Source organism: Tardiphaga sp. 37S4 (genome assembly GCF_021044645.1).
GTDB classification, from domain to species: Bacteria; Pseudomonadota; Alphaproteobacteria; order Rhizobiales; family Xanthobacteraceae; genus Tardiphaga; species Tardiphaga robiniae.
The window spans coordinates 1261854-1319524 of the sequence record NZ_CP088008.1 but is presented as its reverse complement, the minus strand read 5'-3'; the positions used below and the strand labels follow the sequence as shown (position 1 = coordinate 1319524).

General features: G+C 63.2%; 48 protein-coding genes (1 of these 48 only partly in view). 17 read left to right on the top strand and 31 right to left on the bottom strand.

The window, feature by feature from the left end:
* Positions 1–105: 105 nt before the first annotated feature.
* The 9 genes from LPB73_RS06235 to LPB73_RS06195 all read right to left on the bottom strand — a co-directional run bounded on the left by LPB73_RS06235 (position 106) and on the right by LPB73_RS06195 (position 15355).
* On the bottom strand, positions 106–1488 hold the full coding sequence (locus LPB73_RS06235; RefSeq protein WP_231079994.1) for an ethanolamine ammonia-lyase subunit EutB: 1383 nt from the start codon (positions 1486–1488) through the stop codon (positions 106–108).
* Positions 1489–1520: 32 nt separating this feature from the next.
* The gene (locus LPB73_RS06230) at positions 1521–2720 is read right to left on the bottom strand and encodes an NAD(P)/FAD-dependent oxidoreductase (protein ID WP_231079993.1); all 1200 of its coding nucleotides are present in this window, start codon (positions 2718–2720) and stop codon (positions 1521–1523) included.
* Positions 2717–3595, bottom strand: coding sequence for a transglutaminase family protein (locus tag LPB73_RS06225; protein ID WP_231079992.1), 879 nt, complete (start codon positions 3593–3595; stop codon positions 2717–2719). The genes LPB73_RS06230 and LPB73_RS06225 overlap by 4 nt, the downstream gene beginning before the upstream one ends.
* Positions 3592–6099 (bottom strand): circularly permuted type 2 ATP-grasp protein, encoded by a 2508-nt coding sequence (locus LPB73_RS06220; protein ID WP_231079991.1) that lies wholly within the window; start codon positions 6097–6099, stop codon positions 3592–3594. The genes LPB73_RS06225 and LPB73_RS06220 overlap by 4 nt, the downstream gene beginning before the upstream one ends.
* A gap of 31 nt (positions 6100–6130) precedes the next feature.
* Positions 6131–9418: a DUF2126 domain-containing protein gene (locus LPB73_RS06215; protein WP_231079990.1), complete on the bottom strand. Its 3288-nt coding sequence runs from the start codon at positions 9416–9418 to the stop codon at positions 6131–6133.
* A gap of 234 nt (positions 9419–9652) precedes the next feature.
* Positions 9653–11176, bottom strand: coding sequence for a UxaA family hydrolase (locus tag LPB73_RS06210; protein WP_231079989.1), 1524 nt, complete (start codon positions 11174–11176; stop codon positions 9653–9655).
* Between the two features lie 916 nt (positions 11177–12092).
* Positions 12093–13091: a Bug family tripartite tricarboxylate transporter substrate binding protein gene (locus LPB73_RS06205; RefSeq protein ID WP_231079988.1), complete on the bottom strand. Its 999-nt coding sequence runs from the start codon at positions 13089–13091 to the stop codon at positions 12093–12095.
* Between the two features lie 174 nt (positions 13092–13265).
* Positions 13266–14216, bottom strand: a complete 951-nt coding sequence (locus LPB73_RS06200) for a polysaccharide deacetylase family protein (protein WP_231079987.1) — start codon at positions 14214–14216, stop codon at positions 13266–13268.
* Positions 14195–15355: an FAD-dependent oxidoreductase gene (locus tag LPB73_RS06195; protein WP_231079986.1), complete on the bottom strand. Its 1161-nt coding sequence runs from the start codon at positions 15353–15355 to the stop codon at positions 14195–14197. Before LPB73_RS06195 ends, LPB73_RS06200 begins: the two co-directional genes overlap by 22 nt.
* A 298-nt stretch (positions 15356–15653) precedes the next feature.
* Here LPB73_RS06195 and LPB73_RS06190 point away from each other — a divergent pair, with 298 nt between their 5' ends.
* From LPB73_RS06190 to LPB73_RS06175, 4 genes are all read left to right on the top strand, one after another.
* Positions 15654–16622, top strand: a complete 969-nt coding sequence (locus LPB73_RS06190) for an ABC transporter substrate-binding protein (RefSeq protein ID WP_231079985.1) — start codon at positions 15654–15656, stop codon at positions 16620–16622.
* Positions 16622–17443 carry an ABC transporter ATP-binding protein gene (locus LPB73_RS06185; RefSeq protein WP_231079984.1) on the top strand — a complete coding sequence of 274 codons (822 nt, stop codon included), beginning with the start codon at positions 16622–16624 and terminating at the stop codon, positions 17441–17443. The genes LPB73_RS06190 and LPB73_RS06185 overlap by 1 nt, the downstream gene beginning before the upstream one ends.
* A gap of 2 nt (positions 17444–17445) precedes the next feature.
* The gene (locus LPB73_RS06180) at positions 17446–18198 is read left to right on the top strand and encodes an ABC transporter permease (RefSeq protein ID WP_231079983.1); all 753 of its coding nucleotides are present in this window, start codon (positions 17446–17448) and stop codon (positions 18196–18198) included.
* Positions 18199–18265: 67 nt separating this feature from the next.
* Positions 18266–18796 (top strand): MarR family winged helix-turn-helix transcriptional regulator, encoded by a 531-nt coding sequence (locus tag LPB73_RS06175; protein WP_231079982.1) that lies wholly within the window; start codon positions 18266–18268, stop codon positions 18794–18796.
* Between the two features lie 160 nt (positions 18797–18956).
* Here the strand turns inward: LPB73_RS06175 and LPB73_RS06170 are convergent, their stop codons facing one another.
* The 7 genes from LPB73_RS06170 to hpaR all read right to left on the bottom strand — a co-directional run bounded on the left by LPB73_RS06170 (position 18957) and on the right by hpaR (position 26427).
* Positions 18957–19733, bottom strand: a complete 777-nt coding sequence (locus tag LPB73_RS06170; RefSeq protein WP_092146581.1) for an HpcH/HpaI aldolase family protein — start codon at positions 19731–19733, stop codon at positions 18957–18959.
* 63 nt (positions 19734–19796) lie between these two features.
* On the bottom strand, positions 19797–20882 hold the full coding sequence (locus tag LPB73_RS06165; protein ID WP_231079981.1) for a malate/lactate/ureidoglycolate dehydrogenase: 1086 nt from the start codon (positions 20880–20882) through the stop codon (positions 19797–19799).
* A gap of 51 nt (positions 20883–20933) precedes the next feature.
* Complete coding sequence (locus LPB73_RS06160; protein ID WP_068735820.1) at positions 20934–21677, bottom strand: ABC transporter ATP-binding protein; 744 nt, start codon at positions 21675–21677, stop codon at positions 20934–20936.
* Positions 21677–23455 (bottom strand): ABC transporter permease subunit, encoded by a 1779-nt coding sequence (locus tag LPB73_RS06155; RefSeq protein WP_231079980.1) that lies wholly within the window; start codon positions 23453–23455, stop codon positions 21677–21679. Before LPB73_RS06155 ends, LPB73_RS06160 begins: the two co-directional genes overlap by 1 nt.
* Complete coding sequence (locus LPB73_RS06150; RefSeq protein WP_231079979.1) at positions 23452–24327, bottom strand: branched-chain amino acid ABC transporter permease; 876 nt, start codon at positions 24325–24327, stop codon at positions 23452–23454. Before LPB73_RS06150 ends, LPB73_RS06155 begins: the two co-directional genes overlap by 4 nt.
* A 270-nt stretch (positions 24328–24597) precedes the next feature.
* Positions 24598–25746: an ABC transporter substrate-binding protein gene (locus LPB73_RS06145; RefSeq protein WP_089265093.1), complete on the bottom strand. Its 1149-nt coding sequence runs from the start codon at positions 25744–25746 to the stop codon at positions 24598–24600.
* Between the two features lie 159 nt (positions 25747–25905).
* The gene (gene hpaR / locus LPB73_RS06140; protein WP_231079978.1) at positions 25906–26427 is read right to left on the bottom strand and encodes a homoprotocatechuate degradation operon regulator HpaR; all 522 of its coding nucleotides are present in this window, start codon (positions 26425–26427) and stop codon (positions 25906–25908) included.
* A 137-nt stretch (positions 26428–26564) separates the two neighbouring features.
* Between hpaR and hpaH the strand changes: the two genes are divergently transcribed.
* The 6 genes from hpaH to LPB73_RS06110 all read left to right on the top strand — a co-directional run bounded on the left by hpaH (position 26565) and on the right by LPB73_RS06110 (position 33020).
* On the top strand, positions 26565–27371 hold the full coding sequence (hpaH, locus tag LPB73_RS06135; RefSeq protein ID WP_231079977.1) for a 2-oxo-hept-4-ene-1,7-dioate hydratase: 807 nt from the start codon (positions 26565–26567) through the stop codon (positions 27369–27371).
* Positions 27372–27387: 16 nt separating this feature from the next.
* Positions 27388–27786: a 5-carboxymethyl-2-hydroxymuconate Delta-isomerase gene (locus tag LPB73_RS06130; protein ID WP_093756551.1), complete on the top strand. Its 399-nt coding sequence runs from the start codon at positions 27388–27390 to the stop codon at positions 27784–27786.
* Positions 27779–29320, top strand: coding sequence for a 5-carboxymethyl-2-hydroxymuconate semialdehyde dehydrogenase (gene hpaE / locus LPB73_RS06125; protein ID WP_231079976.1), 1542 nt, complete (start codon positions 27779–27781; stop codon positions 29318–29320). The genes LPB73_RS06130 and hpaE overlap by 8 nt, the downstream gene beginning before the upstream one ends.
* A 174-nt stretch (positions 29321–29494) precedes the next feature.
* Positions 29495–30478, top strand: a complete 984-nt coding sequence (gene hpaD, locus LPB73_RS06120; protein WP_231079975.1) for a 3,4-dihydroxyphenylacetate 2,3-dioxygenase — start codon at positions 29495–29497, stop codon at positions 30476–30478.
* A 28-nt stretch (positions 30479–30506) separates the two neighbouring features.
* Positions 30507–31376, top strand: coding sequence for a fumarylacetoacetate hydrolase family protein (locus tag LPB73_RS06115; RefSeq protein WP_231079974.1), 870 nt, complete (start codon positions 30507–30509; stop codon positions 31374–31376).
* Between the two features lie 15 nt (positions 31377–31391).
* The gene (locus LPB73_RS06110; RefSeq protein ID WP_231079973.1) at positions 31392–33020 is read left to right on the top strand and encodes a thiamine pyrophosphate-dependent enzyme; all 1629 of its coding nucleotides are present in this window, start codon (positions 31392–31394) and stop codon (positions 33018–33020) included.
* Positions 33021–33256: 236 nt separating this feature from the next.
* Here LPB73_RS06110 and LPB73_RS06105 read toward each other — a convergent pair whose 3' ends face one another.
* The 7 genes from LPB73_RS06105 to LPB73_RS06075 all read right to left on the bottom strand — a co-directional run bounded on the left by LPB73_RS06105 (position 33257) and on the right by LPB73_RS06075 (position 40275).
* Positions 33257–34474 (bottom strand): ABC transporter substrate-binding protein, encoded by a 1218-nt coding sequence (locus LPB73_RS06105; RefSeq protein ID WP_231079972.1) that lies wholly within the window; start codon positions 34472–34474, stop codon positions 33257–33259.
* Positions 34475–34584: 110 nt separating this feature from the next.
* Positions 34585–35829: an MFS transporter gene (locus LPB73_RS06100; RefSeq protein ID WP_231079971.1), complete on the bottom strand. Its 1245-nt coding sequence runs from the start codon at positions 35827–35829 to the stop codon at positions 34585–34587.
* A gap of 257 nt (positions 35830–36086) precedes the next feature.
* Entirely contained in the window at positions 36087–36737 is a 651-nt protein-coding gene (gene alkB, locus LPB73_RS06095) for a DNA oxidative demethylase AlkB (RefSeq protein ID WP_231079970.1), read from the bottom strand.
* Between the two features lie 21 nt (positions 36738–36758).
* Complete coding sequence (locus LPB73_RS06090) at positions 36759–37505, bottom strand: 2OG-Fe(II) oxygenase (RefSeq protein ID WP_231079969.1); 747 nt, start codon at positions 37503–37505, stop codon at positions 36759–36761.
* A gap of 318 nt (positions 37506–37823) precedes the next feature.
* On the bottom strand, positions 37824–38513 hold the full coding sequence (locus LPB73_RS06085; protein WP_231079968.1) for a DUF2848 domain-containing protein: 690 nt from the start codon (positions 38511–38513) through the stop codon (positions 37824–37826).
* A 24-nt stretch (positions 38514–38537) separates the two neighbouring features.
* Positions 38538–39902 carry an amidase gene (locus tag LPB73_RS06080; protein WP_231079967.1) on the bottom strand — a complete coding sequence of 455 codons (1365 nt, stop codon included), beginning with the start codon at positions 39900–39902 and terminating at the stop codon, positions 38538–38540.
* 40 nt (positions 39903–39942) lie between these two features.
* Positions 39943–40275, bottom strand: a complete 333-nt coding sequence (locus tag LPB73_RS06075) for an AtuA-related protein (RefSeq protein WP_068735784.1) — start codon at positions 40273–40275, stop codon at positions 39943–39945.
* A gap of 214 nt (positions 40276–40489) precedes the next feature.
* On the opposite strand from LPB73_RS06075, the gene LPB73_RS06070 reads away from it, so the two are divergent.
* From LPB73_RS06070 to LPB73_RS06055, 4 genes are all read left to right on the top strand, one after another.
* Positions 40490–40903: a Zn-ribbon domain-containing OB-fold protein gene (locus tag LPB73_RS06070; protein WP_120291263.1), complete on the top strand. Its 414-nt coding sequence runs from the start codon at positions 40490–40492 to the stop codon at positions 40901–40903.
* A gap of 4 nt (positions 40904–40907) precedes the next feature.
* Entirely contained in the window at positions 40908–42047 is a 1140-nt protein-coding gene (locus LPB73_RS06065; RefSeq protein WP_231079966.1) for a thiolase C-terminal domain-containing protein, read from the top strand.
* A gap of 200 nt (positions 42048–42247) precedes the next feature.
* Positions 42248–43171, top strand: coding sequence for an SDR family NAD(P)-dependent oxidoreductase (locus tag LPB73_RS06060; RefSeq protein ID WP_093756564.1), 924 nt, complete (start codon positions 42248–42250; stop codon positions 43169–43171).
* 234 nt (positions 43172–43405) lie between these two features.
* A complete protein-coding gene (locus LPB73_RS06055) occupies positions 43406–44707 on the top strand; it encodes an MFS transporter (protein ID WP_231079965.1) in 1302 nt (433 codons plus the stop codon).
* 60 nt (positions 44708–44767) lie between these two features.
* On the opposite strand, the gene LPB73_RS06050 is transcribed toward LPB73_RS06055, so the two are convergent.
* Entirely contained in the window at positions 44768–46000 is a 1233-nt protein-coding gene (locus LPB73_RS06050; protein WP_231079964.1) for a tetratricopeptide repeat protein, read from the bottom strand.
* 306 nt (positions 46001–46306) lie between these two features.
* Between LPB73_RS06050 and LPB73_RS06045 the strand changes: the two genes are divergently transcribed.
* The gene (locus LPB73_RS06045; protein WP_231079963.1) at positions 46307–47425 is read left to right on the top strand and encodes an SMP-30/gluconolactonase/LRE family protein; all 1119 of its coding nucleotides are present in this window, start codon (positions 46307–46309) and stop codon (positions 47423–47425) included.
* 202 nt (positions 47426–47627) lie between these two features.
* Here LPB73_RS06045 and ppc read toward each other — a convergent pair whose 3' ends face one another.
* The 6 genes from ppc to LPB73_RS06015 form a co-directional block, all read right to left on the bottom strand.
* A complete protein-coding gene (gene ppc, locus LPB73_RS06040) occupies positions 47628–50411 on the bottom strand; it encodes a phosphoenolpyruvate carboxylase (RefSeq protein WP_414716869.1) in 2784 nt (927 codons plus the stop codon).
* A 93-nt stretch (positions 50412–50504) separates the two neighbouring features.
* Positions 50505–51428 (bottom strand): NAD(P)-dependent oxidoreductase, encoded by a 924-nt coding sequence (locus LPB73_RS06035; RefSeq protein WP_231079962.1) that lies wholly within the window; start codon positions 51426–51428, stop codon positions 50505–50507.
* 5 nt (positions 51429–51433) lie between these two features.
* On the bottom strand, positions 51434–52420 hold the full coding sequence (locus LPB73_RS06030) for a tripartite tricarboxylate transporter substrate binding protein (RefSeq protein ID WP_414716868.1): 987 nt from the start codon (positions 52418–52420) through the stop codon (positions 51434–51436).
* A 60-nt stretch (positions 52421–52480) separates the two neighbouring features.
* The gene (locus LPB73_RS06025) at positions 52481–53275 is read right to left on the bottom strand and encodes a transporter substrate-binding domain-containing protein (RefSeq protein ID WP_231081085.1); all 795 of its coding nucleotides are present in this window, start codon (positions 53273–53275) and stop codon (positions 52481–52483) included.
* Positions 53276–53297: 22 nt separating this feature from the next.
* The gene (locus tag LPB73_RS06020; protein ID WP_231079961.1) at positions 53298–54842 is read right to left on the bottom strand and encodes an acyl-CoA synthetase; all 1545 of its coding nucleotides are present in this window, start codon (positions 54840–54842) and stop codon (positions 53298–53300) included.
* A 177-nt stretch (positions 54843–55019) separates the two neighbouring features.
* On the bottom strand, positions 55020–55829 hold the full coding sequence (locus tag LPB73_RS06015; protein WP_231079960.1) for a crotonase/enoyl-CoA hydratase family protein: 810 nt from the start codon (positions 55827–55829) through the stop codon (positions 55020–55022).
* Positions 55830–55941: 112 nt separating this feature from the next.
* Here LPB73_RS06015 and LPB73_RS06010 point away from each other — a divergent pair, with 112 nt between their 5' ends.
* Positions 55942–56814 carry an SDR family oxidoreductase gene (locus LPB73_RS06010; protein ID WP_089265117.1) on the top strand — a complete coding sequence of 291 codons (873 nt, stop codon included), beginning with the start codon at positions 55942–55944 and terminating at the stop codon, positions 56812–56814.
* A gap of 66 nt (positions 56815–56880) precedes the next feature.
* Here LPB73_RS06010 and LPB73_RS06005 read toward each other — a convergent pair whose 3' ends face one another.
* Complete coding sequence (locus tag LPB73_RS06005) at positions 56881–57285, bottom strand: hypothetical protein (RefSeq protein WP_089265118.1); 405 nt, start codon at positions 57283–57285, stop codon at positions 56881–56883.
* A gap of 129 nt (positions 57286–57414) precedes the next feature.
* On the opposite strand from LPB73_RS06005, the gene LPB73_RS06000 reads away from it, so the two are divergent.
* Positions 57415–57671, top strand: the 5' end (the start) of a protein-coding gene (locus LPB73_RS06000) for an AraC family transcriptional regulator (protein ID WP_210291562.1). It continues 547 nt past the right edge of the window; 257 of the gene's 804 nt are visible here — the first part of the coding sequence; its start codon is at positions 57415–57417; its stop codon lies beyond the right edge, outside the window.

Sequence of the window (57671 nt, the reverse complement as noted above, 5' to 3'; positions counted from 1 at the left end):
ATCTGGGCCAGAATTTCTTCAAGATTGTGGCGGGCGGTGACAAGGTCGTGACCAGCTCCGCACAAGTGCGCACAAAGCGCCAAGCCTTATGACGGTTTATTGACGTCAGGCGATCAGACGCGCGGCCAGATCGGGCAGCAGGCCTTCCTGATCGCGGATGCGAAGGTCCGCTCCGGAGAGCCCGACCCGTTGCAGCCAGTCGTCGAACTCCGGTGCGCGTTTGAGCCCAAACAGGTCGCGGATATAGAGCGCATCGTGAAATGACGTCGACTGGTAGTTCAGCATCACGTCGTCAGCGCCGGGGACACCCATCACGAAAGTCACACCGGCCGCGGCCAGCAGCGTCAGCAGATTGTCCATGTCGTCCTGATCGGCTTCGGCATGGTTGGTGTAACAGACGTCGACGCCCAGCGGCAGGCCAAGCAGCTTGCCACAGAAATGATCCTCCAGCCCGGCACGGATGATCTCCTTGCCGTCATACAAATATTCCGGCCCAATGAAGCCGACGACGCTGTTCACCAGCAATGGGTCGAACGCCCGCGCAACTGCATAGGCCCGTGCCTCCAAAGTCTGCTGATCGACGCCGTGATGGGCGTTGGCCGACAGAGCCGAGCCCTGCCCGGTCTCGAAATACATGACGTTCTGGCCGAGCGTGCCACGTTTCAGCGAAAGCCCGGCGGCATGAGCTTCCTTCAGGATCGCCAGATCGATGCCAAAGCTCTTGTTGGCGGCCTCGGTCCCGGCGATCGACTGAAACACCAAATCGACCGGGGCACCCTGATTGATGAGATCAAGACTAGTCGTCACATGGGTGAGCACGCAACTCTGGGTCGGAATATCCAGCCTGGTGATGACATCGTCGAGCAGCCGCACCAGCCCGCCCAGCACTGCAGGATCGTCGCTTGCCGGATTGATGCCGATGCAGGCATCGCCGGAGCCGAGCATCAGCCCGTCGAGAATGGATGCCGTGATGCCCCTGATATCGTCGAACGGGTGGTTCGGCTGCAACCGCACGCTCATGCACCCGCGCAACCCGATCGTATTGCGAAAGCGCGTGATCACCTCGCACTTCCTGGCCACCAGGATCAGGTCCTGATTGCGCATCAGTTTCGAGACCGCGGCGGCCATTTCGGGGGTGATGCCCCGGGCGACGGTCTGAAGGACTTGCGGCGTGGCCGCGTCTGACAGCAGCCAATCACGAAAGCCGCCGACGGTCAGCGACGAGATCGTGGAGAATGCGGCGGCATCATGCGTATCGACGATAAGACGCGTGACCTCATCGTCCTCGTAAGGCACCACCATTTCCTGCAGGAACTGTTTGAGCGGCACATCCGCGAGCGCCATCCGCGCGGCGATCATCTGCTCGGCGGTCTCGGCTGCAATCCCGGCCAACCTGTCGCCGGAGCGCGGCGGCGTTGCCTTGGCCATGAGGTCGCGCAGATCCGCGAAGACATGCGTATGGTCACCGATGGCGTGGCGATAGATCATGGCCGGATTGTTGGATATTCGCCGGAGGCTGTCTAGACGTGCCGCCCCGCGGCAACGCCGGAAGACCACGCCCACTGGAAGTTGAAGCCGCCGAGATGGCCGGTGACATCGATGACTTCGCCGATGAAATATAGCCCCGGCACTGATGTCGCTTCGAACGTTTTTGATGACAGTTCTGTGGTGTCCACACCGCCAAGCGTTACCTCGGCCGTGCGATAGCCCTCGGTGCCATTCGGCCGTACGCGCCATTCCTTCACTGCAGCGGCTACCGATGCCAGAAGCTTGTCCGAAAAATCCGCCAGCCGCGGCGGGCCGACGATATTGTCGGCGATCATCTGGGCCAGTCGTTTCGGCAAGATATCGCCGAGCACGGTCGCCAGTTCCTGCCGCGGTCGTTCGCGGCGTGCCTCCTTCAAGGCGACGAGCACATCGCGCGTCGGTGCCATGTCGATGACGACATCGAGCCCGTCGCGCCAATAGGACGAAATCTGCAAGATCGCCGGCCCGCTGAGACCGCGATGGGTGAACAGCAGCGCCTCGTCGAATTTGGTCTTGCCGACGCTGACGACGGCATCGACGGCAACGCCTGCGAGATCCTTGAATTGCGCGAGCGCTGCAACATCGAAGGTCAACGGCACCAATGCGGCCCGCGGCGCGATCATCTTCAGCCCGAACTGCTGCGCCAGCTTGTAGCCGAAGGCACTGGCGCCCATTTTAGGGATCGAGGGCCCGCCGGTCGCGACGACCAGCGACTGACTGCGATATTCGCCCTGATCCGTAGCGACGACAAAACCACTCTCGTTCTTCGTCACACCGAGAATGCCCACGCCGAGCCGCATCTGCGCATCGCCGCGGCGGTTTTCGTCCAGCAGCATGTCGATGACCTGCTGGGACGAACCATCGCAGAACAATTGCCCGCGAGTCTTCTCGTGATAGGCGATGCGATATTTTTCGACCAGCGCGATGAAGTCCTGCTGGGTGAAGCCGTTCAGTGCGGATTTGCAGAATTGCGGGTTCTGCGACAGGAAATTCGCTGGCGTCGTATGCAGGTTGGTGAAATTGCAGCGCCCACCGCCGGAGATGCGGATCTTCTCGCCCGGCGCCCTCGCCTGCTCAAGCAGCATCACCGAACGACCGCGTTGCCCCGCAATACCGGCGCACATCAGGCCGGCCGCACCGGCACCGAGAATGACGACGTCGGCCGTGTTATGCGCGCGACGAACGATGGTCATTCCAGCAGCAGCACGTCAACGGCGACAGCGAGCTTCTGCTTGCGCGCCCCAACGATCACACCATCGACCGGCGACACGTCGGAGAAGTCCCGGCCGATCGCCAGCACGATATGATCGTTCTCGACCAAAATGTCGTTGGTCGGATCGAAGCCAATCCAGCCGAGCTCCTCGCCACACCAGACCGACACCCAGGCATGGGTCGCGTCGGCGCCCTGCAGACGTTCCTTGCCCGGCGGTGGAATGGTGCGCAGATAGCCGCTGACATAGGCGGCAGGCAGGCCGAGGCCGCGCATGCCCGCAATCATGATATGCGCAAAATCCTGACAGACACCGTGGCGCTTATCCAGCACCTCCTGCAACGGCGTCGAAATCACCGTGGCCTTCGGATCGTATTTGAACTCGGTGCGAATGCGATGCATCAGATCGACGGCCCCGGCGAGAATGCCGCGGCCTTCGGTAAAGCTCACCGCCGCATAGTCCGTGACGGCATCGATGATCGGCACCAGCGGACTGGCGAAGACATAACCAATCGGCGAGGCACCGCTGAGGTCGCTGGAATCGAACGCCGCCTCGCGGACGCTTTCCCAGGCAGGGCTGTCATCGCCGCGCCCCGGCGCGAAGCGCTCGACATAGACCCGCGACCGGCTATCGATCCGCAGCATCTTGTGCGGGGTTTCGATCAACACGCTTTCCGTCGGCGTGCCAAAGAAATCCGTCCGCATGGCGCGGGCCGCCGGCAGCGGTTTGATATCGACGCTGTGCGAGACCAGTTGCTGACCGGCGCTGCTGTTGGGCTGCAGCCGCAGCGAGCAGCGCGCATAGCTCACCGGGCTTTCATAACTATAGGTCGTGACATGGCGGATTTCGTAGATCACGCCAGCCCCGTCAGCTTTTCCGGGCGCGATGCGCTGGCGCCATGCGGGAAGTAATGCAGGCCGATCGAATCCGCGAGCGTCAGCAGATCCTGCTCCAGCGCAAACAGTGACTTGGTATGAATCTCGGATGCCTCGCCGGTGACGAGCGACGAGCGCAGCGCCACCGCCAGCCGCTGCGGCCGTTCCATCAGGCCGTTCTCCTTCAGCGTCGGCAGGCTGGCGATGTGATCGTTCAGTGCCGAGACCTGGAATGCCACCGAGCGCGGGTTATAGGGATCGAGCACCACGAGATCGCGCACCGGCGCGAGTAGTGGGCCAACGAGATAACGCGAGCGATAGGTGATCTGGCAATCCACCAGCGTCAGCAGGATGTCGAGATCGTCGCTCGTCGCCTCGTCGGACGCGAATTGCCGCGCAAAGCGCGTGGTGTTGATGGCGCGTTCGGCACGGCGCCCCATTTCGAGGAAACGCCAGCCGGCGGCACGGTTCATGTTTTCCTGAGCGAGACCAGCGAAGCTCGCCAGTTCCTGCAAGGTCAGCTCGGCCGCACTGACGACGTCATCGTCATCTTCGACCTCATGCGCAAGCCGCTCGGCCATTTCGGTGATGACCTGCCAGGCGTCGGGGGACAGCCGTTCGCGCAGCGAGGTTGCGGTCCGCAATGCGGAGCGCACCAGCGATAGCGCTGAGCCAAACTGCTCTTCGCTCTGCAAGGCTTGCGCGGCGACCTTCGCCGGCTGCGAACGTGATGTCAGCGATGTCGCGCCCCAGGTCATCAGCATGCGCTGGATGCGCTCAATCGATTGCTGCCCAGTGGCGCCGCCCTTGCCGGGATCGCGCTGCGGCACGCTGAGTGCACGGATCAGACGCAGTGTGGATTCGGCGCGCTCGAGATAGCGCCCGAGCCAGAACAGATTGTCGGCGGCCCGGCTCGGCACCCAGCCGGCAATGCGGCGAATACGAACATTGTCGACGGCCGGCAGCAGCGTCGATGCAGCAACGGCCTTGTCGGCCACCACCCAGACGTCGGCTGCGCGCGCGCCGGCGCCCATAGAGACTGCGCGGGCATCCGGTTGATCCGCAATACGGCAGAAGCCACCCGGCATAATGGTCCAGCCGTCCGGTGTCGCCGCCGCGAAGACGCGCAGCACGAACGGACGCGGCGCGAGCCGGCCATTGTCCCAGACCGGCGTGGTCGACAGCTGCACCAGCTCCTGCCCGACATAATCGACGCCGCGATTGGCAATCGCTGCCTTCAGGCGCTCGCGCTCGCTTGGCGAGAGCTGCGACGGCAGCACCGGCGAGTAGCCAGGGAAACCGGGCACCGCTCCGCCATGGGCGCCTTCGATGGCAAAGTCGTCGAGCCGCGCCAGCACTTCCTCGCGCGCCGATTTCTGGCCGCACCACCAGGTGGCGATATGCGGCATCTTGAGTGGTTCGCCGAGCAGCTTCCGGCTCAGGCTTGGCAGGAAGCCCAGCAGTGCGCGCGCTTCCATCACGCCGGAGCCGGGCATGTTGGCGACGACGACGCCATTCTTTCTGACAACGTCGATCAGCCCGGGCACACCGAGCTGCGACGAGGCATCCAGCTCCAGCGGATCGAGCGAATTGGCATCCACGCGGCGCAGCAGCACATCAAGGCGCTTCAAGCCGGCCACAGTGCGGATGTGCACGCGGTCGCCGGAGACTGCGAGGTCATCGCCTTCCACCAGCAGGAAACCGAGATAGCGCGCCAATGTCGCATGTTCGAAATAGGTCTCGCTGAACGGCCCCGGTGACAACAGGCCGACCCGCGGTTCGTCACGATCGGCCGACGCGCGCAGACTGTCGCGGAAGGCTTCGAAGAACGGCGCGACGCGCTCGACATTCATCGATTTGTAGAGGTCGGTGAAGGCGCGCGACAACACCAGCCGGTTTTCCAGCGCATAGCCCATGCCGGACGGCGCTTGCGTGCGATCGCCGAGCACCCACCAGCGGCCATCGGGACCGCGGCCGAGATCAGCCGCATAGACGTTGAGATAGCGTCCACCCGGCGGTTTCACGCCGCGCATCGCACGCAGATATTCCGAACTGCCGGCAATCGCCGCCGCCGGGATCGCGCCGGACGCGACGAGGCTGGCATCGCCATAGAGATCGCCGAGAATCTTCTCCAGCAACTCGGCGCGCTGGGTCATTGCCGCTGAAATCTGCAGCCATTCGGATTCGTCGATCAGGAGCGGCACATGGCTGAGTGGCCAGATCCGGTCGGCGATTTCGCCGGGCGCGCGGTAGGTGACGCCGGCTTCCCGGAGATGACGGTCGGCGGAACCGAAGCGGCGCTCGATCTCGACGGGCGCCATGGCGCCGAAGGCCTCGAAGAACCGCGTCCAGACCTCCCGCGGCGTGCCGTCCTGGGCGATGAATTCGTCGGGAATCCCGGGCAGCCGCTCGTAGTCGCGGGTCCATTGCGCGACTTTACGATGTCCCGGACGGGGCTTTTTCCCCTGACCGGCCTGTCCCGTCATTCCGACTCTCCAGCCCAAACTGCCTGCATTCTCAATGCAGGAGAGGCGTTCGCAAGTCGAGGGTCAATGGGAATTCAAGTGTGCGTTCTGCCCTTGGCGGAGCGATTTCGCCGGGCGTGTGGCCGATCTCCTCGAACCGGGCCAGCCGCCGGGCCTCCGCCTCATAGGCATTGACCGGTTTTGTCTCGTAATTGCGGCCGCCGGGATGCGCCACATGATAGACGCAGCCGCCGAGCGACCGCCGATTCCAGCTGTCATAAATGTCGAAAACCAGCGGCGCATGGACCGGGATCGTCGGATGCAGGCCGGAGGCCGGCTGCCAGGCCTTGAAACGGACGCCGGCGACTACCTCGCCGGCCCGGCCGGTGTCGGTCATCGGCAGCGCCCGGCCGTTGCAGGTAATGACGTGCCGGCCCGGCGTGAAGCCATTGGCCTTGAGCTGTAACCGCTCTACCGAGGAATCCACATAACGGACGGTGCCACCGGCAGACCCCTCCTCGCCCAGCACGTGCCACGGCTCCAGCGCCTGCCGGACTTCCAGCGTCACGCCGCCATAGGTGACATGGCCGAAGACGGGGAAGCGGAATTCGAGCTGCGCCTCGAACCACTCCTTGGAGAATTCATAGCCGGAGCGGCCGAGTTCGGTGAGTACGTCCTGGAAATCCTCCCACAGGAAATGCGGCAGCATGAAGCGATCATGCAGCGCCGTCCCCCAGCGCACGAATTTGCCGTCCTGCGGCTCGCGCCACATTTTTGCGATCAGCGCGCGGATCAGCAGCTGCTGCGCCAGCGACATGCGCGGATCGGGCGGCATCTCCAGCGCACGGAATTCGACGAGGCCGAGACGACCCGTCGTGCCATCGGGCGAATAGAGCTTGTCGATGCAGATCTCAGCGCGATGGGTGTTGCCGGTGATATCGACGAGGATGTGCCGGAACAGCCGATCCACCAGCCACAGCGGCGCCTTCTCGCCGGGCGGCGGCACCTGCGCCAGCGCGATCTCCAATTCGTAGAGACCATCATGCCGTGCTTCGTCGATGCGCGGTGCCTGACTGGTCGGACCGATGAACATGCCGGAGAACAGATAGGACAGCGATGGATGGCGCTGCCAATACAGCACGAGGCTCTTCAGGAGATCCGGCCGGCGCAGGAAGGGCGAGTCCGCCGGCGAGCTGCCGCCGACCACCACGTGATTGCCACCACCGGTGCCGGTGTGACGACCATCGAGCAGAAACTTGTTGGCGCCGAGCCGCGTCTTCGCGGCCTCCTCATAGAGAAATGTCGTGGTATCGACGGCCTCGCGCCAGCTCGAGGCGGGATGGATGTTGATCTCCAGCACGCCGGGATCGGGCGTCACCTTGATGACCTCGACGCGCGGATCGAACGGCGGCGGATAGCCTTCGACATGAACCTGCATCTGCAGTTCTTCGGCCGTCGCCTCCAGCGCCGTCACCAGTTCGAGATAATCCTCAAACTTCTCGACCGGCGGCATGAAGGCACAGAGAATGCCGTCGCGAATTTCAATCGACATCGCCGTGCGTACGCCGCCGGAACGAATCTGCTGCTCCTGAACGTATTGCGCGGCAGGCTGGTTTTCCGCAGACGCGATTTCGTCGAACACCGGCATGTCGCCGCGCGGCTCCAGCGGATCCTGCTCGACGATGAACGGATATTCCTCTTCGGTGAGGTGCGGCAGCGACGACAATGGCAGGCGCAGGCCCATCGGTGAATCGCCGGGTGTCAGGAACAGGTTGCCGCGGCGCAGCTTCCACCGCTCGGACCGCCAGCGTCTGTCGGCGGCCGCCTCCGTATTCCAGCGCTGGATCGGCAGCACGAACCCTTTCGGCCTGTCGAGTCCATGTTCGAAGACCCGCGCCATGCGCGCGCGTTCCTCCGGATCGGGCAATTTGGAGTCGCCGGGCACGACATTGTTCGGCAGGTTCGATTCCTTCTGCTCCCAATAGACGGGATCCTCGAAGGCCGGGATGACATAGTCCTTCGGCAGGCCAAGCCGCCGCGCCGTGCCTTCGGCAAAACGCTCGGCGCCGCCAATATCGGCGCTGCGCGGACCTTCGATCCGTGAGATCAGTGCGTCGTTCTTCCAGATCGGCACGCCGTCCTTGCGCCAGTACAGGCCGAACGCCCAGCGCGGCAGGCTCTCGCCGGGATACCATTTGCCCTGCCCGTAATGCATCAGGCCACCCGGCGCGAAGCGCGTCCGCAACCGGCGGATCAGATCGTCGCCGAGGCCGCGTTTGGTCGGACCGACGGCAGCCGTATTCCACTCCGGCGATTCCATATCGTCGACGGACACGAATGTCGGCTCGCCGCCCATGGTGAGACGCACGTCATGGGCTTTGAGATCGGCATCGACCTTCTCGCCGAGTGCATCGAGCCTGGCCCAGGATTCATCCGAGAACGGTTTGGTGATCCGCGGCGCCTCGCGAATGCGTTTGACGCCCATCGCGAACGCGAACTCGACTTCGGCAAAGCCGGCCATGCCGGAGATCGGCGCCGCCGACCGGAAATGCGGCGTCGCCGCCACGGGGACATGCCCCTCGCCTGTCAGCATGCCCGACGTCGCATCGAAGCCGACCCAGCCGGCGCCGGGAATATAGACTTCGGCCCAGGCGTGCAGATCCGTGAAGTCGGCTTCGACTTCGGGCGGCCCTTCGATCGGATCGATGTCCGGGCGCAACTGGATCAGATAGCCGGAGACAAAACGTGCAGCGAGACCGAGATGGCGCAGCGTCTCGATCAGGAGCCACGCAGAGTCGCGGCATGAGCCCGCGCCGGACAGCAGCGTCTCTTCGGGAGACTGCACGCCGGGCTCCATGCGGATGATGTAGTTGACCTTCTCGCGCAGGCGCGCATTGAGATCGACGAGGAAGTTCACCGTGTTCGGCGCTTCCTTCGCGATCTCCGCCATATAGGCCGTGAAGCGCGGCCCTGGCTCGGTCGTCGCCATGTAAGGCGCGAGTTCGCTCTTCAGATCGTCGGTATAGGCGAAGGGAAATGTCTCGGCATAGGGCTCGACGAAGAAGTCGAACGGATTGATCACCGTCATTTCGGCGGTGAAGTCGACCTCGATCTTCAATTCGTTGGCCGGTTCCGGGAAGACGAAGCGCGCCAGCCAGTTGCCCTGCGGATCCTGCTGCCAGTTCACGAAATGATTGGTCGGCGTGACCTTGAGCGAATAGCTCAGGATTGGCGTGCGCGCATGCGGCGCCGGTCGCAGCCGGATGGTCTGCGGCCCCAGCGTAATCGGCCGATCATATTTGTAATGGGTGACGTGGTTCAGTGCGACGAAGATCGACACAGTGGCGCAACTCCAGCAGCTTTTTTAAGCAGAACACCGGAGGTGCCAGGGATCAAGCTCTAACAACGGGCACGATGTGCCTCGATTGGGGGCGCTTCACCTAACTCTGCCCTCATGGTGAGGAGCGCGCCGCTTGGCGCGCGTCTCGAACCATGAATCGGAGTGCTGGGCCATCCTTCGAGACGCGGCGCAAGTGCGCCGCTCCTCAGGATGAGGACGGAGCAGCGGTCACCCTCACATCGTCGCGCCGAGCACCCAGGGCGCGAACTCCGCGCCGCCGAAATCGAAGCTTTCGCTCTTGGTCGGCGCGCCGGAGGCGGTCTTGAGCATCAGCTCAAAGATGCGCTGGCCGCATTCCTGCACTGTCTCGTCGCCATCGAGGATGGTTCCGCAATTGATGTCCATGTCCTCTTCCATGCGCTTGAACATCGGCGTGTTGGTGGCGAGCTTGATGGACGGCGCCGGCTTGCAGCCGAACACGCTGCCGCGGCCGGTGGTGAAGCAGACGAGATTGGCGCCGCCGGCGACCTGCCCTGTCGCCGCAACGGGGTCGTAGCCGGGCGTGTCCATGAACACAAAACCCTTCTTGGTGATCGTCTCGGCATAGTTCAGCACATCGACGAGATTGGTCGAGCCGGCCTTGGCCATCGCGCCCAGAGATTTTTCGAGAATGGTGGTGAGGCCGCCGGCCTTGTTGCCGGGGCTCGGATTGGCGTTCATCTCGGCGCCCTCGCGTTCGCAATAGGCGTCCCACCAGCGCATCAGCCCGACCAGTTTCTCGCCGACCTCGCGCGACACCGCGCGGCGCGTCAGCAGATGTTCGGCGCCATAGGTCTCCGGCGTTTCCGACAGCACCACGGTGCCACCGTGACGCACGAGCAGATCGCTCGCGGCGCCGAGCGCGGGATTGGCGGATATTCCGGAGTAGCCATCGGAGCCGCCGCATTGCAGGGCCACCGTCAACTCGCTGGCAGAGACTTCCTCGCGCGTGACGTTGTTGGCATCGGCCAGCACTTCATTGACGAAGGCTACGCCGGCCTCGGTGGTCTTGCGGGTGCCGCCGATCTCCTGGATCTGCATCTCGCGCAAGCGCCCGGCGAGCTTCTGCTCCTGCATCAAGCCGCCGATCTGGTTGATCTCGCAACCGAGGCCGAGCACGACCACGTGGGAGAAGTTCACGTGCCGCGCGTAGCCGCCGAGAGTTCGTCGCAGCAGCGTCAGCGGTTCGTCCTGCGTCATGCCGCAGCCGGTCTTGTGGGTGAGCGCGACGACGCCATCGACATTGGGATAGTCGGCGAGCGGATTGTGGCCGGTGAAGGGATTCTTCTTGAATACATCGGCGACCATGCTGGCGACATGGGCGCTGCAATTCACTGACGTCAGGATGCCGATATAGTTGCGCGTGGCGACGCGGCCATCGCTGCGCCTGAGACCCATGAAACTCGCCGGCAGATCGAAATTCGGCGTCGGCTTGACGTCCACGCCATAGGCATAGTCGCGATCGAAATCGCCCATGCCCATGTTCTGCGTATGGACATGCTGGCCGGGCGCGATCGGCTGCGTGGCAAAGCCGATGATCTGCCCGTAGCGGCGGATTTCCTCGCCGGTGGCGATAGGCCGGATCGCGACCTTATGGCCCGCGGGGATGCGCTCCGACGTCACGACGCCTGTCGTCACCTCGATACCGGGCAGCAGCGTGGTACGCGCGATCAATACGGCGTCGTTGTCATGCAGACGAATGACGGGAGATGGAATCATCGGGATTTCCTCGCGCGCGTTTTGTGGTCTGGCAGACCTCTTGTTTGGAATGACTCTAGCTGAAAGAAGTAGGCGGCGTCAGCCCTGCTTTGGCTCATGATGACGCCGATCAGACATGCGTCATCGCCCCCATTGTTTGCGGCGCGGGGGCGCCGTCGTCCTTTGCATTCCCTGCCCCCTGTGAGAGGGCGTGCGGAACGCCGGGTGCCCGTTGCACCCTTGGGCCTGATGCGAATGCGGTCTTCCGCAATTTAGAGTGCATCAGGACTTTCGGAGGCGCCGAGCAAGTGCCCGACGTTCCGCCTGCGGTGTTTTTTCGGTTGCTTGCACATCTGCCATGGCGAACGGTCCCATCACCAAAATTAATGTCCCAGGGCGGAGGGACAGGGTAGCCGCAAAGCACTTGGCCGAACGCGTTTCGATTTGGTCGTCCGTCACACTGTCCAGGGCTCTGTCCATCCCAAGGTCGGCCGTCTCCTTGCCAGTGGCAGTGCTGGCGCAGATCCGTCCTGCCCGAAGACAGACGTTCCCCCATGAACCGCGTGACGCCGCATCTCCGGCGTCCACCGCATCCCACCCCGCGAACGTGACGATCGCGATCGCCCCTCTCGGTGGGGCAGGACATATCGGAATATAATCCGTGGCGGGATATTGTCAATCAGAGATAGGAAAAAATGTTTAGGGCCGTCTTAGCGCCCCACACTGTCATTCCGGGGCGCGGGCGCGCCTTCGCGCACGCGAACCCGGAATCCCGACCTGCTTTGCGCTGAACACTCTGAGATTCCGGGCTCAGTCCGGCCCGCTTCGCGGTCCGTCCTGCCCCGGAATGACAGTGGGGGCAACGCCCCCGGAATGACGAGCATGGCTCCAGGTTCGCGCGCGGCTTGCACCGCGAACACGTCGGAATGACGCATAATTACTGCGGCTGCGGCCCCAGGCTCGCGGCGAGTTCGGCCCAGACCGGTGCCTCTTCCTTGTAGAGCGCCTGGCTCGCTTCCAGTGTCATCGGGCCCTCGTCGATACCCTGGCTCTTGAGGAGTTCACGCACGCGATCGCTCTTGCCGGCGCCAACGAACAGCGCGGACAGTTTTGCGACCACCTCCGGCGGCGTCTTCGCCGGAGCCACACATCCCTGAAAGGTCAAAAGGCTGTGCGCGCGTGAGGTTGCGCCCTGTTCGAGGAATGTGCCGACGTCGGGAAGATCCTTGATGCGGCGGCGCGACACCGCGACAGCGCGGGCCTTGCCGGTTTGCAGCACCGGCAGCGCCGCAGCGTAGCTGCCGATGCCGGCATCGATCGACCCACCGGCGAGATCCTGCCACATCGGCGCCTCACCGCGATAATGCACCGCCTCCATCTTCAGCCCATACTGCTTGTTGAGCTCGACGATAACCATATGCGCGAAGGAGCCGGACGCATATGTGCCAACATTCACCTTCTCGGCCTTGCGCGCATAGTCGATGAAGTCCTTGAGCGTCTTCGCGCCGACCTTTTCGCTCACCATCAGCGGCAGGCTTCCGCCCGGCATCACCGCGACCCAGGCGAAGTCCTGCGGGACACTGTACTTGATGTCCTTGATGAGGACGGGATTGAGCATGTAGGCGGTGGTGTTGCAGATCATCAGCGTGTGGCCGTCGGGATCGGAGCGTTTCAGCTCCATCGCTGCAACGGCGCCGCCGGCACCGGCCTTGTTCTCGACCACCACGGTCTGCCCGAGTTCACGCGACAGATACTCGCCATAAACGCGCGAGAACTGATCGGTCTGGCCGCCGGCCGCGGAGCCCGCGAGAATCTTGATCGGCTTGGTTGGCCAGCTATTGGCGCGGACGAGTGACGGCGCACTCAACAATGCAGCAGCGCCTGCGCCCGCGGTGACGAATTGGCGTCGGTTGAGCAGACGCAAGTTGTTTCGCACGATCATTCTCCCGATTTGATCTTATCTCTGCGGATAAGTGTATCGAGTATGACCGGCTTCGCCCGCGAAGGCAAAGCAGGGTGACACGCACAGGCGTTCGGAGAACACATCCGGCAACGCCGCCTCGGGCGTGCATGCCATCAGCCGGAATATTGCCCGGCCGTCAGCGGCGCGTCATGGCTTCGGCGGAAAATGCGTTCGCCAATGCTGCGCGACATCGATGCCACGGCAGAACCATACGTCATCATACGCGCGCATGTGTTCGAGCATCTTGATGAGCCCGCCAACACGGCCAGGACGGCCGATCAAACGGTCATGCAGACCGATGGACAGCAGTTTCGGCGCGCCGGCGACGCCTTCCGCGTAGAGAACATCGAACGCGTCGCGCATGTAAGTGAAGAACTGCTCGCCGGTCGCGAAGCCGGAATTCTCGTTGAAGCGATTGTCGTTGGCTTCATAGGAATACGGCACGACGAGAAACGGGCCGTGCTCGGTCTTCACCCAGTAGGGCAGCTCATCGGCGAGCGAGTCGCGGTCATAGAGAAAGCCGCCCTCCTCCGCGAGCAGGCGCCGCGTGTTCGGACCGGGACGTCCGGTCATCCAGCCGAGTGGGCGGCTACCGGTCAGCTCAGTGAGTATCTCGATCGCCTTGCGGATATGCGCACGCTCGGTCGCTTCATCCACATGGCAATAATCGATCCAGCGATAGCCGTGGCTGACCATCTCATGGCCACGCGCAACGCAGGCCCTCGCCAGCTCCGGATTCTGCTCCATCGCCCGCGCGACACCGAGAATACTGACCGGCACCTTGAAGCGATCGAGCACATCGAGCACGCGCCAGGCGCCGCGACGGCTGCCATATTCGAACACGGACTCCACCAGCGGAACGCGAACGCCCTCTTTCGTCGGCACGCCGATGTCGTTCAGCATGCCTTCGGAGACTGCATCGCCATTCACCAGCGTGGACTCGCCGCCACCTTCGATATTCAGGCTGATGCTGACCGCGATCTTCGCGCCGTTCGGCCAGCGCGGATCGGGTGACGTGGCGCCGTAACCGACGAGATCGCGCGCCTGCATCGGTTCAGGACGGATGTCGCCGGGCTTCATCGCTGCAAATTCGGACATAGGGCCTCCGGAATGGCTCGGTCGAGCGGCACGGTGCAGGCATCATAACCGAAGAACCAGTCGGTCTCGGTCGGGCCATGCATCCACGAATTGGCGATGGAAATCTGCTGGATGTCGGCGACGCGCGGGATGCGGATCATCGTGTAATGTGCGAAGGCCGTGGCGGGATCACCGAATTCGGCGATGCAGCGGCCGAGGATCGCGGCGTCCTCGATGGCCGCCGAGCCGCCAGCCGCCATGAACGGACGCACCGCATGGCAGGCATCGCCCATCAGCACCACGCGGCCCTTGTGCCAGGTGTCGTTGCGGGGCCGGTCGAAGATCGGCCACACGGTGACGTCTTCGGCTGCCTCCACTGCGCGTTTCAGATCGGGATGCGCATCGTCGAAAGCGGCGATGAATTCGTCGCGGTCGCCCTTCACCGGTGAACCGTCGCCATCCCAGCGCGCCATCGGCAGCGCGGCCATCACATAGACCTCGTTGCGGTCGGGCGTCATGTAATAAGCGAGCGTATGCCGGTCGGGCGCCCACCACTTGGTGCAGTCGTCGATGGGGTCACCCTTGATGCGGCTGGCGGGAAACACCGCGCGCGGTGCAGAACGCCCGATGAAGCGTGGCTCTTCCGCGCCAAGGATGAGTTCGCGGGTGATGGAGCGAATGCCATCAGCACCGATGGCGATATCGGCTTCCGCGCTTGTGCCGTTCTCGAAGCGCAAGGTGAGCGCGTCGCCGCACTCCTCGATGCCGGTGAGCTTGTGGCCGAAACGGATGGTGCCGGGCGCGAGCGGCCGCTGCAGCAACTGATGCAGATCGGCGCGATGGATATTGACAAAGGGGCCGCCGAAACGCGCTTCGCATTCCGCATCGAAATCGAGCCTGTAGAGCTGCTCGCCCGTATCCCATGCGCGGCTGAGAAACGCATCGGGGCGAATGCCGGTGGCGGCAAAGGCGTCTTCGAGATCGAGCCGGCGCAGCACTTTCGAAACGTTGGCGCCGAGAATGATGCCGGCGCCGATGCGCGAAAAACTCGGCGACTGCTCATAGACCGCGACCGAGAAGCCGGCGCGCTGCAGCAGCCCCGCCACCGTCAATCCGGCGAGACCCGCGCCGAGAACGGCGATCCGTGTTCCGCGATCCATCTCTCACCTCGTTCCAGCGGCGCCACAGCGTCCGGGCTGCATATCATTCGACAGCGAATGATTTCGCTTAGAACGGGCTGCTCGCAGCTGTCAAGCAACGGCGTGAGCCGCCTCAGAAACGAGCCATATGCGCGGATATTACGCGGAATTTCGTTTATCTCGATGAGTTTTTAGGCAGCGTCGCCGTTGATCTTCCTCAAATCCGCCCTTAGCATTTATTCGATTGCGAACGAATTTGGATGCGCCGCTTGCGCACCGAAAGCCGGCCTCCTCCTCACCTGTCACTGAAGGTCAGACCATGAAATTCCGCGCTCGCCTCACCGCCGTCCTGCTCGCGACCCTGGCTACGGCCGGCGTCTCCAGCGCGCAGGCTGCCGAGATCAATTTCATCACCGATTTCGGCTTCAACGGCCGCCACGCTTATTTCTACGTTGCCCGCGAGAAGGGCTACTACAAGGCCGAGGGCTTCGACGTGACCTTCGTGCGCGGCCAGGGCTCGGCCGACGCCATCAAGAAGGTTGCTGCCGGCGTCGCCACCTTCGGCTTCGCCGATGCCGGTTCGCTGGTGCTGGCGCGCGGCAATGACGGCGTGCCGGTGAAGCTGGTCTCCGTGGTCTATGCGAAGCCGCCGCAGGCAATCTTCGCCATCAAGGGCAGCGGCATTAATTCGCCGAAAGACCTCGAAGGCAAGACCGTCGCCGACACCGCATCAAGCTCGGTGCGCCTGCTATTCCCGGCTTTCGCGAAGGCCGCCGGCATCGACGCCAGCAAGGTGAAGTGGGTGGTTGCCGAAGGCTCAGCGCTGCCGTCGCTGCTCGCCAACGGCCGCGCGGATGCGATCTGCCAGTTCTCGGTCGGCGAGCCGCTGATTGCAGCAGCCGTGGCGCCGAAGGAAGTCACCCGCATCAACTACGCCGACTCCAATCTCGATTATTACGGCAATGGCCTGATCGCCTCCGAGGAGATGATCGCAAAGAGCCCGGATCAGGTGAAGGCCTTCGTCCGCGCCACCATCAAGGGCATGAAGGACGCCTTCGCCAATCCGGCGGAAGCCGCCACCATCATGGCGAAGTATCAGAAGGAGCTCGCTCCCGCCGTGATCGAAGGCGAGACCAGGCTGGTGAAGGAACTCGCCGAGGTGAAGGGATCGCTCGGCCATATCGAGCCGAAGAGCATCGCCAGCACCGTCGATGTGATGTCGGCCAACTTCACGCTGAAGAATCCCGTGAAGCCGGAAGACCTGTTCGCGCCGGGCTTCATCGACTGATGACGGCGATCTCCGCACACAATGATGCGCCGTCGCGGACTGCCGCGGCAGTGGTTCCTGCGATCGATCTCAAGGGCGTCACCAAGACCTATCCGGGCCGCGACGGCAAGGCCACGCATGCGCTGGGACCGGTCGATCTACGCATCGATCCCGGCAGCTTCGTCTCGGTGGTCGGCCCGTCAGGCTGCGGCAAGTCCACGCTGCTGCGCCTCGTTGCCGGGCTGGAAATGCCGGACACCGGCACCATGCAGCGCTATGGCACGCCGCTCGACGGCCCATCGCATGAAGTGGGCATCGTGTTTCAGGAGCACGTGCTGTTTCCATGGACCAGCGTGCTCGACAACGTCTTGCTTCCCGCCGACGTGCTGGCGCTGCCGAAAGCCGCCGCGCGCGAGCGCGCGCTGAAGCTGCTCGAACTCACCGGCCTGAAGGATTTCGCCCATCAGCGTCCGCAGGCACTGTCCGGCGGCATGAAGCAGCGCGCCGCCTTCTGCCGCGCCATGATCTCCGATCCGCGCCTGCTACTCCTCGACGAACCCTTTGGCGCGCTCGACGCGCTCACCCGCGAGGAATTGTCGCTCGAACTCTCGCGCCTCTGGCAGGAGCTGGGCCGCGCCGCGCTGCTGATCACCCACGATATCGAGGAGGCGATCCTGCTCGGTGACCGGGTGTTGATCATGTCGGAACGCCCCGGCACCATCCGGGCCGACATCACCATCGATCTGCCGCGTCCGCGCGATGCCGACACCGTGAAGCTGCCGCGCTTCCAGGAGATCAAGAACCAGATCCGCGACATCATCTTCAACCGGACGGGTGGCTGATCATGTCCTTCTCGCGCTTCATCGACCGCGCCGCGACGCCGCTGATCTATCTGGCCCTGCTGATCGGCTGGGAGTTGATCGCTGACGCCCTGAAGATTCCGACATGGATCCTGCCGGCGCCCTCCGAGATCTACACATCCGCCGTAAAGTGGGCGCCGGAGCTGGCCTCGAACACCATCGTGACATTGCGCGAGACCGTGCTCGGCTTCGTGTTGGCGATCGCGCTGTCGCTGCCGCTGGCGATCCTGATCAGCCTCAATCCATTGGCGCGCCGGATCATCTATCCGATCCTGCTCGGCCTGCAGTCGGTGCCGAAGGTCGCCGTGGCACCGCTGATCATCCTGTGGTTCGGCCTCTCCGAATGGCCGAAGATCCTGGTCGTGGTGCTGGTCTGCTTCTTCCCGATCCTCGTCAACATGGTCGCCGGCTTCGAGGCTGCGCCAAAGACCATGCTCGACCTGATGCGCTCGCTCGGCGCCTCGCCGCATATGGTGTTCCGCCGGCTGCGCGTTCCCGTGGCGCTGCCGCACTTCTTCACCGGCTGCAAGGTGGCGGTGACCTTCGCCGTGATCGGCGCCGTGATCAGCGAATTCGTCGCGGCGCAGGACGGGCTCGGCTATCTGATCCTGACCTCCACCGCGCAATCGCAGACGCCGCTCGCTTTCGCCGCCATCGCGCTGCTCACCGTGTTGAGTATTGCGCTGTTTCACGGCATCGAGTTTATCGAACGACGTGTGATCGACTGGACGCCGTGACGCCATGACTGACGAGACATCTGGATCGAAACCACCCTCGCGTCGTCCGACGCGCGCGCGCGCGGCAATGCGCGAACAGGTCGATGCCATTTTTGCGCAGTGGCAGACGGAGCGGCCGGATATCGACCCCAGCCCGGTGCACATCTACGGCCTGATCGGCCGGATTCAGATGCAATGCACAGCCCTCATCGACGAAGCGCTCGCGCCCTTTGAACTGACGCGCGGCACCTATGACGTGCTGACGGCGCTGCGCCGCGCTGGCGCGCCCTACAGCCTGTCGCCGAAGCAGATCGCCCAATCACTGCTGCTGTCAGGCGCAGGCCTGACCAGCCGGCTCAACAAGCTGGAAGCGCAGAACTACCTGGCGCGGCTACCAGAGCCGAATGACCGCCGCACGCTGCGTGTTCAGCTCACCTCCGCGGGCGAGACCGTCATCAACGAAGCGATTCCGCGGGTGTTCGACGTGCAGCGGGAGTTGCTGGCACCGCTCGGACTCGAAGGGCAGCAGTTGCTGATGCAGGAGCTGATGCGTTTTGCAGATGTGATCGACGGGCGGCAGAGCGAGATCAAGACAGACACGGCGCCGGTGGTGGAGTGATCCTTCCTTCTCCCCTTGTGGGAGAAGGTGGCACGGCCGAAGGCCGTGACGGATGAGGGGTCCGGCCGGGCTCGGAGCTTGTGGCTACCCCTCACCCGTCTCGCCGCTTCGCGGCGATCCACCCTCTCCCACAAGGGGGAGAGGGAAGAGAGCCTGTGGCTTACGCCTTGCCGCCCGAGCCCTTGCGGGTGTCGTTGACCCAGCTCTTCGCGCCGGTGGCGAGAATGCCGCTGTCGTTGAGCAGCGTCACCAGCTTGAAGCCCATGCCGATGTTTTTCGCAGCACCTGCGGGACCCGAGCAGTGGATGCCCGGATTGAGGCCGCGCTTGTCGCATTCCTTGATCAGCTTGTCGTAGATCTTGAGGATCTCCGGCTCTTCGCGGTCGAGCTTCGGCACCAGGCCGTAGGAGAAGCCGAGGTCGGACGGCCCGACATACACACCATCGATGCCCTCGACATCGAGAATGGCTTCCATGTTGTCGACCGCGGTTTTGGTTTCCAGCATCGGCAGGCAGATGATGTCGGCGTTGGCCGTCTTCTGGTAGTCGCCGGCGCCGCCATACATGCCCGAGCGGATCGGGCCGTTGCTGCGGGTACCGCGCGGCGGATACTTGCAATACTGCACGAAGTTCTCGGCTTCTTCCTTGGTGTTGACCATCGGACAGATCACGCCATAGGCGCCGCCATCGAGCACCTTGCCGATGATGCCGGGCTCGTTCCATGGCACGCGGACCATCGGCGTCACCGGATGCGCGCCCATCGCCTGGAAGCACTCCACCATCGACATATAGTCCTGCACGCCGTGCTGGATATCCACGGTGACGCTATCGAAACCGCATTGCGCCATCACCTCGGCCGAGAAGCCTGACGGGATCGCCAGCCAGCCGTTGACGGCGACCTTGCCCGCCTTCCAGATTTCCTTGACCTTGTTTGCCATCGTCGATGGTCCTTCTTTTGGTTGGTAGTGATGACTTGAGTGCAGAGAGTTGAGTTCGAGAAACTACGAGGTCGCCTTCTTCACGGCCTCTTCGCTGACGCCGACGTCACGTGCGGTCTGCACGATGGCAGCCCAGGTCTCGTCCGGCAATGGCACCCCATTGGCGGTGCGCTCGGCGCGAGTCTTCGCCTCGTTATCGCCGGGAATCAGAACGGCATCGACGCCGGCGGCCGGCTTGGCGCTCTTGAAGAAGTCGACATAACGCGCGACTTCGCCATCGAAGAAGTTCGCGGGGTCGATCACCTTCGGATCGATATAGATCGAGAACATGCCATTGGCGAATGGCCGATCATACTTGGTGGCACCGTTGCCGGTGAGCGCGCCGCCGAGCAGTTCGCAGATCAATGCGAGGCCCGAGCCCTTGTGATCGCCGAAAGCGCGGATGGCGCCGGTGCCCTTGGAGTGATCGCGCGGACCTTGCATCTCATGCGGGCCGTAAAGCAGCGCCGGATCTTCGCTCAGCGTGCCGTCGGGAGCAATCAGCGCGCCCTTCGGCAGCTTCTTGCCGCCGCGCGAGGCGACCAGCACCTTGCCTTCGGCAACCACCGAGGTCGCGAAATCGAGCACCACCGGCATCTGTCCGGGACGCGGAATGCCGACGCAATAAGGCGCGGTTGACAGACGGCGCTCGACGCCGCCGTAAGGCGCGACCAGCACGGAGCCAGCGGCCGTGACAAAATGGATCGAGACCAGGCCTTCGGCCGCCGCCATTTCGGCCCAATCGCCGATGCGGCCGATGTGACCGGAATTCTTGGTGGCGATGGCGGAGAGACCAGCCGCCTTGCACTTCTCGATGCCGAGCTTGACCGCCTGCGGGCCGACTGTCTGGCCATAGCCGAAGCGGCCATCGACGACGGCGAGCGATGGCGTATCGACAGGGATTTCGATGGTCTGGTTCGGGGTGATCATCCCGTTATTGCGCCAGCGGATATAGACGGGCACGCGGATGACGCCGTGGCTGTCATGGCCGGTGAGGTTCGCGGTGGTGAGATAGGTCGCGATGCGCCGGGCTTCTTCCGGAGAAGAGTCGGCATGGCTGAAAACGTCGGCAACGAAATCGATGAGCTTGTTGACTTGAACTGTAACCATGGCGGGACATTCGTCCTTGTTGATGGGCAGCGGGGCCGTCAGGCAAGACCCTCAATGGGCCGCAAGACCCGCTGCAGGTTTGCCATGACCGCCGAGATAGGCGGCCGCGATGGCCTCGTTGGCCCAGAGATCCTCCGGCTTGCCGCCAAGCACGATACGGCCGGTTTCCAGCACGTAACCCTGATCGGCGACGGATAGTCCCATGCGCGCATTTTGCTCCACAAGCAAGACCGTGGTGGAGAGGCGGATTTCCGTGATGATGCGGAACACCGCCTGTACGATGACCGGCGCGAGGCCGAGCGACGGCTCGTCCAGGAGTAGCAACCGCGGCTTGGCCATCAGGCCGCGGGCGACCGCCACCATCTGCAACTGACCGCCAGACAGCGTCCAGCCGAGCGCACCGGAGAATTTCCGTATGTCGGGAAACAGGTCGAACATCGCGTCGGCTTCACCAGACAATTCGGCCTTGCTCGCTTTGCGGTTGGAGCCTCCGAGCATGATGTTCTCTTTCACCGTCAGGCCAGGAAACACCCGCCTGCCCTCCGGCACATGGGAGATGCCCATCCGCACGATGGCTTCCGGGCCCAAACCTGCAATGGACTTGCCGTCGAACAGGATGTCGCCGGATGCCGGCTTGGCGAGACCGGAGATCGCACGCAGCGTGGTCGACTTGCCGGCACCGTTGGCACCGAGCAGCGTCACCACCTGCCCTTCCTCGACATTGAACGACACACCGCGGAGCGCGACGATTTCGCCGTAACGGACATTGAGATCGTTGATTTCAAGCAGCGGCATCAGTCTGTTCCGAGATAGGCCGAGACGACGTCGGGATGGCGGAGCACCGCCATCGACTCGCCATCGGCAATACGCCGTCCGAAATTCAGCACGGTGATATGCTGGGCTGCTTCCGACACCAGCGTCATGTCGTGATCGATGATCAGGATGGTCAGCCCCTGCGCGGCGATGCGCTTGAGCAGTTCATGCAGCTCGAGCTTCTCGGTCGAATTGAGGCCGGCAGCGGGCTCGTCGAGCAGCAGCAGCGTCGGGTTCGCCGCCAGTGCGCGCGCGATCTCGATCAGGCGCTGATGGCCGTAGGAGAAGCTGGAGATCAGCTCCATGGCGCGCGGGCCGAGGCCGACGAAAGTGAGCGCCGCCAGCGCCCGCTCAGTCAGCGCGGCTTCATCGCCCTTGCCGGTCAGCGTATTGCCCGGCCGCTCGGCGCCGATGATGACGTTTTCCAGCGCGGTCATCGAGCGGAACAGGCGGATGTTCTGGAAGGTGCGGCCGAGTCCTGCCGCCGCGCGCAGATGCGGCGGCATGGTGGTGACGTCAGTGCCGTCGAGCACCACCTTGCCGGAGGTCGCGTTGTAGAGACCCGAGAGCACGTTGAGCGTCGTGGTCTTGCCGGACCCGTTGGGACCGATCAGCGCATGCACGCCGCCGCGGCGCACGGATATGTCGACCTGATCGACAGCTTTCAAGCCGCCGAAATGTTTCGACAGGCCGGTAACTTCGAGCACCATGTCGCCGCCGGTCGCCGCCGGCCTGAGCTGCAGCGGCGCGCTGGTCACAGCCACCTTCTTGCTGCTGCGCATGCGGTCATAGGCGGCAGTGACGAAGCCCCAGATGCCATCCGGCATGAAGCGGATGATCAGGATCACCGACAGGCCGTAGATGGCGAGATAGAGGCCCGGCACGCTCTTGAGGAAACGCAACCATTCCGGAATGAGGATCAGCAAGCCCGTGCCGATGGCGGAGCCGATCGGCGACGCCACGCCGCCGAGCAGCGACATGGTCAGGAACACGATGGATTCGGCGAAGGAGAACTGATCCGGCGAGATATAGGCGAAGCCGCCCGCGAACAGGCCGCCGCCGAGACCGCCGAGCACGGCCGATATGGCGAATGCATAGACCTTGGTGCGAAACACATCGATGCCGTTGACGCCGGCCGCGAGTTCGTTGTCGCGCACCGCGCGCATGGCGCGGCCGAGCCGCGTCTCCGGCAGATGCCAGACGATATAACCGACCAAAGCGAGCATCGCGACGCAGAAAGCGAGATAGGATTGCGACGACAGGAACAGCGACGGGCGCCCGATCTTCGACACGCCGTCCGGTCCCTTGGTGAGCCAGATCGCATTGATCATCACCAAAGTGACGATCTGCTGGAACGAGATCGTCACCATCGCGAGGTAGTGGCCGCCGAGCCGCAGCGTCGACAGGCCGAGCACCGCGCCGGCGACCAGCGCCATCACGCAGCCCGCCACCAGACACAGCCAGTAGCTGAGCTGATAGTCCGTGGTGCCGATACCGACCGCATAGGCGCCGAAGCCGAAGAACGCCGCCTGCGCCAGATTGATCTGCCCGCACAGGCCGAGCACCACCGACAGGCCGAACACGGCGATGGCGAAAGTGGTGGCCTGCATCAGGATATTGAGGATGTAGCCGTCGAACTGCATCGACGACGCCAGAAAGACCAAAACGGCGGCGCCGATGAAATACGGCGCGTGACGCAGCAGCAGCGGCTTCGGACGCGTGATGACCACTGCCGGGATGTTGTCGCTGGAGGTGCTCATGCTTTCTCCGCGACACGTTCGCCGAAGATGCCCTGCGGACGAAACACCAGGAACAGCACCAGCACGAGGAAAGCGAAGCCGTCCTTGTAGGGTACAGAGATATAGGCGGCGCCGAATGTCTCGATGATGCCGAGCGCGAGACCGCCGATGATGGCACCGGTGACATCGCCAAAGCCACCGATGATGGTGGCTGCAAATGCCTTCAGCGCGATGGTGGAGCCCATCTGGATCGACACGAACAGGATCGGTGCAACCAGAAGCCCGGCGAGCCCGCCGAGCACGGCCGAATAGATGAAGGTGACCATGATCATGGTGGAAACGGAAATGCCGAGCAGCGAGGCCATTTCCTTGTCCTGCGACGTCGCCTGCAGCTTCTTGCCGATCATCGTGTGTTCGAAGAACCAGTAATTAAAGATCACCAGCGCGATGGTGACCACGATGATCAGCAGATACTGGCTGTCGAGATAGACCGGACCGAGCTGGATGCCGGGCGTGTCGAACCAGCCCGGAAGCACCTGCGGCTGCGGGCCGTACAGCGCCAGCACGCCATTGGCCATCAGGATTGAGGCGCCGATGGTGGCGATGATCACAGGCAGATAGGTGCGGTGGCGCAGCGGATAATAGACGCCGAGATTGAAGATGACGCCGATGACCGCCATGCCGGCGAGCGCAATGATGAAGGACAGCCAATAGGGCAGTTCCAGATCGACGGCGCAGACCACCATGAGATAGGCGGCGACCATCGAGAACTCGCCTTGCGCAAAATTGACGACATTGGTGGCGCGGAAGATCAGCACGAAGCCCAGCGCCACCAGCGCATAGACGGCTCCGATGCCGACTCCCGTAAACAGTAACTGCAGTACCAGATCCATCAGGCGTGCTCGGTGGGAGGTGATTTTGCCAAGAACTCGTCATTCCGGGATGCGCCCGCTTGGGCGCAGACCCGGAATCTCGACATGGTGAGCGCGGCAACAGGCGCTGAACATTTCGGGATTCCCCGCCACTCCAATTGGAGTGGCTGAGGTTCGCGATCGCCTGACGGCGCTCGCGCCCCGGAATGACAATTGTGTGGCGGGTTCACGCGCGGAAGACGCGCGTGCCCCGGGATGACGATTTAGGCCGTCGGTCGACAGCCCTCACCGTCAGTTATCGAATTCGATGTGTTTGTCGAAGACGATGTTGCCCTTCTCATTCTTCACGATGTTGTAGCCGTGCAGACCGTCGCCGTTCTTGTCGAAGTTGTATTCGCCTTCGGCTCCAGGATATTTCTTGACCGTGAGGATCGCCTCGCGGATCTTCTGCGGATCGGTCGAGCCGGCATTCTTGATCGCCGTCGCCAGCACGTTGATCGCATCATACGGCCAGGAGCTCTGGTTATCCGGCGCAACCTTGTAGGCATCGCGATAGGCCTTGCCGAAGGCCTTCGACGCCTCGGAGGAATCTTCCGCGTAATCGGCGACGCCATAGGTGCCGTAGAGCGCGGGACCGGCGAGCTTCAATGCGGTGACGTTGACGATCGAGGGCGAACCGACCCACGGAATGTTGACGCCGAGCTGGCGCAGCTGGCGGGCAAAAATGCCGAGATCGTTTTCGAAGGTGAAATAGGAACCGAGAATGTCGGCGCCGGACTGCTTGATCGCCAGAACGACCGGCGTGAAATCCTGGCTTTGATTGGCATAGCCCTGATCGAGCGCGACGGTGGCACCCAGCGGCCCGAGCGCTTCGGTCAGTGCCTTGCCGCCCGCGGTGCCGAAGGCATCGGTCGAATGCAGCACGGCCCACTTCTTCTTGTCGAGATTCTTGACGCCATATTCGGCGATGACGCGGCCGGAATAGCTGTCATTCGGGCGGAAACGGAACAGCCAGGGATTGCCGAGCTTGGTGAGGTTTGGATCGGTACCGCCGAACATCACCGGCTTGCCGAGTTTGAGCACGTCGGGCGCCATCGCATGCACCTGAGTCGAGCGGATCGAACCGAGGAAACCGACGATGTCGGGATTGGCAGCGAGCTTGGAGAAGGCCAGCACGATGCCGGGATTGGTGGTCTGGTCGTCCTCGATGATCAGTTCGATCTGTTTGCCGAGGATGCCGCCCGCCTTGTTGATGGCCTCGACTGCGAGTTTGGCGCCGCCGGTCGCATATTTGCCCGCTTCCGCGGCCGGTCCCGTAATCGGCGCGCACATGCCGATCTTGATCGTTCCGCCGCCCTGGGCGCGCGCGCTGCCAATAATGTAGGGGGCGGTCAGACCAGCGGCCAATCCTGCCGTGAATCCACGTCTCGTGAGCGTCATCGTTCTCTCCCTAAGAGGCCGGACTTGGGCGCCAGCCTTCTTTTGATGGCGGGAGTTGAGCGAAAAATTCTTCTCCTGTCTACAGCCCAGCGAAATTCGTACGACGAATTAACGCTCGCGTGACGTGCGACGGCCTTGCCGCAAAAATATGCAGATCAGTTATTCACCAGCGTCATCGTCTTCCGCGCCATCGGCAGCAGGCATGGCCAGCAGCGCGGCTTCCAGCTCATGCAACAAAGCCTGCAGGTCGGACAATTTGCGCGCGCCGAAGCGCTTCGTCATCTCGGCATAGATTGCCTCCGATGTGGGCGCGACGGCCTCGATCAATTTCAATCCCTTTGACGTGATCGAGACAATGCTGCGGCGCAAATCGGCCTTCAGCAAGCGCCGCTCGATCAGCTTGCGCCCTTCGAGATCGCGCAGGATGCGCGACAGGCTCGGCCCGAGAAGGAAGGCGACGCGCGCGAGTTCCGTCACTTCGATCTCGCCCGACGCCGCGAGCGCGCGCAGGATGCGCCATTGCTGTTCGGTGAGATCATGCGCGCGCAGCGATGGGCGAAAATGTCGCATCACCGATTCCCGCGTTCGCAGCAGCGACATCGGCAGCGACTGCGAGAAGTCGCGCATAGGGATTTTCGCAGCGGACTTGGCGGCGGTCCGTGGCTTTGATGCTGTCGTCATGATCGCCTCTATAGGATGATTCTGGCGCATCCCAGTGTGCAACGCACAATCGAATTGTCACGGCCGGGGTTTGATCGCAACAACTTAACATGTTAATCGGTTTTCCGCGCGGCTTTTCTGCGCGGGATAACGACGCGATGGCACTCACCTCTTCAGACATATCAAGCGCGGCGCAGCGCCTGCATCACGCCGAGAAGACGCGGACGCAGATCCGGCAACTGTCGCTGGACCATCCCGGCATCACCATCGACGATTCCTATGCGATCCAGAAAGCCTGGATCGAGATCAAGGTCGCAGAGGGTCGCATCGTGCGCGGCCACAAGATCGGCCTCACCTCCAAGGCGATGCAGAGCGCGCTGAATATCGACGAGCCGGATTCCGGCGTGCTGCTCGACGACATGTTCTTCGCCGATGGCGGCATCGTTCCCACCGATCGCTTCATCGCAACCCGGGTCGAGGCCGAGCTGGCTTTCGTGATGAAGACGCGGCTCACAGGCCCGGATTGCACGATGTTCGACGTGCTCAATGCCACCGACTTCGTGGTCCCGGCGCTGGAGATCCTCGACACGCGCGTCGAGCGCGTCGATGCCGCAACCAAAGCCACGCGAAAGATCTTCGATACCATCGCCGACAATGCGGCCAATGCCGGCATCGTGCTCGGCGGCCGGCCGATGCGGCCGCTGGACACCGATCTGCGCTGGGTCGGCGCCATGTGCCATCGCAACGGCCAGCTCGAGGAGACCGGTCTCGCCGCCGGCGTGCTGAATCATCCTGCCACCAGCGTCGCCTGGCTGGCCAACAAGATCGCGCCGCATGGGCTAGCGCTGGAACCCGGTCAGGTCGTTCTCGCCGGCTCGTTCATTCGCCCCATCGAGACCCGCAAAGGCGACACGATCCAGGCGGACTATGGCCCATGGGGCACCGTGAGCTGCTACTTCGGCTGAACAGGGATCACGCACCATGCCGCATTTCACCATCGAATATTCGGCCAATCTCGACGGCGCGATCGATATCAGCGCGCTCTGCGAGGTCATCCGCAATGCTGCGGTGCAGACCGGCATCTTTCCGCTCGGCGGCATCCGCGTCCGCGCGATCCGCTGCGAGCATTATGCCATCGCCGACGGCCGCGCCGGCCTCAGCTTTCTCGATATCCTGCTGCGGATCGGCGAAGGCCGCTCGCTCGAGGCTCGCCAGACGGCCGGTGCGCATATCTTCGATGTGGTCTCGACCCATCTCGACAATGTTTTCGCCGGCGGCCGATTTGCGCTGTCCTTCGACATGCAGATCAACGACAGCGCCACGAGCTGGAAGCGCAATCCCATTCACGACCTGCTGAAAGCCGAGGCCAACAATGGCTAAGACCCCTGCCGATCCCGCCGCCGTCTTCGCGGCCAATCAGGAACGTGCCGCGCCGCTGCTGAAGAAGCTCTCGGTCGACGGTATCGGCAATATTATCGATGGCCGGATCGTGCCGTCATCGTCGGGGGAGGTGTTCGAAACGACGTCGCCCATCGATGGCACCGTGCTGGCACAGGTCGCGCGCGGCACGGCAGCGGATATCGACAAAGCCGCCAAGGCCGCCCAGCGCGCCTTCAAAGAATGGCGCGACATGGCGCCGACCGCGCGCAAGAAGCTGCTGCATCGCGTCGCCGATGCCATCGAGGACAATGCCGACGACATCGCCGTGCTGGAATGTATCGACACCGGCCAGGCGCATCGCTTCATGGCCAAGGCCGCGATCCGCGGCGCCGAGAATTTTCGCTTCTATGCCGACAAATGCACGGAGGCCCGCGACGGCCTGAACATGCCGGCCGATGAGCACTGGAACGTCTCGACGCGCGTGCCGATCGGCCCGGTCGGTGTGATCACGCCGTGGAACACACCGTTCATGCTGTCGACCTGGAAGATCGCGCCGGCGCTGGCCGCCGGCTGCACGGTCGTTCACAAGCCGGCCGAATGGTCGCCGGTCACCGCGGATCTGCTGGCGAAGCTCGCCAAGCAGGCCGGCCTGCCCGACGGTGTGCTGAACACCGTGCATGGCTTCGGCGAAGAGTCCGGCAAGGCGCTGACCGAACACCCGGCCATCAAGGCCATCGCATTCGTCGGCGAGAGCGCCACCGGCTCCGCGATCATGGCGCAGGGCGCGCCGACGCTGAAGCGCGTGCATTTCGAACTCGGCGGCAAGAATCCGGTGATCGTATTCGATGATGCGGACCTCGACCGCGCGCTCGATGCCGTGGTGTTCATGATCTACTCGCTGAATGGCGAGCGCTGTACCTCGTCCAGCCGGTTGCTGGTGCAGGCGAGCATTGCCGATACATTCATCGAGAAGCTCACGGCCCGCGTGCAGGCACTGAAGGTCGGGCATCCGCTCGATCCCAGAACCGAAGTCGGCCCGCTGATCCATGAGCGGCATCATGCCAAGGTGTGCAGCTATTTCGACATCGCGCGGCAGGACGGCGCGACCATCGCCGTCGGCGGCAAGCCTTATGACGGCCCCGGCGGCGGTCATTACGTGCAGCCGACGCTGGTGACCGGCGCGCGCAAGGACATGCGCGTGGCACAGGAAGAAGTGTTCGGCCCGTTCCTCACGGTGATCCCGTTCGGCAACGAAGCCGAAGCCATCGAAATCGCCAACGCCGTGCAATACGGCCTCACCGGCTATGTCTGGACCAATGATGTGGGCCGTGCGCTGCGCGTGGCCGACGCGCTGGAGGCCGGCATGATCTGGCTCAATTCGGAAAATGTCCGCCACCTGCCGACGCCATTCGGCGGCATGAAAGCCTCCGGCATCGGAAGGGATGGCGGGGATTATTCGTTCGAGTTCTATATGGAAACCAAACACGTCTCGCTGGCGCGCGGGACGCATAAGATACAGCGCCTCGGTATCTAGACTGTCATTCCGGGGCACGTGCGCCCTTACGCACGTGAACCCGGAATCTCGTGCGGTTCATCCCCCTCTGAACCGCCCGGCATCGAGAAGTGATGAACATATCGGGATTCCGGGTTCACGTGCGCTAGTGCGCACGCGCCCCGGAATGACGAGATAAAAACGCAGGAAACGCCCATGCCCGTGCCGACCCACGTGTTCGATCCGCCCTTCAACATCCTGCGCTCCAGCCACGTCGTGCTGGATGTCACTGATCTCAAGGCCAGCCGCGCCTTCTATGAGAATGCGGTCGGCCTGCATGTCGAGGACGCCGACAGCGACACCGTCTATCTGCGCGCCGTCGAGGAACACCAGCATCATTCGCTGGTGCTGCGCAAGGCGGCAACATCAGCCTGCCATCGGCTCGGCTTCCGCGTCGCCAGCGAGAACGATCTCGACAAGGCTGCCGCCTGGTTCGCCGCCAACGGCATCGTCTATTCCTTCGTCGAGCGCCCGTTCCAGGGCCGCACGATGCATGTCACCGATCCGTTCGGCTTCCAGATCGAACTCACTGCGACGATGGAGAAGCGCCCGCATCTGCTCCGCCGCTTCGATCTCTACAAGGGTTGCCATCCACAGCGGCTCGATCATTTCAACGTCTTCGCCGCCGAGGTGCAGGACACCGTCGACTTCTATGCGCGGCTCGGCTTCCGGCTGACCGAATATGGCGAAGAAGACGGCGACAATGGCCGCATCGCCGCTGCCTGGATGCATCGCAAGGGCAATGTCCACGACTTCGCCATCACCAATGGCAAGGGGCCGCGGCTGCATCATTTCGCCTATTGGGTGCCGACCGCGATGAACATCCTGCATCTCTGCGACGTGATGGCGTCATCGGGCTATCTGAAGAACCTGGAGCGCGGCCCCGGCCGCCACGGCATCTCCAATGCGTTCTTCCTCTATGTGCGCGATCCCGACGGCCATCGCCTCGAACTCTACACGTCGGACTACCAGACCATGGACACCGATCACGAACCGCTGCGCTGGTCGCTGAAGGACCCGCGCCGCCAGACCCTGTGGGGCGCGCCTGCGCCGCGCTCGTGGTTCGAACAGGGTTCGCCATTCAATGGGCAGGCCGTGCGTGAGCCGGCGTTTGTGGCTGATGTGACGATTGCGGATTGATGACAATAGAGTCTGAGGAACACGCGCGATGACCCACTCCCGCCTCGCCACCTTCACCGTCAACGGAGTCCTGAAATACGGCGCCGTCACTGACGATGGGATCGTCGATCTGTCGGCGCGCTACGGCGGGGATTATCCGACGCTGCGCGAGGCCATCGCCCATGGGGCCTTGCATCGCCTCGCCGATGCCGCGGCCAACCAGCCTGCGGATTTTGCGCTGGAGAGCATCACCTGGCAGCCGCCGATCCCCGCCCCGGAAAAGATCATCTGCATCGGCGTCAACTATCCGGACCGCAACGCCGAATACAAGGACGGCCAGGACGCGCCGAAATATCCTTCGATGTTCATGCGCACGCCGCGCTCCTTTGTCGGACATGACACGCCACTGGTGCGGCCGCGCGTATCCAGGCAGCTCGACTATGAAGGCGAAGTGGTGCTGGTGATCGGCAAGGCCGGGCGACACATCGCCGAGGGCGATGCACTGGACCACATCGCCGCGCTGACGCTCTGCAACGAAGGCACCATCCGCGACTGGGTGCGCCACGCCAAGTTCAACGTCACGCAGGGCAAGAATTTCGAGTCCACCGGCAGCCTCGGGCCATGGATCGTGCCTTATCACGACGAGAGCCAGATCGCCGACATCAGACTCACCACGCATGTGAACGGCGAGTTGCGGCAGGACGATCGCACCTCGCGGCTGATGTTCGGCTTCCGCTATCTCCTGAGCTATATCTCGACCTTCACGACTCTCATGCCCGGTGACGTGATCGTCACCGGCACGCCGACCGGCGCCGGCGCACGCTTCGATCCGCCCCGCTATCTTGTCCCGGGCGACGTGATCGAAATCAAGGCGGATGGCATCGGCACGCTGCGCAACGGCGTCGTCGACGAACACTAACGGATTGGAATACGCATGACTGTTCTCACCGGTGGCGAAGCCATCGTCAGCGGGCTCAAGGCGCACGGCGTCGACACGGTCTTCGGCCTGCCCGGCGCGCAGGTCTATGGTCTGTTCGACGCCTTTCATCAGGCGAAGCTGAACGTCATCGGCGCGCGTCACGAACAGGCCTGCGGCTATATGGCGTTCGGCTATGCCCGCGCCTCGGGCAAGCCCGGCGTGTTCAGCGTGGTGCCCGGCCCCGGCATTCTCAATGCCGGTGCGGCGATGCTCACCGCCTTCGGCTGCAATGAGCCGGTGATGTGCCTCACCGGCCAGGTGCCGAGCGATTACCTTGGCAAGGGCCGCGGTCATCTGCATGAGATGCCGGACCAGCTTGCAACACTCCGCAGTTTCGTGAAATGGGCCGACCGTATCGACTATCCCGCGGATGCGCCGACCAAGGTGGGACGCGGATTTCAGGAAATGATGTCAGGCCGCCGCGGTCCTGTGGCGCTGGAAATGCCATGGGACGTGTTCACGCAGCGCGCGGAGACAGCGGATGCGACGACGCTTGAACCATTCGCTGCGCCCTCGCCCGATCCCGATCGCATCAAGGTCGCAGCCGCGCTGATCAAGGGGAGCAAATCGCCGATGATCTTCGTCGGCGCGGGCGCGATGGATGCGGGCGACGACATCCTCGCACTCGCCGAGATGATCGACGCGCCCGTGGTCGCGTTCCGCTCCGGCCGCGGCATCGTCAGCAATGCGCATGAGCTGGGTCTCACCATGGCCGCCGCCTATAATCTGTGGCCGCAGACCGATCTCATGATCGGCATCGGCTCGCGGATGGAATTGCCGACCACGTTCCGCTGGCCGTTCCGGCCGGAGGGGCTGAAGTCTATCCGCATCGATATCGATCCCGTCGAATTCCGACGGCTCACGGTCGATGCGCCGATCGTTGCCGATGCGACAGAAGGAACGCGCGCGCTGGTCGCCGCCGTAAGCAAGGCCGGATATACGAAGACGGCCGGGCGTCGCGAGACGATCCGCGCAGCCTCGGCGAAAGCGCAGAAGGACATCCAGGCGATCCAGCCGCAGATGGCCTATCTCGACATCCTGCGCGACGTGCTGCCCGACAATGCCATCGTCACCGACGAACTGTCGCAGGTCGGCTTCACCTCATGGTTCGGCTTCCCGGTCTATCAGCCGCGCACCTTCATCACCTCAGGCTATCAGGGCACGCTCGGCTCCGGCTTTCCCACCGCGCTCGGCGCCAAGGTGGCGCATCCGGACCGGCCGGTGGTAGCGATCACCGGCGATGGCGGCTTCATGTTCGCGGTGCAGGAACTGGCGACGGCCGTGCAGTTCAAGATCGGCGTGGTGACGCTGGTGTTCAACAACAATGCCTATGGCAATGTGCGGCGCGACCAGTTGCAGGTGTTCGACGGCCGCGTGGTCGCCGCCGATCTGGTCAATCCGGATTTCGTCAGGCTGGCGGAATCGTTCGGCGTTGGGGCCGCGCGAGTGACGTCACCGGCGGAGTTCAAGCCGGCGCTGGAAAAGGCGCTGGCGGATGGCGGGCCGTATCTGATTGCGATCGACGTGGTCAGGGACTCGGAAGTCAGTCCGTGGGCGTTCATTCATCCGAAGAAGCCAGCTTAACCTCTCCCCGCTCTGCGCGGGGAGAGGTCGACCGGCGTAGCGCAGCGAAGCCGGTCGGGTGAGGGGCGAGGCAAGAAAGAGGACACATGTTCAACCTCTCGGATCGAAGATGTGCGATCCGAGAGGAATAGTTCGCAGCGACTGCAGTGGATGCCCCTCACCCGCCGCGCCACTCGATGCTGCGCATCGAAAGGCGCGTCGACCTCTCCCCGCAAATGCGGGGAGAGGTTAGCGCGTTACTGCTTCACCGGCGGATCCAGCAGCATGCAGCCGCCATCCGCGATCGGCCGCATGATGTCTTCGGCCTTCACCTTGCCCTTGATGGTGAGCAGGTCCCACTCGCCTTTCACCTCCGACGGCTTCTTCACTTCCGCCAGCAGCATGTCGTTCATCAGCCGGCCGTCCTCGCGTACGCGGGCGCCGGGCGCGAAGAAATCATCCACCGGCATCGCCTTCATCTGACGCATCACCTTCAGACCGTCATTCTCGTTGGCGGCTTCCGCAGCGCGCAGATAATGCTTCACCGCGCTATAGACGCCAGCCTGCGCATGGGTCGGCATCTTGCCGTGCTTGGCCATGAAGCGCTTGCCGAATTCGCGGCTCTTGTCGTCATTGTCCCAGTAATAGCCTTCGAGATACTGCACGCCTTGCGTGGCCTCCGAGCCTAGCGCCTTCACCGAGGTGAGATAGAAGATCAGCACGGCGAGCTTCTGCTTGCCCTCGCCGATCTGGAATTCGCGCGCCTGCTTGATATTGGTGACGGTGTCGCCGGACGCATTGGCGAGCGCGATCACCTTGGCGCCAGAGGATTGCGCCTGCAGCAGGAACGACGAGAAATCCATCGTGCCGACCGGATGCTTCACCGCACCGAGGACCTTGCCGCCGGCAGCTTCCACCACTTTCGAGACTTCCGCCTGCATGGCGATGCCGAATGCATAATCCGCCGTGATGAAATACCAGGTATCGCCGCCCTGCTTGACCACGGCCTTGGCGATGCCCTGCGCCAGCGAATAGGTGTCGTAGAGCCACATCGCGGCGGTCGGCGCGCATTGCTTGCCGAACACGTCGGCCGTGGCCGAACCAACATGCACCAGCACCTTGCCGCGCTCGCGCGCCATGTTCTGCACCGCCAGCGAGATCGCGGAATTGCCGATATCGAAGATCGCATCGACGCCCTGCTGATCGTAGAGATCGCGCGCCAGCGATACGCCGATATCGGTCTTGTTCTGATGATCGGGGCCGAGCAGTTTCACCGGCAGGCCACGCACCTTGCCGCCGACATCGTCGATCGCAAGCTGCGCCGCAACCACGCTGCCGGTGCCGCCGGCATCGGAGAATACCGAACTCTTATCGTTCAGCACGGCGATGGTGAGAGGTTTGGTGATGGGTTCGGCAAGCGCCGAACCGTTCAGGCAAGCAACAGCAATGGCAGCCAATATGCCCATTCGGGTCATTGTCGTTTCCTCGTTCTGGTTTTTATTGAGGAAAGCGTAATGGCGGCTGAATGCCTTGGCCAGCGAAATTTAATCGATCGATTAAATCGAATTCCGACGCGCGGAAAGCATCAGACGATTGGTATCGATGCGCTCCGCCGCTGCCACCGAACCGCAGCAAGCGCCAGTAGTCCAGCACCGGCCACAGCCCAGCATGCGACGGGCGCCCAGTGCAGGAACGGCGCGTAGTCCGGCAGCTTCTGCAATCCGCCGGCGACGGCCGCCATGCGTGCGAAGGTTGCGAGCGCGAGTGCCGAGAAGACGAGACCGATGACCTTGCCCTCCGCGCCGGTCTCGCCGATCGCCATTGCCGCCGACACCGCGCTCATCATCATGCAGCCCCATGCGGTGCCTGCGATGAATTGCGCAGCGATCAGCATGTTGAGATTCACAGCGAATTCGGCGCCGATCACCGCAAACGCGCCAAGCAATCCGGCTGCCCCGATGACGAGGATTCCGCCCTGACGCTTGACCACCGCGCTGGCCGGAAACATCGCGATGTTGAAGCCGATCCAGAATATCGGCATCAGCCATTCCAGATCGGCCGGCTTGGCGAAGCGCAGGAACATCGGCGCGCTGTTGATGCTGAAATGCAATTGGAAACCAAGCGCGAGAATGATCATCGCAGCGATGAACAGCATGGGCATGCGGCCGAGCGCCTTGCCTTGCGCCGGCGAAGCCTTTGCCTCACGGGCGCTGACCTGCACGAGGCCACGCTCGACGCGCGACAGCGCCAGCGTCACGATCAGCAAAACCACGCCGGCAACAACGAAAGGTAGCCGCGGATCGACGCCGCGCAATGTCGCGCCGAGATAGGGCGCGAGCGCACCAGCGACGCCATAGCCGAGCATGGCCAGCGCAGCGAGAAACGGCCGCGACGGGCGCGCGGCATATTTGCCGAGCAATGTCAGCGGCGGCGCACGCAATGCGGAGGATGTCGCCGACCAGATCACGATCAATGCGATCAGCGCGACTTGCGCCTTCGGTCCCTGGCCGGCAACGAAAGGCAGCGCGACGAAGGCCGCGCAGGACACCGCGGTCAGGATGCCGACAATGAGACCGAGCCGCCCGACCACGCGCGCGATCCTGTCAGCGACCAGACCCATCGCCGTATCGGTCACAGTGAAAATCGCCTGATCGAGCATCAGGATGACAATCACGACGGTCGGCGCAATGCCGACATCGGCGGCAAGCTTCGGCAGATAGATCACATAGGTGACCCAGCCCAGCGTGAAGACCAGTTGCAGAATGGCGAGATAGACACCGGCAGCATTGCTGGCGGCGGCTTGTGTGCCGGTTCGTTCCTGCTCGCTCATGGTCCCCTCGCCCCGCCCGACCATAGAATGGTCGCGGCAGCCAAGGAAAGCGTTCAACGCTTCTCTTCCTTCCCTTCTCCCCCGCGCGAAGCGAAGCTTCGCTAGGCGGGAGAAGGTGGCGCGGCCAAAGGCCGTGCCGGATGAGGGGTAATGCTGGAGCCCCGCTGCTACCCCTCTCCCGTCTTCGCTTCGCGAAGCCACCCTCTCCCACCCTGCACAGCTTCGCTGTGCGTGGGGGAGAGGGGAAGATCCGCGCGTCACTGCGTCTTGCGGAAGGTCAGGTTGATGCGCTGGCCGCCCATGACCGGATGCTCGCCATCCGGCAGCGGCGCGACGCCGTGATAGACCAGCCGCGCTGGGCCGCCCCAGACCACGACATCACCATGGGTCAGACGATAGCGCTTCTGCGGCGCGCTGCGGGTGAGACCACCGAACAGAAATGTCGCCGGCAGGCCGAGCGACACCGAAACGATGGGCGCGCGCAGATCGAGCTCGTCCTTGTCCTGGTGCAGCGAGAGTTTGGCGCCGGGCTTGTAGCGATTGATCAGGCAGGCATCGGGCGCGAAGGCACCGAAGCCGGCACGAACCGCCGCGCGTGCGGCGAGATCGCGAAACGGCGCGGGCATCTCGGGCCATGACTTGCCGCTGTCGGGATCGACGGGGTCGTAGCGATAACCGCGTGCGTCAGACACCCATCCGACACGGCCGCAATTGGTCATGGCGACCGACATGGTGTGACCGCCCGGCGTGACCAGATGGCGGAACGGCGCCGCCTTCACGATCATACGCAGCGCCGCGATCACATCCGGCTGTTCGGTGGCGAAAAAATTGCGCAGCAGCACCGCGCCCTCGGCGAGCTCTTCACACGCGGGCTGGTCATCCCTGATATCGGCGAACAGGTCGGTCATCTCGTTTCTTCAGTCGTCCCGTCACTTCGCATCGTGAAAGATCACCCCGAGCGTATGGCGCCGGCCCGACTTCACCCGGCTGACGCCGTGGCGCAGATTGACGCGATAGCTGCCGCGCGTGCCGGCAACCGGGCGATGATGCACGGCGAACACCACGGCATCGCCCTGCCGCAAGTCTACCACTTCGGCGCGCGACTGCATGCGCGGACGCTGCTCCGTCAACACGAATTCGCCGCCGGTGAAATCCTCACGTGGCGCCGACAGCAGGATCGCGACCTGGAGCGGAAACACGTGTTCGCCATAGAGATCCTGATGCAGGCAATTGTAGTCACCGGCTTCATATTGCAGCAGCAGCGGCGTCGGCCGGGTCTGACCGGCCTCATGACAGCGCTTGAGAAACGCGGATTGATCGGCGGGAAAGCGCACGTCGATCCCCATCGCCTCGTTCCAGCGATTGGCGATCGTGCTCAATGGTCCGTAGAGCGCCGGACGCAGGCCGGCGATCGGATCGGGCAGCGGATAATTGAAATATTTGTATTCGCCGCGGCCGAAGCCGTGGCGGCCCATGACGATGCGGCTGCGAAACCGGAAATCGTCGGGATAGAGCGATGCGAGGTGACGACACTCATCGGGCGTGAGCAGTTTCTCGAACACCGCACAGCCCTGCGCGTCGAGATCGGCAGAGATGCGCTGCCAGTCGATGGCGGCGACGCGCGCCTGCGACGTGGCGTCACTGTTTTCTGGGCGCTTCTTCGCGATTGAAACCATGTCATCGCCTCCGTCATCCGGCCGCGATCATGTTGTCATGGCCTGTTGGCCATTTTGGGGAGATGGGCGGGTGAAGCCACCCGATTTCTGGGTAGCTAACCTCTCCCCGCCTTTCGCGGGAGAGGTCGGACGGCGAAGCCGGCCGGGTGAGGGGCGAGGCAGGAGAGAAAAGACAAGCGCAGAACCATCGGATCGAAGGACGGGAGACCCGAGAGCGCGCGTGTGTGGTGACGACGGTGACCGCCCCTCACCCGCTCCGGCTGCGCTGCGCTTCGCCGGATCGACCTCTCCCCGCAATGCGGGGAGAGGTTAAGAACCTTACCCCACCACCGGCAATGTCTTCACATCATAGCCATGGCTGATCTTGCGCTTCAGCACCGGATCCTCGATCTCGTAATCGAAACGATCGGCCGGACGGATACCGCCCTTGGCGGCGAAGGTGCCGCCGAACATGGCGGTGCCGTCGGGCAGCTTTTCGCTGTCGAAGCCCTTCTTGATCAGTTCGGCCACCGGCAGCATGCCGCTCAGCAGGCCTTCCTGATACAGCACCTTCTCGCCCTTGATAGTGGCCCAGGAGCGCAGGATGATCTGGTCCCAGTGCGGAAGCAGTTCGGAGAGCTCCCACACGACAGGTGCGATCGGCTTGTCGCACATCTGCTTCGACACGGTGATGTTGTAGGTCTCGACCTTGCGGTCGGTATGGTCGGAGCCGACGCCGACATAGGTCTTGCCGCCTGACGCGATCAGGCAGAATTCGACTTCGCCCGAGGAATTCTCGTCGGTGCATTCGATCATGCCGTCAGTGGTGAAGCGGCGCGCCGAGCAGCGGTAGTAGATCGGCGTCGAGGCCGGCGGCGCGATGCCGAGCGCCTCGAGTTCCTTGATGTGATGATCGCGTGCGACGGGATCGCGGCCGGTCCAGCCGGCGATGACGCCCTGCGTGATCTTGAGCGTCAGCGGCGACTTGGTGCCTTTTGCGTCCAGCGTGAACGCGATCTCGGTGGTCATGCGTGTATCCTCAGGTTTCAGAGATTAACCGCGAACGGTGGTTTCAATGCCCGCGGCGAGTTCGAAGATGCGACGGTCGGAGCCGCCGGCGGCTGCCAGCATCAGGCCGACAGGGGCTTCGTCCTTGGCGTGGATCGGCAGCGAGATGGCGCAGCCGTCGATCATGTTGATCAGCGTGCAGTTGCGCAGCGCCATCAGGTTCTGCTTGGAGAACACCTTGTCGTCTTCCATGTCGGCAATCGGCGGCGGCGTGATCGCGCAGGTCGGCAGCACCAGCGCATCGTAAGGCGCGATACGCTTTTCGGTGCGCGCGATCAACGAACGGCGCATCGGCAGCAGGTCGAGATAGTCGGCGGCGTTCTGGGTCTCGCCGCGCTGGATGCGCAGCGCGACTCTGGGATCATAGACGTCACCCTTGCTGGCCAGGAGATAGCGATGCCAGGCATAGGATTCAGCAGCCGTAAAGCCGCCCTTGGTGCTCATCGGTGCGATGTCGTTGAATTCTGGCACCTCGATGCGCTCGATGATCGCGCCCTTGTCGGCGAGCTTCTTCAGCGCACGCTCGAAAGCGGTGGCCACGACGGGATCGAGATCGTCCATCGCCAGCGTCGTCGGCACAGCGAGACGCATGCCCTTGATGGGGCGCGGGGTAAGCTCAAATTCGGGCTCGCCGGCGAGCACCGCATCCATGGCCGCGCAGCAGGCAACCGAGCGTGCGAGTGGACCGATACTGTCGAGGGTGAAGGACAGCGGCACCGCGCCATCGAGCGGCACACGGCGCTGGGTCGGCTTGTAGCCGACGATGCCGTTGAAGGCCGCCGGAATGCGGCAGGAACCGCCGGTGTCGGTACCCAACGCCGCATGCGCCATGGCATCGAGCACGGAAACGGCGGCGCCGGAGGACGAGCCGCCGGGCACATGGCCAACCTCGCGCTTCCACGCGCCTTTGGGCGTGCCGTAATGCGGATTGGTGCCGATGCCCGAATAGGCGAATTCGACCATGTTGGTGCGGCCGATCACCACGAAGCCGGCGCGGCGCAGACGCGCGACGGTGGGCGCGTCGGCATCGGCCGGCGCGGAATCGTCCAGCGCGCGCGAACCGGCGCGGGTCACCTGACCCTTGATGTCGAACAGGTCCTTGATGGAGACCGGAATGCCGGCGAAGCGCGACGGCGCGGCATTGGCCTTGCGCAGCGCGTCCATGGCATCGGCGGCGGCCAGAGCCGCATCCTTGTCGACATGGATGAAGGTGCGCTCACCCTCGCCGTTCGGATCGGCGATTTTGGCCAGACAGGCTTCGACCAGTTTGCGCGAGGTGGTGCGGCCGGCGGCGAGGTCGTCGGCCAGGCTGGCGAGGGTCGGTGCGGTCTGGTGGAAGTCGTTGCTCATGGTCGCGGCATCCTGTGTGTCTTGCCGGACCCGCAGGTGGTCACGGCGCCCGGTCGGTATCGCCGAAAGTGTCCTCGATTTCCAGATCGAGCAGCGCGGAGCTGAGCGATTTGCCATGCGCATCGAGCGCGAGCGATCGCGTCACCCCGCCGCCAAGCGCCTGATCCATCACGAAGTTCAACGCTGCGAGATTGGGCAGCTCGTAGCGGACCACCTCGCCCGCGACGATGCCCGCAAACAGGGCCTTCACGCGCGCGGCGGTCACCTGGGATACTATCAACGGATATAGCTTTGCGTCAAAGGCAATTACCGAGATGTTGGAAATGTTGCCTTTGTCACCTGTGCGGGAATGGGCGATCTCGCGCAGCTTCACGTCATACTCCCTGAACCATCCGTACCAACCTACCCTGCCTGGTTGCAGCGGGACAAGCCTCGCACGTATTTCAACCGGAATTCCACGTCGTCCCGCAGTGAGCAGATACGGCCATGCAGCACGCGCGCTGGACCGCCCCCGGTGGAATGTGGAATGTCCATCCAGAGGACAACGAACGGGGCCAAATCCCCGTCCAAGGGAGAGAACACGACACATGGCTGAACCAGCCCGCGCGCGGCCGAAACCGACACCGGAAACCCAGCATTATTGGGACGGCGCCAAAGCCGGCGAACTCCGCCTGCAGCGCTGCGACGATTGCAGCAATGTGTATTTTCCGCCGCGACCGTTCTGCCCCGGCTGCGCCTCGCGCAAGGTGTCGGTGTTCAAGGCCTCGGGCAAGGGTTTCCTCTACAGCTACGTCATCAATCATCGCCCCGCTGCGCCGGGCTTCACGCCGCCTTACGCGATTGCCGTGGTCGAGCTTGAGGAAGGTCCGCGGCTGATGAGCAACATCATCGATTGCCCGCAGACGCCCGAAGCGCTCGAACTCGACATGAAGCTCGAGGTCGCCTTCGAGAAGCTCGACGACGCCATCACCCTCCCCGTATTCCGTCCGGCGAAGGGCTGAGATCATGCGCAGAAACGCAGTCGCCGTTGTCGGCGCAGCCGAGACCACCGAGCTCGGCGTCATCCCGAACATGTCGCAGCTCCAGCTTCACGCGGATGCGGCGCTCAACGCCATCAAGGATGCCGGGCTGAAACTGTCCGACATCGACGGCATCGCCACAGCCGTCGAGACACCGCAGCAGATCGCGCATTATCTCGGCATCACGCCGACCTGGGTCGACGGTACATCCGTGGGCGGTTGCTCGTTCATGCTGCATGTTCGCCACGCGGCCGCGGCGATCGAGGCCGGCCTGTGCAAGACGGTTCTGATCACGCACGCCGAAAGCGGCAAGTCGATGATCGGCAAACTGCCGCGCTCGATTCCGGCCGACAGCCTGCAAGGCCAGTTCGAGGCGCCTTACGGCGTCTACGGTCCGCCCAGCATGTTCCCGATCCCGGTGCTGCGCTACATGAAGACGCATGGCATCACGCATGAGCAGATTGCCTCGGTCGCCGTGTTCCAGCGCGAATGGGCCGCGAAGAATCCGCGCGCGATGATGAAGGCGCCGATCACGGTCGAGGACGTGCTGAACTCGAAGATGATCGCCTATCCGTTCCGCATCCTGCAATGCTGCCTCGTCACCGATGGCGGCGGTGCGCTGATCCTGACCTCGGCCGATCGCGCCAAGGATTTCCCGAACAAGCCGGTCTATATTCTCGGCACCGGCGAGAGCGTGGAAACGCCGATGGTCAGCCAGATGAAGACCTTCGATTCATCGCGCGCCTTCACCGTGGCCGGGCCGACTGCGTTCCGCGAGGCAGGGATCACGCACAAGGACGTCGATCACCTGATGATCTACGATGCCTTCGCGCATCTGCCGCTGTATGGTCTCGGCGATCTCGGCTTCATGCCGCATGAGGAGACCGGCAAGTTCATTGCCGACGGCAACACCCGCCCCGGCGGCAAGCTGCCGATGAACACCAATGGCGGCGGCCTCAGCTATATGCATTCCGGCATGTACGGCATGTATGCGCTGCAGGAGAGCGTGCGACAAATGCGCGGCATCGCACCGGCGCAGGTGCCGGGCGCGAAGATTTCAGTCTGTCACGGCGTCGGCGGCATGTTCGCCGCGTCGGGCACGGTGATTTTTACGAACGAGAAGTAAACGCGGTGCCTTCTCCCCGCTTGCGGGGAGAAGGTGGCTCGAATGCGCGAAGCGCGTTCGAGACGGATGAGGGGGACTATCCGCTTGCTCCGAGCTTGCGGATAGTCCCCCTCACCCGCCCCGGCTTCGCCGGGACGACCTCTCCCCGCAAGCGGGGAGAGGTTAGAAAACATCAATCACACCACCAAAAGGAAAACCACATGGCATCTACCAAATCACTCGACGGCAAGGTCATTGTCGTCACCGGCGCGGGCCGCGGCATTGGCCGGGGCATCGCGCTGCTCTGCGCCGCTGAAGGCGCCAAGGTCGTCGTCAACGATCCCGGCGTCGGCACCGACGGTTCGGGCGGCGACGGCGCGGCACCGGCCGAACAGGTCGTCGAGGAAATCAAAGCAGCCGGTGGCACCGCCGTTGCCAACTTCGAGTCGGTCGCCGAAGCGATCCCGGCCAGCAAGATCATCAAGCAGGCCGTGGACACCTACGGCAAGATCGACGGCGTGGTGAACAATGCCGGCATTCTGCGCGACGCGATCTTCCACAAGATGTCCATCGATGCCTTCGAGATGGTGATCAAGGTCCATCTGATGGGCTCGTTCTACACCTCGCACGCCGCCGCACGTTACTTCCGCGAGCAGAACTCCGGCTCGTTCGTGCACTTCACCTCGACCTCCGGCCTGATCGGCAATTTCGGCCAGGCCAACTACTCGGCCGCCAAGCTGGGCATCGTCGGCCTGTCGAAGTCCATCGCGCTCGACATGGGACGCTTCGGCGTCAATTCGAACTGCGTCTCGCCCTTCGCCTGGAGCCGCATGATCGGCAGCATCCCGACCGAGACCGAAGCCGAGAAGGCCCGCGTCGAGCGCATGCAGCGCATGGGTCCGGAAAAGATTGCACCGCTGGTGGCGCATCTGCTCTCCGACGACGCCAAGGAAATCTCCGGACAGATCTTTGCCGCCCGCATGAACGAGATCTTCCTGATGGGCCAGTCGCGCCCGCTACGCTCCATCCACCGCGCCGAAGGCTGGACCCCGCAGACCCTTGCCGAGCACGGCATGCCGGCGCTGAAGTCGTCGTTCTACAAGCTCGACCGTTCGGCTGACATTTTCAGCTGGGATCCGGTCTAAGCGTCTAATCGGCTCGCGGGAGCATCAGTCCCGCGAGCCGATTTCTACAACCCAGAATTTAAAACGAAACAATATTACTCAAATAGCTATGCATAGCGGTCTTATCTGACCCGAGATCGCGCTAATTTCGTCATAAAGAATTCAAACGCCGGCCAAGACCGGCTATGTCACCAGCAATCAACGGGTTTGACGTCACGCATGTGCGGACGAAACCGCATTTGCTGGACGAACATCATGACAGATCACGCGGGCGCGATGCCCTCCGCGGCCATGCCGCATTCCAAGCCGCTGAATTCCCCCGCCCGCGTTCTGCTGGCGAGCCTGATCGGCACCACGATCGAATTCTTCGACTTCTACGTCTATGCCACCGCCGCGGTGCTGGTGTTTCCAAAACTGTTCTTCCCGGCCGGCAACGACACCGCCGCGCTGCTCGCGTCCTTCGCGGTGTTCTCGATCGCGTTCTTTGCGCGTCCGTTCGGCGCCGTCGTGTTTGGCCATTTCGGCGATCGCGTCGGCCGCAAGACCACGCTGGTCGCAGCCTTGCTGACCATGGGCATTTCGACCGTGCTGATCGGCCTGCTGCCGACTCACGCGCAGATCGGCCTCGCAGCACCGCTTCTGCTGGTGCTGTGCCGTTTCGGCCAGGGCTTTGGTCTCGGCGGTGAATGGGGCGGCGCGGTGCTGCTCGCCACCGAGAACGCGCCGGAGGGCAAGCGCAACTGGTACGCCATGTTCCCGCAACTCGGTGCGCCGCTCGGGCTGTTCCTGTCGTCGGGCACGTTCTACATCCTGCTGCATTTCGTCTCGCCGGAAACGTTCCTGAGCTGGGCGTGGCGCGTGCCGTTCCTCGCCTCCATCGTGCTGATCGCCATCGGATTGTGGGTGCGCCTGTCGATCACCGAGACGCCGGAATTCCAGAAGGCCATCGAGAAGGCTGAGCGCGTTGCCGTCCCCAGCATGGAGCTGCTGCGCAAGCACAAGCGCAGCCTCGTGCTCGGCACGCTGGTCGGCCTGATGACCTTCGTGTTCTTCTATGTCTGCACGGCCTATCTGTTGTCCTACAATGTCGGCGTCGTGAAGATGACGTTGCTCGATGCGCTCAAGGTGCAGATTGCCGGCGCCGTCGCTTTCGGCACCACCAACATCCTGGCCGGCCTGCTCGCGGACAAGATCGGTCGCCGCACGCTCCTGATCACCAATTGCCTGATGGTGATCGTGTTCTCGTTTTTCCTGGCACCGCTGCTGTCAGGTGGCGTGGCGGGCATCTATGCCTTCGCGCTGATCGGTCTGGCGATCTTCGGCGTCAATTATGGCCTGATCGGCGCCGCGCTGGCGGCACCGTTCCCGACCGCCGTACGCTATACCGGCTCGTCGATGACGTTCAATCTGGCGAGCATCTTCGGCGCCTCACTGGCGCCCTATATCGCCACCTGGCTGCAGGCAAATTACGGTCTCGCTTACATCGGCTATTACGTGCTCGCCGCCGCGACGATCACGCTCATCGCGATCTTCGCTTCGGACAAGCACGAGGTCTGAGCGCGCTTGCCGGCAAACGTCAAAAAAGGGGCAGTGCCAACGCTGCCCCTTTTTTATTGATCAGCGCGCCGCCTGCTGCCGCCTGAGCTCGGCGCGAGCCGCGTCACGCTCGAATTCGCCATCGCCCCGGCACACTTCAGCTGCCTGTTTCAGATAGGGCAGCGCCTCCTGCGGCTTGTGCTTCACCATCAGATACTGGCCGAGATAGAACGACACGCCGCAATCGCCGAAGTCGTCCTCCAGCCGCATGTTCTTCATTTTGGCGAGCATCTCCTCCCGACTCATCTGGCCGAGATAGACCGCGACCATCGGCCATGGCCAGCCCTTGCGATCGAGCTTGTCGGTATTGCGTTTCAGCTCGCCGATGTCGTTGTCGCCGCTGCGCGCCCGCGCGATGTAGCGTAGCAGCTTGCCCAGCTCGTATTCCGGCGTCTTCTCGACCACGTCGCCGAAATCGGCGGCAGCCTCGGCGAAATGTCCCTCGATGAAGTTCATATGCGACCGCCGGTTGCGGGTGTCGGGATCATCCGGCCTCAGCTTCAGCGCCGCATCCAGGTCCGGGATCGCGCCGGCGAAATCGCCCTTGCGCGCGAAGGCGATGCCGCGGTCAACATGGGCGCCGACGTCGTTCGGATTGCCGGCCAGAACGACATCGAAATCCGCGATCGCGCCGTCATTGTCGCCGCGTCGAATCCTGATGTCGGCGCGACCACGGTGGGCATAGCTGTCGCCGGGCTCGATCTGTAGCGCAGCGTCATAGTCGGCCAACGCCCTCTCGTAGTCTTTCTTAGCGGCACGGCTGTTGCCGCGCAATGCAAACGCCGCATAGTCTTTCGGATCGAGGCGGATGGCTTCCGAGAAATCCGCGATCGCGCCATCGATGTCGGCCAATCTCTTCCGCAACATTCCGCGTCCGCGGTGGTAGGACGAATTGCCCGGCTGCAGGCGAATCGCCTTGTCATAGTCGGCGCGCGCCCGCACGAAATCGCCCTTGGATTCATAGGCGCTCGCCCGCGAGCCGAAGCCCGAGGAGTAAGTGGGATCGAGGGCGATCGCCTTGTTAGCATCCGCGATAGCCAGATCGAATTCGTCGAGGCGGTTGTGGACCATGGCGCGCGCGCCATAGCCTTTCGCAAAATCAGGATTGAGTGCGATGAACGCAGTAAAATCCGCGCGCGCCGCCTCCATATGGCCGAGTTCGAAGTTCCCGATGGCGCGAAGGCGAAGCGCTTCGGAGCGCTCGGCATCCGTTGCGCCGGGACGATCGATGATATCGCTACAGCCTGCGATCATCCGCTGATCCATCGGCGGGCGACATCCATTATCCGCGTGTGCTGACAATGATGTGGCGAACAGCAATGCTGCAGAAGCGACTGCAACACATATGTGACAGCGAAACAACGACATGGGGAACCGCGCATCAAATGAGAGCTTTGGTGTTGGTCGCATGGAACTATCAAAACGTTCACTGCGCTGCGATGCGCGCTTGTGCACCGCCATGACCGCGCGGCAGCATCGAATTGTGTAGCATCGCCGTCGCAACGGTATTTAGACTGCTGGCAATAACTGGAGCAAACCAGAAAAGCCGGGAGGACGACGATGCCAACTCAGCTCGACGCGAACGACGCAGCTCAACCCGCCGCACCATCCAACTCACTCAGTCGCAGAAATATCCTAGGCAGCGCCGCTGCATTGGCAGCGACGACGCTGATCGCGCCTGATGCTCTTGCGCGAAATTTCGGTCGCGGCGCGGAACCGCAACGCTATCCCGATCCCGATATCGTCGTCATCGACGCCAATCGCTTCAAGGCGAGAGTCGGGAACACCGTCATCAAGCGGCTCTATACGGGCTGCCTGTGGGCGGAGGGACCGGCGTGGAATGCACAGGGTCAGTATCTGATCTGGAGCGACATTCCCGCCAATCGCCAGTTGCGTTATCTCGACGATGACGGCCACATCTCCGAGCGCTTCCGCTATCCATCCGAGGAGAGCAACGGAAATTCGTTCGACACAGAGGGCCGCCAGCTTTCCGCGCAGCGCACGCGCCTTGTCCGCTTCGAGCACAATGGCAGCGTCACGACGCTGGCTGAACAAGCAAACGGCAAGCCGCTGAACGGGCCGAACGACATGGTAGTCAATCCGATCGACAAGGCGATCTGGTTCACCGATCCCGGTTACGGCGCCATCAATCTCTATGAAGGACAACGCGCAGCGGCGGGCGTCACGCAACCGCACCAGAAGGAAGCGGTGTATCGCATCGATCCTACGAGCGGCCAGATCAGCAAGGTCGCGGACGATCCGTTCAAGCCGAACGGGCTCGCCTTCAGTCCGGATTACAAGAAGCTCTATGTCTGCGACACCGGCATCACGCATTATCCCAATGCCAAGAATGTGGTGTGGCAGTACGACGTCGACGGCGGCAAGCTCAGCAATGCAAAGCCGCTGATCGACATGACGCTGGATGGCAAGTCCGGCTTCCCTGACGGACTCCGCGTCGATACCGAGGGCAATATCTGGGTCGGCGCCGGCTGGGTTGGCGAGGGCTATGACGGCGTGCAGATTTTCGCGCCGGACGGCCAGCGCATCGGCCAAATCAAGCTGCCGGAGACCTGCGCGAACGTGTGTTTCGGCGGCAAGAAGCGCAACCGGCTGTTCATGACGGCAAGTCAGTCACTCTATGCGGTCTATGTGGAAACGCAGGGCGCGCATTTCTGTTGAGGGCTTTCTTCACCCTCCCCCTTGCGGGGAGGGTGGCGCGTTGCGAGCGGAGCGAGCAAACGTGACGGGTTGGGGGTGCCACAAGCGACGGCGCCTGTGGCACCCCCAACCCGGCCTCCACTTCGGCGATGCGTCGCATCGCCTCGTTCGGCCGACCCTCCCCGCAAGGGGGAGGGAGGCCACTCACATCTGCGCGCTCCCCCTATCCGCTATTCCTGAGCCCCGCCGAGATGCCGTTGATCGTCAGCTGAATCCCGCGCAGCACCTGCTCGTCCGGATTATTTGCACGGTGCTCTTTCAGCAACTCGACCTGCACGTGGTTGAGCGGATCGAGATACGGGAAGCGATTGCGGATCGAGCGGTCGAGCAGCGGGTTGTTTTGCAGCAGGCGCTCCTGCTCCATAATATCCAGCAGCGTCTCGATGCACAGATGCCATTCGCCGCGGATGCGGCCGAAGATGGTCTCGCGCAGCTTCTGGTCGGCGACAAGCTCGGCATAGCGCGAGGCAATGGCGATGGAGCTCTTGGCCAACACCATGTCCATGTTGGACAGCAGCGTGCGGAAGAACGGCCATTCGCGGTGCATCTCCTGCAGGAAGGCCATGCCCTTGTCGGGATGATTGGCGAGCCAGGCATCGATGGCGCTGCCGAAACCGTACCAGCCCGGCAGCATCAACCGGCATTGCGCCCAGGAGAACACCCAGGGGATGGCGCGGAGATCCTCGATGGCGCGGGTCTTCTTGCGCGAGGCCGGACGGCTGCCGATGTTCAGCGTCGAGATCTCGTTGATGACGGTGGATTCCCAGAAGTAATCGACAAAGCCTTCGGTCTCATAGACCAGCCCGCGATAGGCCTTGAAGGCCAGTTCGGAAATCTCCTCCATGGCTTCGAGATATTCGCGGCGCGGCGCGCTGTGCTTTGGCGCCAGCAGGCTTGCTTCCAGCGTTGCAGCGGCGAGGATTTCCAGATTGTTGCGGCCGACTTCGGCGTTGGAATATTTGCTGGAGATGATCTCGCCCTGTTCGGTGATGCGGATCTGGCCGTCCACCGCGCCGCCGGGCTGCGCCAGGATCGCATCGTGGCTCGGGCCACCGCCGCGGCCCACAGAGCCGCCGCGGCCATGGAACAGCCTGAGCCGTATGTGATGCCGCTCGAACACTTCGATGAGCTCGATCTCGGCCTTGTACAGTTCCCAGCCGGATGTGACGAAGCCGCCATCCTTGTTGCTATCGGAATAGCCGAGCATGACTTCCTGCACCGCGCCGCGGCTGTCGACCAGCTTGCGATAGTCGTGCAGCGAGAACATGCGGTCCATGATGGCTGCAGAGGCCTGCAGATCCTCGATGGTTTCGAACAACGGCACGATATTGATGCCGCTGCGGCCGGAGCAATCGACGAGCCCGACTTCCTTCAGCAGCACCGCGACTTCGAGCATGTCGGAGACGCCCTTGCACATGGAGATGATGCATTGAGGGATCGCCGCCGCGCCGAATTTCGCGTGGACCTGCGCCGCCATACGGAACAGCGCTAGTTCACCCAGCGTCTCGTCGCTGTATTTGACGAACAGCGAGCCGAGCGGCCGCGCGTTCTTCAATTCATTCGTCAGCAGCGCGATGCGCGCTTCCTCGCCGAGCGCGAGATAGGACGTGCCGGGCATCGCGGCGTCGATCAGTTCGGCGACGGTGCGCTCATGCACCGCCGAGTTCTGCCGGATATCGAGACTGGCGAGATAGAAGCCGAAACAATCCACCGCGCGGCGCAATTGCCGCAACCGGCCGCGGGCGATGACAGCGGAATTATCAGCGATCAGCGAGCGATCGAGCACGTCGAGATCGGCCTTGAACTCCTGCGCCGATGCGTAAGCCGGGGCATCGCCCACGGCCGCGCGGCGGTTCGGCAATTCGAGCGCATGGGCCGTTGCCGCCATGCGGGCATAGACGCCGGAGATCGCCAGACGATAGGGCTCGCCGGCGCGGTGCGGCGATGGATCAGGGGAGCGTTCGGCCAATGCGCGCAGCTCATCGGAGACATCGGCGAGATGCGCCGCCATCGACAGCTCTGCGCCCAGCGCGTGAAGTTCGTCGAGATAGAAGCTGAAGGCGCGCCTGCTCTGCAGCATCATGGTGCCGCGCATCACATCTGCCGTGACGAACGGATTGCCGTCGCGGTCGCCGCCGATCCAGCTGCCCATGCGCAGGAACGAGCCGAGTTCGGCAGCGCCGCCCTGCGCGCGCAGGCTGTCTTCCAGCACACAATGCAGCCGCGGCACTTCGCGCAGGAACGTGTAGTCGTAGAACGACAATCCGTTGGCGACCTCGTCGAGCACCGTCAGCTTGCTCCGGCGCAGCAGATTGGTCTGCCACAGGGTGACGACGGCGCGGCGCAACTGTTCCTCGGACGCCTCAATCTCCTCGGCGGTGAGCTGCATGCGCTCGCGCCGGTCCAGCAATGCCGCGATTTCCATTTCGCGGTCGATGGTGCTCTTGCGGCGCACTTCCGTGGGATGCGCTGTCAGCACCGGACTGATCAGCGCCTGTCCGAAGAACTTGCTGAGCAGCGCCGCATCGATGCCGGCTTCGCGCGCGCGCTTCACCGCATGGGCCAGCGTGCCCGATGCGTTGGCCGCATTCGCGCGCTGCGCTCGCATCCGGCGGATGTTGTTCTGGTCCTCGGCGATATTGGCGAGATGGGAGAAATAGCTGTAGGCGCGAACGATGCGCACGGTCTCGGCGATCGACATGCCGTCGAGAATGGCTTCGAGTTCGCGCCGCGCCAGCTTGTCTTCGTCGCGGTGAAAACGGACCGAGGTCTGACGGATGTTTTCGACGAGGGCGAATACCGCCTCGCCTTCCTGATCGCGCACGGTGTCGCCAAGGATGCGGCCGAGCAGCCGGATGTCCTCGCGCAGCCGGGCATCGGCCTCCTGGTGAGCAGGATCGTCACCGCGCTGGGATACGGGTTCTTCGGTGGACAGGGTCAGGGACACAAGGACGCTCCAGGAAGTTGCCGGCGCCCCATTTGGTCGCAAGTCATGCTGCGACGCAAGACGAAGTTGCAGCGCCCAGCAGTGTCCCGGAACTCAGCTTCGTGGCTTTACCTTACCTAAGATCCGATCCGCCTCGGTGCGCCAGTCCGCGCTGCGCGCGAAACCCGCCTCGCCCTTGGTGCCGAACAGCCCGTCATCGGCGAGATCGGCGACCCAGCCCTGCCGCTCGGCCGTCCCCTCCGCCGACCATGGCGTGAGGCCGATCTCACGCACGGTCTCGGCGACCTCGCGGACTTCCTCGCTGCGGCGGCGGCCGTGTTCGATGACACGTTGGAAGAAATAGGCGCCCTGCTTCTCCCAGTCGATGCTCGGAAACGTCTCGACCAGCGAGGCGATCACGGCGTCCTCGACGCCATAGGCGCGTGCGGTGGTGAAGCTCTCGATCACCATGGCCTCGAGGCCCTTGATCATGATGCTGCGGCACATTTTGGTGGCCGAGGCGACGCCAAGCCTGTCACTGGCGACTTGCGCATCGAAGCCGATGGCATTGAGCAGCGGCGCGAGATCGCGCGCGCCGGTGCCGCCGAGCAGCAGCGGCACCCTGATGCGGTATGGCGGGATCGAGGTCATGACCGCGCCCTCGACATAGCGGCCACCTGCGCCGTTGATCAGTGCCGCGGCTCGTTGCTTGGCGCCGGGCGATGCCGAATTGAAATCGAGAAACCACGCCTGCGGCTTCAGACCGGGCACGCAGGCCTGCGCCGCCGGCACTGTCTGGCTTGCGGTCACCGCACAGACGATGAAATCCGCACGTGAGGCGAGATCGGCATGCGAGGATGCGAGCGTGACACCATGGGTCTCGGCATGGTCGCGCAGCGCCCCGACATCTGCGCCGTCGAGTTTGAGATCATAGGCGCTGACGCGGATATCCTGCTCGCGCAGGTCTTCCGCGAGAATGCGCCCCACTTCGCCATAGCCGATCAGGCCGACGTGCCACTGGTTCGAACGTTCAGTCATATTACCTACTGGACCTTGATGTTTGCCGCCTTCAGCACCGGCCCCCATTTGTCCGCTTCGGCATGCATGAACTTGTCGAAATCTGCGGGCGAGGAGCCGACCGGCGTGGCATCGATCTTCTTCAGCGCCGCCAGCACCACCGGATCCTTCAGCGCCGTCACCAGATCTGCATGGATCTTCGCCACGACATCGGCCGGCATGCCGGCAGGTCCGAGGAATCCCCACCACACCGCCGTATCATAACCGGCGACACCGGATTCGGCGACCGTCGGCACATTGGGCAGCGCCGCCGAGCGCGTCGCCGTCGTCACCGCCACGGCACGCACCGCGCCGCCTTCGAGCTGACCGACGATCTCGGGCAGCGGATTGATGCTCATGGGAATGTCGCCGGCAATCACCGCGGTGAGCGCAGGCGCACCGCCCTTGTAGGGAATCGAGACGATTTTCGTGCCGGCCATGTGGTTCAACAATTCGCCGGCGAGATGCGCCGAGGTGCCATTGCCCGACATGCCGTAGGACAAAGAGTCCGGCTTGGCTTTCGCCTGCGCCAGCAATTCCTGCAGGTTCTTTGCCGGATTGTCCTTGGACACCACGATGGCCAGCGGCGAATAGGCGACTTCGCTGATCGCGGTGAAATCCTTGAACGTGTCGTAGGGCAGCTTTGGATAGAAGAACTGATTGAGCGGATGGCCCGATGCCACAAGGATCAGCGTATAGCCATCGGGCGGCGACTTCGCGAGGGCCTGCGAGGCGATGATCCCGCCGGCACCCGGACGGTTGTCCACCACCGGCTGCTGCCCCCAGGTCTTCGACAGCGACTGCGCAAAGGTCCGCGCCAGCACGTCGACCGCGCCGCCTGCCGCATAGGGTACGAGGATCGTCACCTGCTTGCTGGGAAACGTCTGGGCATGCAGCGACGGGCTGGCGAAAGACAGCAGTGCAGCCGCCGTGGCGATGGCCAGTTTCATGGGCGCAGGCAAAGACACGGGCATGGGTGGTCGTCCCTCTTGTAATATCGCGCAACAATCTCGTGTCGTTGCTACTTGATATGGCTACTTGGCTGTGGTCGCAGCGCGCAGTCCGGACCGTCCGATGGCCGCGTCGACCAGTCCCTGCGCCTTCACATCCTCGGTGAATTTGCGGACAAATGCCATCCCCTCGTCGCGCCCCTTGGGGATCGCGATGGCATGCCGCTCGACGCCCCAGCGTCCCTCCAGCACCTTCGCCCCCGGCGCCTGTTCTGCGAGTTCAAACAGTGTCGCCTTGTTGGTGGCAAACACATCGATGCTGCCGGCCATCAGCAGGCCGGGCGCAAGCCTGATGGCCGGCACGCGGACGACTTCGGCATTCTTCAAATCGCGCGACAGCACCGCATCGGATGAACTTCCGGCGGTGACGCCGACATGGACGCCTTTGACATCGACATCATCGGGCCCCGCAACCCTGGACTCTTTCGCGACGAGATAGCCAAGATCACTTTCCAGATAAGACGGGCCGAAATCCATGTCGTTCGCACGCGCGGCCGACGCATTGGTGAAAGCGGCATCGACGGCGCCTGTCTTCACCGCTTCGAGAACCTCGGCATTCCTGGAGAACACCACCGGCTCATAGGGCACGCCCAATTGCCGCGCGAGCTCCTTGCCGAGATCGTAGCCGACACCACGCGGGCCTTCGGTTTGCGATACGAGAATAGACGTCGGTGTTCCCGGATAGAGCCCGACACGCAGCTTACCGGATGGCGCGAGGATCTGCTTCGGCTCGAGGTCGACGGCAACTGCAGGACCGGCAAACGCCGCCATCAGAAGCGTGATTGCCGCGATCTGCGCGGCAAGTTTGTTTCCAATCATTGCCACGCGCATCATCGTCCTCCTAGATCGTCCGTCCCGCTTTTGCCCAATAGGGATCGCGTAGCCTCCGCTTGAAGATCTTGCCGGAGTCTTCTCGCGGCAAGTTCGACTGGATCTCCATCTGCTTCGGCACCTTGTAGTCGGCCAGCGCCTTCTTGAGGTCCGCACGCACCGTCGCCAGGTCAAGCACCACGCCGGGCTGCGGCTCGATCACCGCCATCAGGGACTCGCCGAATTCCTCGTCGGGAATACCGAACACTGCACAGTCATGCACACCGGGCACGGCATGCAGTGCGGCTTCGATTTCGGCGGGATAGATATTGACGCCGCCGGAGATCACCATGTCGCGCTTGCGATCGCAGATGAAGACATAGCCGTCGGCATCGAGATAGCCGACATCGCCCGAGGTGATGAAGCCGTCGCGGTCGATCTCGGCGCGCTTTTCGGGCTTGTTGTGATAGGTGAAATCCGGATTGCCTGATATGCGCGAATAAATCTCGCCAATCTCGCCCTGAGGCAGAATCTCGCCGTCATCGCCGAGAAAACGCAGTTCGGCGCCGGACGCGATCTTGCCGACAGTACCCGGCTTCTTCAACGCGTCTTCGGAATTCGCAAAGGTCACCGCGCCGGATTCGGTGGAGCCGTAGAATTCGTAGATCACCGGTCCCCACCAGTCGATCATCGCAGTCTTCACATCGGCGGGGCACGGCGCGGCGGCATGGATGATGTGGCGCAGCGACGACATGTCGTATTTCTTGCGGACGTCCTCCGGCAGCTTCATCAGGCGGATGAACATGGTCGGCACCATGAAGATGGTGTCGATCTTCTCGTCCTGCACCACGCGCAGGAATTCTTCAGGATCGAAGCGCGGCATCAGCACCAGCGCGCCGCCAAGCCGCCCTGCCCGCAGCGCGAAGGCATTGGGCGCCGAGTGATAGAGCGGTCCGGGCAGCAAGGCGCGTGCACCGGGCTTGAGGCCATAGACGCGTGCACGCATCTGGTCGGCGGACGCCGCCTGCTCAGGCGTCGGCGCGAAACGGCGCACGCCCTTTGGATGGCCGGTGGTGCCCGACGTGTAGATCATGTTGTGCGGCTGCGGCAGCGCGGGGCCGTCATAGGGCGCCTGTTCGGTCAGCCAGCTCTCCAGATCGACGGCGCCGTCCGGGGTGCCGAGCCGTGCGGGATCGACCTTGTAGTTCGCGACGATCTCCGGCGGCGTCGGCACGCTCAGCGACACGATGCCCTGCGGGATCGCCTCGCGCAGCTGATGCAACATGTCGGCATGGGCGATCAGGATATTGCTGCCGGAGTCCTTGATCACATAAGTGATCTCTTCCGGCTTGAAATGCCAATTCACCGGCACGCCGTAAGCGCCGAGCTGCGCCACCGCATAGGCCGCTTCGAGAAACGCGGTGTCGTTGCGCATCAGGATGCTGACGCTGTCACCCTGCTTGACGCCAAGCCGCGACAACCCGCCGGCGATGCGGCTCGCGCGTTCGGTCAGTTCGGCAAAGCCGCGGCGGCGATCACCTGAGATGACGCCTTGAAACAGGGAATTTGTCGACATGGATACGTTTCCGGATTTTTGTTTTTGATTTTTGATGAACTCTTCGCCGTCATTGCGAGGAGCCCTTGCGACGAAGCAATCCAGTCTTCGTTTGTGACTTTCTGGATTGCTTCGCCCAAAGAAAGTTGGAAGTCCAACTTTCTCAGGGCTCGCAATGACGGCTGAGAACGTCGCGGGCTAATCCACAAATTTCGGCGCACGTTTCTCGATATTCGCGCGCACGGCTTCGGTCTGGTTCGGCCCGCCCATCAGCTTCATCTGCTCGACGGATTCGGCGAGCAGCGCCGGGCCGGGATCGACCGTCAGATTGTTGAGCATGCGCTTGGCGGCACGGATCGCGTCCGGGCTCTTCTGCGCGATCTCCAGCGCAACCGACAGTGCTTCGGCGCGCGGATCGTCGCAGATGCGCGTGGCGAGACCGTAGCTCAGGGCTTCCTGTGCCGAGAAGATGCGTCCGGTATAAGTGAGGTCACGCAGGATATCGTCGCGCACGAGGCTGGCGAGGATCGGCGTGCCCGCCATGTCAGGCACGAGGCCCCATTTGATTTCCATGACCGACATGCGCGTGTCCGGCGCGAGAAAGCGCATGTCGGCGCCGAGCGCGACCTGGAAGCCGCCGCCGAAGGCAACGCCATGAACCGCGGCGATCACCGGCACCGGCAATTGGCGCCAGCCCCACACTGCCTGCTGGGAGTGATTGCAAAGACCGTGGGTGCGCAGCGCCAGGTCGCGCTTCTGCGCGCCGCCGATACCGTCGCCACCATTGTCGTTCATCGCGGCGAATCGTCCCATGTCGAGGCCGGCGCAGAACGCCCGGCCCTCGCCGGACAGCACGACCGCGCGCAGGCCCTTCTCGTGGCTCAGGCGCTCGGCGGTATCGACCAATGCCGCAAACATCGCCGCATCCAGCGCATTCATCTTGTCCGCGCGGACCAGCCGAACATCGGCAACGCCATCCGTCATGGACACAGAGATGCGGTCTTCCATGGGTGGTTTCCTTCCTAGACTTGTTTTTCTTCCCGCTTTACACGCAAGCGGTATCGGGTTTAGTCAATCAACTAATTAACCCGTCCGCATCCTCTTAAAGCAGGACCCTCCCATGTTCAATCAGCAGCTCCTCGCAGGCCGAAAAATCCTCGTCACCGGCGGTGGCACCGGTCTCGGCAAATCGATGGCGGCGAAATTCCTCGAACTCGGCGCCGAAGTGCATATCTGCGGTCGCCGCAAGGCTGTATGCGACGAGACCGCAACCGAGCTGATGGCGGAATTTGGCGGCAAGGTCTCCAGCCACGGCGTCGACATCCGCGACGCCGCGGCGGTCGATGCGATGATCGAAGGCATCTGGGCCGATGGTCCCCTCACCGACCTGATCAACAACGCCGCCGGAAATTTCATCTCGCGGACGCAGGACCTGTCGGCGCGCGGCTTCGACGCGGTCGCCAACACGGTGATGCACGGCACATTCTACATGACCCATGCAGTCGGCCGGCGCTGGATCGCCGACAAGGTGCCGGGCAACGTGGTCTCGATCACCGTGACCTGGGTACGCAATGGCAGCCCCTATGTGGTGCCCTCCGCCATGAGCAAATCGGCGATCCATGCCATGACCATGTCGCTGGCGACCGAATGGGGCCGCTACGGCATCCGCCTCAACACCATCGCGCCCGGCGAAATCCCCACCGAAGGCATGAGCAAGCGCATCAAGCCCGGCGACGAGGCCGGCGCGCGCACCCGCGCGCAAAACCCGATGGGCCGCGTCGGCAAGATGGAAGAGCTGCAGAACCTCGCGGTGTTTCTGATCTCCGGCGGCTGCGACTGGATATCAGGCGAGACCATCGCCATGGACGGCGCGCAGGCGCTCGCCATGGGCGGCAACTTCTATCAGCTGCGCGACTGGTCCGATGCCGAATGGATCCAGGCACGCGACAGCATCAAAGCGCAGAACGAAAAGGACAAGGCGCAGCGGGGGTAAGGGCCGCAAAATAATTCGACCGGCAGCGAGGCTCTCCCATGCGGGAGGCCTCGCTTTGTTTTTTGATCAACGCGCAACCTGCAACCGCTCGCGCGCAACCCTCATGGCCTCGTCTTCGGATGCGACCACCGCGGAACTGATGCCGAACGCCTTCGTCGCAAGTGCCGACTGGGCCTCCACGAGAACGCGTGTGACGGCATTCGGCTCGACGGCAATGATGGCACGGCAAAGCAGCGCGAGCGTCGCTTTGTTGCGCTTGAGCCAAAGCCCCCTCGCTTTGCGATCTTCATGCGCCTCATCATGATGATGACTGGCCATGATCATGACGAAAGGCTGCTTGCGGCCGATGAGATCGTCCATCTCGACCTCCCACTGCGCCGCACTTCCCGGCTGAAGCTCATCATGCCGGACCCACACGATCGGGAAGGCCGCAACATCGTGAATGAGAAAGGCACCGCTATCGAGGCTCATCGTCGTCTCCTGACTGTTCGTTGATCTGCATGCGGAGATAGACCCGGTCGCTCAAACCCGTTAACGACATTCGGACGCAAAATAATGAGAACCGGCCAGGCTGGAGCGGTTCTGAAAAGGCATGGTATCATGACCTCGCTCACCGAGCGCCTCGACGGACCATCCGCAATCGCCATCTGGGGCAGCGATGAGCCCGGCGATGCATTTCGGCTCGGCACCCGCGAACTCGACTGGCATCATCACCGCCGCGGCCAGTTGTTCTGTATCGAAAGCGGATTGATCCGCCTGCACACGAAACAGGGCTCGTGGCTACTGCCGCCGCAGCGCATCGGCTGGCTGCCGCCCGGGCTCCATCACAAGGTGACCCTGAGCGGTGTACTGAGCGG

Coding starts and splice junctions, on each gene's coding strand:
- LPB73_RS06235 (WP_231079994.1), bottom strand. CDS start 1,488: ATGATCTATCGCCACGCCATCGGTGACCATACGCATGTCTTCGCGGAT.
- LPB73_RS06230 (WP_231079993.1), bottom strand. CDS start 2,720: ATGACCATCGTTCGTCGCGCGCATAACACGGCCGACGTCGTCATTCTC.
- LPB73_RS06220 (WP_231079991.1), bottom strand. CDS start 6,099: ATGACGGGACAGGCCGGTCAGGGGAAAAAGCCCCGTCCGGGACATCGT.
- LPB73_RS06210 (WP_231079989.1), bottom strand. CDS start 11,176: ATGATTCCATCTCCCGTCATTCGTCTGCATGACAACGACGCCGTATTG.
- LPB73_RS06200 (WP_231079987.1), bottom strand. CDS start 14,216: ATGTCCGAATTTGCAGCGATGAAGCCCGGCGACATCCGTCCTGAACCG.
- LPB73_RS06195 (WP_231079986.1), bottom strand. CDS start 15,355: ATGGATCGCGGAACACGGATCGCCGTTCTCGGCGCGGGTCTCGCCGGA.
- LPB73_RS06190 (WP_231079985.1), top strand. CDS start 15,654: ATGAAATTCCGCGCTCGCCTCACCGCCGTCCTGCTCGCGACCCTGGCT.
- LPB73_RS06185 (WP_231079984.1), top strand. CDS start 16,622: ATGACGGCGATCTCCGCACACAATGATGCGCCGTCGCGGACTGCCGCG.
- LPB73_RS06180 (WP_231079983.1), top strand. CDS start 17,446: ATGTCCTTCTCGCGCTTCATCGACCGCGCCGCGACGCCGCTGATCTAT.
- LPB73_RS06175 (WP_231079982.1), top strand. CDS start 18,266: ATGCGCGAACAGGTCGATGCCATTTTTGCGCAGTGGCAGACGGAGCGG.
- LPB73_RS06170 (WP_092146581.1), bottom strand. CDS start 19,733: ATGGCAAACAAGGTCAAGGAAATCTGGAAGGCGGGCAAGGTCGCCGTC.
- LPB73_RS06165 (WP_231079981.1), bottom strand. CDS start 20,882: ATGGTTACAGTTCAAGTCAACAAGCTCATCGATTTCGTTGCCGACGTT.
- LPB73_RS06160 (WP_068735820.1), bottom strand. CDS start 21,677: ATGCCGCTGCTTGAAATCAACGATCTCAATGTCCGTTACGGCGAAATC.
- LPB73_RS06155 (WP_231079980.1), bottom strand. CDS start 23,455: ATGAGCACCTCCAGCGACAACATCCCGGCAGTGGTCATCACGCGTCCG.
- LPB73_RS06150 (WP_231079979.1), bottom strand. CDS start 24,327: ATGGATCTGGTACTGCAGTTACTGTTTACGGGAGTCGGCATCGGAGCC.
- LPB73_RS06145 (WP_089265093.1), bottom strand. CDS start 25,746: ATGACGCTCACGAGACGTGGATTCACGGCAGGATTGGCCGCTGGTCTG.
- hpaR (WP_231079978.1), bottom strand. CDS start 26,427: ATGACGACAGCATCAAAGCCACGGACCGCCGCCAAGTCCGCTGCGAAA.
- hpaH (WP_231079977.1), top strand. CDS start 26,565: ATGGCACTCACCTCTTCAGACATATCAAGCGCGGCGCAGCGCCTGCAT.
- LPB73_RS06130 (WP_093756551.1), top strand. CDS start 27,388: ATGCCGCATTTCACCATCGAATATTCGGCCAATCTCGACGGCGCGATC.
- hpaE (WP_231079976.1), top strand. CDS start 27,779: ATGGCTAAGACCCCTGCCGATCCCGCCGCCGTCTTCGCGGCCAATCAG.
- hpaD (WP_231079975.1), top strand. CDS start 29,495: ATGCCCGTGCCGACCCACGTGTTCGATCCGCCCTTCAACATCCTGCGC.
- LPB73_RS06115 (WP_231079974.1), top strand. CDS start 30,507: ATGACCCACTCCCGCCTCGCCACCTTCACCGTCAACGGAGTCCTGAAA.
- LPB73_RS06110 (WP_231079973.1), top strand. CDS start 31,392: ATGACTGTTCTCACCGGTGGCGAAGCCATCGTCAGCGGGCTCAAGGCG.
- LPB73_RS06105 (WP_231079972.1), bottom strand. CDS start 34,474: ATGACCCGAATGGGCATATTGGCTGCCATTGCTGTTGCTTGCCTGAAC.
- LPB73_RS06100 (WP_231079971.1), bottom strand. CDS start 35,829: ATGAGCGAGCAGGAACGAACCGGCACACAAGCCGCCGCCAGCAATGCT.
- alkB (WP_231079970.1), bottom strand. CDS start 36,737: ATGACCGACCTGTTCGCCGATATCAGGGATGACCAGCCCGCGTGTGAA.
- LPB73_RS06090 (WP_231079969.1), bottom strand. CDS start 37,505: ATGGTTTCAATCGCGAAGAAGCGCCCAGAAAACAGTGACGCCACGTCG.
- LPB73_RS06085 (WP_231079968.1), bottom strand. CDS start 38,513: ATGACCACCGAGATCGCGTTCACGCTGGACGCAAAAGGCACCAAGTCG.
- LPB73_RS06080 (WP_231079967.1), bottom strand. CDS start 39,902: ATGAGCAACGACTTCCACCAGACCGCACCGACCCTCGCCAGCCTGGCC.
- LPB73_RS06070 (WP_120291263.1), top strand. CDS start 40,490: ATGGCTGAACCAGCCCGCGCGCGGCCGAAACCGACACCGGAAACCCAG.
- LPB73_RS06065 (WP_231079966.1), top strand. CDS start 40,908: ATGCGCAGAAACGCAGTCGCCGTTGTCGGCGCAGCCGAGACCACCGAG.
- LPB73_RS06060 (WP_093756564.1), top strand. CDS start 42,248: ATGGCATCTACCAAATCACTCGACGGCAAGGTCATTGTCGTCACCGGC.
- LPB73_RS06055 (WP_231079965.1), top strand. CDS start 43,406: ATGACAGATCACGCGGGCGCGATGCCCTCCGCGGCCATGCCGCATTCC.
- LPB73_RS06050 (WP_231079964.1), bottom strand. CDS start 46,000: ATGATCGCAGGCTGTAGCGATATCATCGATCGTCCCGGCGCAACGGAT.
- LPB73_RS06045 (WP_231079963.1), top strand. CDS start 46,307: ATGCCAACTCAGCTCGACGCGAACGACGCAGCTCAACCCGCCGCACCA.
- LPB73_RS06035 (WP_231079962.1), bottom strand. CDS start 51,428: ATGACTGAACGTTCGAACCAGTGGCACGTCGGCCTGATCGGCTATGGC.
- LPB73_RS06030 (WP_414716868.1), bottom strand. CDS start 52,420: ATGCCCGTGTCTTTGCCTGCGCCCATGAAACTGGCCATCGCCACGGCG.
- LPB73_RS06025 (WP_231081085.1), bottom strand. CDS start 53,275: ATGATTGGAAACAAACTTGCCGCGCAGATCGCGGCAATCACGCTTCTG.
- LPB73_RS06020 (WP_231079961.1), bottom strand. CDS start 54,842: ATGTCGACAAATTCCCTGTTTCAAGGCGTCATCTCAGGTGATCGCCGC.
- LPB73_RS06015 (WP_231079960.1), bottom strand. CDS start 55,829: ATGGAAGACCGCATCTCTGTGTCCATGACGGATGGCGTTGCCGATGTT.
- LPB73_RS06010 (WP_089265117.1), top strand. CDS start 55,942: ATGTTCAATCAGCAGCTCCTCGCAGGCCGAAAAATCCTCGTCACCGGC.
- LPB73_RS06005 (WP_089265118.1), bottom strand. CDS start 57,285: ATGAGCCTCGATAGCGGTGCCTTTCTCATTCACGATGTTGCGGCCTTC.